The sequence below is a fragment of the Desulfosalsimonas sp. genome (genome assembly GCF_046483245.1).
Classification (GTDB): domain Bacteria; phylum Desulfobacterota; class Desulfobacteria; order Desulfobacterales; family Desulfosalsimonadaceae; genus Desulfosalsimonas.
The window spans coordinates 1-50,578 of the sequence record NZ_JAWODO010000046.1 but is presented as its reverse complement, the minus strand read 5'-3'; the positions used below and the strand labels follow the sequence as shown (position 1 = coordinate 50,578).

The window sequence follows — 50,578 nt, the reverse complement described above, 5'->3', positions numbered from 1 at the left end:
CCCTTAAGAAAAAACAGGTGTAATATGTCAGAACATCAAGAAAGCCAAAATCCAAACATTGCTAAAGTCTTTGAACCCTGTCTGGAAACCGGGATGAAGATGTTTATTACTCCCGCCAACCTGCTCTCTGCAGCCCAGAACTATTGGCTGGCTTTATTCAAATATCAGAGGGATTTTTATTTTCCTATGTTTAAGGCTATGACTTATTTCAATAATGTTGAAAGTCTTAGAATTATGACAGAAAATCCCCTGGACACTGTGTTGCAATACACAAACCTCCTGCAATACAATGGGGAAATATTTTCCCGGGGGCAGTTAGGCGGCCTGGAAGCTGCCCTTGACTACCATTGTGCTGATTTGCGCAAGGCCTTTCCCGCCTGGTTAAACAGCTTTAACGGTGACCAGAAAGGTGAGACGATTTTTGATTTTATTGCTCATAACGCAAAGGCAACCGAAGTCATAGCCCGGCGCTTTCCTCAAGAGATCAAAGATATTGCCGATGAATACGGCTTCCACTTCGAACGGGGAGGATATGAACTGATTGCCGAGACAGACCGCTTCATGATCTACCAGGTTCTTCCAACGGAAAAAGAGACAGAAGTACGGCAAGACGGCAAGCCGATTCTAATTGTTCATCCCTATGTTCTGGGGGCTGACATCCTGGCCTTTCTGCCCTCGGAGAACAAGAGCTATGTACATTGTTTCGCCAATCAGGGCATTCCAACGTATGTTCGTATCCTGAAAGACATCGGGGAAAACCCTGCAGTGCAATCCATAACCCTGGAAGACGACATCAGGGATATGAAGTTTTTTTGCGAAAAGATCAAAAAAAGGCACGGCCGGCCCCTGACCTTAAACGGCTACTGCCAGGGCGGCCTGATCACCCTGGCCAACCTGCTGTCCGGAGAGTTGGATGACCTGGTGGATACTCATCTCACCTGCGTGGCTCCTATTGACGGGACCCGCAGCACTGGTTTTACCAGCTTTCTCGGGAGGCTGCCGCAACGGTTTAACGATCTGGCATATGGCACGAAAAGGCTGGATACCGGCAATTTGGTTGCTGACGGCAGCCTTATGAGCTGGGTGTACAAAATCAAAAGCATCGAGGATGAAGCCCCCATGGTCGCCTTTTACAGGGATCTGGCCATGATCCGCAACCTGGAAGCAAGAGGTGGCAGGATCAGCAAGACGGTGGCTGCCCTAAATTACTGGATTGTCCATCAGCGACATGATCTTCCCATAGAAATCACCAAACTCAGCTTCGCCTCCTACAATACCCCGATCAGCGAAGACGGCACCTTGCCTTTCAGGGCTTTCGGCCGCGAGTTAAACATGAAGCGCATTCAGGAAAAGAAAATCCGGTGGCTGATTTGCTACGGAGAGAGCGACAGGCTTGTAGAAAGGGATACTGCCCTGGCGCCGCTGGACTATGTGGACGCCGAAGTTACATCCTTTCCCAAAGGGCATGTTGCCATTGCCACATCCTGGTCTCTGCCTACCTCTGAATATGCATTACATATGCGTTTTGGCGAAAAAAACACCAGGGGGCCTGTTCGCTTTCATTTGGATGTGGAACAGGAAGAAAATGAGAAGACAAGGCAAAAGGCGGCGGCTACGAAAAGGTCAAAATCAGGTAAAACAAAGAAGTCTTCGGACAAGAAATAAATCTGTTTTCCATCTAACCTTTACGGCCGCTCAGATCTTGCCCAAAACAGCCAGACTCATGACCTTTTGGGAGTAGCCAAGCCAAAAATGGTGATGGTCAACAGGAAACATCGGGTCTTTGCATAGTGAAAACGCCTTACGCGGAGGCGAGTACAACCGAGGAACCGGATGCGGGAAAACCGCACGTCCGGGTCTGTGCGGGGGGTGCCGGGTAACTGGCATTCCTACCGTAAGAACTCTCCTGAGGAATCCGGTATGAAGTATCATATTTTTTATAATCAGGAGAATTGTTCCGGATGTTTTCGTTGTCAGCTTGCTTGTTCATGGGCATATGCAAAATGTTTCCAGCCTTAGGTCGCCCATATAAGGGTGGACGCCCGGGCAGAAAGTTACCATGCCTCGTTCTCCGATGAGTGCATGGCATGCGGTATTTGTGTTGATCATTGTTTGTTCAATGCCCTTACCAAAGGGCTTAAAGAGGGAGAAGCATAATGGATGGGGGAATTGCCGGACAGGTTCTGCATGGAAATCTGAGCGAACAGCGGACATGGACTGAGCCAATAGGTGAAACGAATGTCAGGGATTATGTGGGCGGTTTGGGAACCTGCATCAAGCTGGCGTCGGATTTGATACCTTCAGGTGCGTTGTCGCTGTATCCTGAAAGCGTTTTTGTACCGGGAGTCGGCGCTCTTGTCGGAACGGATTTGCCGTCCTCATCCCGGATGTATGCGGTGGGAAAACTTCCTGGCAGCGACACCGGCGGCGGGTGTGATGCAGGAGGATATATTCCTTTGGGGCCCAATTGAAATATGCGGGCTATGATCACGGTGACTGATCGCAAACGCTTTGGCAAGCTCAGCCGTTCACTTGTAGATAACATCCGGTTGTATCCATATCTCCAGGAATGGCAGGATATAGGCATGCTCAAGGTTTTTCCGATGGTTCCGGTTGATGTTTAAAAGAGAGTATTTTGATGAGTGGGGATGGGAGTAAAAAAATATCGCACAGCACCGATCACCGGGGATCTATTTGGTTTAGCTCCAATCAAATCTGAGGCTTGCCGCTTGTTTTAAATAGTGGTCACAGCCATCCTTTCTGAAAGCACTACTTGCCAGCGTTGGCGATATTCTGGCGCTTTCCCACGGCTGCACCTTGAATTTGATATTTTTCAATACCCAGAATTCGGATTATTGCCGGGGCATAGCCGCATGGTGCATTTTACAAGATCGGAAAAATTTTTTAAAAAATTTGCCCAAAATATTTGACACCCGTGTTTTTCGGACACATATAAGGATTATGATAAAGCCAAACCAGCCGTAAGACTGGGACGGAAAGTCACGGATCTTTTCAGTAGCGCTTTTCATCGTTGATTCGGTTCCAAGATAGCCGGACTGCCATTTACGTGGTGGTTCGGCTTTTTTTTGAGTCCTTTATCGAAGATGGTTTATGAAAATCTGTAGGGACGTTAGGGTGATCCATTTTTTTATTCTAAATTTACAAAATTAAATAAACAAGGAGGAACCCAAAATGACTGATGCGGTCGGACCCGTATTTACAGGCGGATTTGAAGAATTCGTCGTCAACGATGAACAGGGGCAACAATATACAATACTTTACCTGCCAGACAGAAATAATGATCATTTACAGCGGGAAGGTAAACCTCCGGTTTATTACTGGGTTCCCGGGCAAGTACGTCTGGCCCGTTTCGGGGATGTAGGGGATTTCAAATTCAGGCACATCCATTTTGTAGGAGTTCTGGATGAACAGACTCATGTGGGTGTGGAAGGCAGGGCGGAAGTTGTAGGTGGGTTGCTTTCATTCACAACAACATCCCGCTATCCAACTTCTGTGCTTCAACAGGCAGAACAACAGGTTTTAGCAAAATTCCGTGGAGATGATGATCGATACTGGGGTTGGCGAAGCCAGGCCGCTCCGATGTTCAGGATCGCTCCGATCCGTGATAATCGGACGGCCATTACCAATTTGGCACCTGGTGCGGACGGAACGGCACCCGCCGAGAATATTCCCACCACAGCCGGTGCATTGACCGGGGTTGGTGGAGTTGGAGGGGCTTCTGGTGGCGGAGCATCTGGTGGTGGGGTGCCTCCTGGTCGAACACGGAGTCTGGTCCGACGGGCGGACCTGAACCGGAAGGTGATTCATGGACGTGCTATAAACCGCTCCACTCTGGATGCCTGGGCCTGGAATTTGCAAGGACAGGGACCTGGTTCTGTCACGGGTGGTGAGAACGCTTATGCCGGTTTAATCGGACAATATCCTAGTGAATTGATCTGGGCTGGTTTCAAGGGGGGAGCCAGTCCCATCGTTGCTGCCCAGCACCTGATCCTGCCGATGTGGAGCCAGGAAATCTGGCTGAAGATAACGGGCGAATGGGATCGGATTTTCCAGCATTTTTCAGCACACGCAAACGCTCGGTATCTCTGGTTCAGTGCCGATATCAAAGCTGAATTCAACCAATTGCGTATCAATGGCGATATTCAGGTTGAGATGGCCATAGATGGCACCTTGCCGGGTGCTGAGAAGATGCAAGAGCAAATTGACAAGCGGGTTGATATGGTACTGCAACGTTTCATGGATCAGGCAACCCAGAGAATTTTTGAACCAGCTCCCCCCGAAGTTAAACCAGCCAAGGCTTCCAGTGGGGGCATTTTCAGCAGTATTTTCGGGGGAGGAGGTGGGTTGGCGCTCAAATACCGACGGGATGAGCAGCACCTCAATCTCCACTATGAAGAAACCCGTTATCAGCGATATCTACAACCCACAACGATCAGTTCTTCTTTCGAAGGTTTTTACAACGAGATCAAGGATGATCCTGAAGCGGAACGAAAATATTTCACCCGGCTGATCATGGGAGAGATCGGTCGCAAGGTAACAAGGATTGTCAAGCCGGTGGTTAATTGGCCTGATCCTGCCAAAGACTGGGTCGGTGAGCCAGCGGCTTTTCTTTCAGCTGAAATCGGTTATCCGGACCATACGGGCAACAAGCAATGGTTATCGCATGTATTTCAAAGTACCGATACCACGGATCAGAGTAACTGGACTCCGGCCTTTGCACGTCGGGAAGAAAATGAAGTCAGTAATGCTCCGGCTGATTGGAAGCCGGATGTGGCTTATGTACGCCGTCGTGTTCATTTGTCAGAACCCATGGGAATGACGGATAACCCTTTTGTCAAAGTGGATGTAGAAAAAAATGTGGTAGATATTGACCCGGAGGGAGGTGTCGCCACAACCGATCAAATCCTTGAGGTTCGTGCCGATTCTGTGGGGAAACTCGAAGTCGGTCCCATCGATATTGATGTGGTGCTGCAGGACAACACCCAGGTGGTGACAGTGGAATTCAAGGCCGAGGGTCGCAAGATTGATGGAAGTGAACGTCCGGTAGTCAAATTCCAGTGGAACAATGATGATCAGGATGATTCAAGATACTGGGAGATCTTTACAGGCCAGCCGGATTATGTTCCACGGTACAAATATCGTGTATCTGTCAATGTCAAGGGAACCCTTTTCAGTGCAGGAATGGCGTGGACAGGACCCTGGATCGAGGGGCAGGGGAACGGTCCGCTCATGGTACATGTGCCAAAACCAGATGACGAAGGAGTCCGTACCCGTCGTCTGGCACCCCGGGCACTGGCGCTGGAGGCGCCACGCGTCGGAGAAGCTGTAGAGGATGGACAACCGGCAGTCCCGCTGCCACCGGGTGGAGAGCCAGAACCCGCAGAACCTGATGTTGGGGCTCCTCCAGGTGGTCGGGAAGTCCGTGCACGGGGAGAAGGGGGAGGGGAGACACTCTCTGGTTACGATTTCAGGGGTGAATCAAGAATGTCGCCGCCTCCTGGCGAAGAAGAACCTGCCGGTGAACGAACGGAAAGAAGCAGCAACATGACTGATCGACCAGCTGATCATGGTGTACTTGAAGAACTGTCAGGTAAGAACGGCTGGAATCAACTTTAGATAGATTAAGGACCGTGGCCGCAGGATAAATGATTTAAATTCTGCTAACGCTTGATATATGGGTCGTTGAGACAAGAAATAAACCGCGATAGCAGGAGATTTCTATAGAATGACATTAAGATCGAGAGAATTCAGGCGGAACTCATAAGCGCCTATCCTGGATGCCATGTAAGGATAACAGAGGACAAGCAGGAAATCTATCACGTACTGCGTGGTGAACTTTACGTAGATTGTGGAGGACGTGGTTGTTTCGTTCGTGAAGGAGAATCACTTTGCATAGAACCAGGGCTGATCCATTACGCAAGAACCGTCAGTGAACCCGCTTGGGTTGAAGTTGAATCAGCTCCGCCTTGGTTGTCGGAGGATCACATTTCTTGTAAGGGCATGATTTATCTAAAATCTGGCAGGTTATCAATAGCTAGTTCTCATGAGTAGCAGGTATTCAAAGTTTGGAAGTCAACCAGTATGAACAGGATCTTTTTCTCACGATGGGGTTTCGCTTCCTTAACGGTATACGGCAAGGAAGATTGGAATCAATTCCAGATTGAAACGGAATCCGGGCCCGCAGGATAGTAGTAATAGATTCTGCGGTTCGGTTCTGGATTCTGATCGGAATGATGTCAAAGCCGGAAAATTTGTCGCGGCTTGTCGCTTCCACAAAAAAGGTTTCTATGTAATGACAACTGAGACTGCCAGTTCCCGTTCTGATTTCCGTAAATCTGTCTTCTCCGGATTGCAGTCATTTTTTCTTAATGACGGCACGGAAGTACTTGTTCTTGAAACAACCGGAGATTCAGGTGAGACAAGGCATATCTTGTCACCTGCCCCACGACTTGTTCGTCGCCAGTCGGGAGGGCCGTTATTTTCCCTGTCGCTGATTCTCAAGCATCGGCCCGGTCCGCAAGAGAAGTCTATCCATCCGTTAATTGATAAAGGTCTTCTTACAATGGACTGTCAGGTGGGAGTGTTGCCGGCAGTGCTGGAAAAGATGAAAAATTATGCAAGAGGTGAGATTCATCGCCTTTTTACGAGGAAAGTTGATTATGAGCTGGTTTGGAAGGAGGATGGTGAATCATCCCTGATCATTACCCGGGCCGAGGGAAGTGGCACCGAAGCTCGGGCAGGTATAATCGCCTATCTGGACCGATGGCAATCACTGGATGTTCTTTCAGCACTGGATCGAAATCCGTCTCGTCTGAACCTTGAGGCCACTGTTCAGTATCGTGGTGGCAGATCTTCAAAGGTGATCAGACTCACCGGCTCATGGAGTCGTATCCATGATTTTTTCACCGGTCAGGTGAATAGTCAGGGACGGCTTTCCGAAGCTGAATTGCACCGGTTGATTCCCTTACTTTCTGAAAAGGGTCTGATTTCAGTACACAATGACAATGATAATCCAGCAGATATTCCGGAGGATATCCTTATACAGTTTTTCATGCGCAACGTCATGGTCATTATGCGTCGTGAAGCCGGCATGGACGGAGTGGAACCGGAATATATATTGCGGGGACGCCCTCACGAAAGTTTCCATCTCAACTATACAGAAACGATTACTGGTCCTGCACTTCAATCCCACAAGATAAATGCATCCTTGGATCAAATGATTGGAGGTATGCTGGATGAATATAAAAGGGAAGATTTCGTCCATCTTATAGCAGAACAGGCAAATCATCCGGCAATGACAGGATATGTTCCCAGCCGCGTTCGTTCCACTCCGCCTGATGTGCGCAATCGGCGGGAAGGAAGTATGAAGCTGGCAAAGATGGGCAATAGTGTTTCATCTTTTTCGTTGGCTACACGGCCCGACACCTCTGCCATTGTCCATCCCAACCCATCGGTAATTCACAAGCCAGAAATTGTGTCAGAACATGTGATGCTGGATGACGTCAGGATTGAACTGCCTCAAAAAGAAAGACCGGTCAGCCTGCCTGTTGTTCATGATGTCAATGCACCGTGGTGGCATGATCGCATGAGCCAGAATAAATGCTGGTATGCACCCGAATTCGAGTTAATCTCGCCGTCACCGACTGATGATCCTGTCAATAGTTCTTTCCTGTTTTCATTCAGGAGGACAGGAGCAACCAGTACAGGAGAACCGGCATTGAGTGCTTCAATTCGTCTGAGTCTCCGGCAGGTGATGAGCAAGGAAACATCCTCTGCCCTGTCGAGAGAAAACCATGATAATAATCAACCTGTTTCTTTCGAAACCCTGTCTGTGTTTTTATTGATTCCCTTCATTGACCAGGAGAGTGGCCAGGTCAGGGTGCATGTTTTTTCAGCTGTATCTGAAGAGATTGGCGGTACAGTAACAGCGACTCTGTCATTGCTGAATGACTGGGTTCGACTTGCCTATGGTGCCTTGGCGATGGAAGGATTTCAGTCTATTCCTCCCCGGGTAAGGGTTGCCTATACATTCCGCGGGTATGTTCCTGTTCGGGAAAAGGACCTTGAACTGGCGTATGGGGGGAAGGCTCTGTATACGCCGGTTCTATATTCTGCCAGTGATGTAAACTCCTTCCAGGGTAGGAGTTTTTTTGATGCCACTACCCTGACATACGTCCAATCAAAGACAGAACTGCGTTATCAGCGGGAAACGGATGGTCATGTCACTCGCGGTGATCGGAAAGCATCTGCTGATATGCTGGCACGTCCCACGTCCGTTGCAGTGAAACCAGTCTTATCGACCGCGGCTGTTGTACGTCCTCAGCTGGAAATTGTTTCCAGCATTGCTACTCTCTTGCAAAAAGTGAAATATTCAATACGAACCCAGGTGCGCTGGCAAACAATGCCGGTTTTGCTGCCCTGTAACAGACTGGGACGGTTTTATCAGGAGATCCGGAATGGTGTGCCGGCTACCATCGGTTGCCAGAATGCCCTCACATTAGGCGAGACACTTTATCGCCAGTATGAAGAAATTATTGAAATGAGAACATCCCGTTATCGTGTTTACCGTTCCCTGCAGCAGCCCGGGCATTTTCTTGTAAATCCTGCCGCCTATTGTATTGGACGGCGTTCTGCTAATGAATCGGATCCATATCGTCCTCTTCTATTTCTCCATGCTCTTATTGATACCGAAGTGCCGGCCAATAACCAAGTTGAGATGCGAACCACACTCCAGCCTGACCTGTTTATGTTTGAACGCAAAAAAATTTTTGAAATATTGCAGCTCTATGATCCCCAGCCTGTCATCCACTATCCTACGGAAGTGACAACAGAATCGGTCATTACGGAATGGTTGGTGGATCCATCCATAACAACCGAAACTCTGGAGGCAAACAGTTTCTTCATCAGCGCCTATTTTAGAATGGATCTCCCCCGTTGGCAACTGACTAAAAACATTTTGAACCATCCGGGACTGATGGGTAGTGTCCGGTTCGAGTTTTTTGATGGAACCATACTGGAGGCCAATCTAATGGTCAAACTGGATCATATCCGCGGTCCGTGGGAACAGGGACCTCTGGAAAAAATGGCGGGAAACGGAAAAATCAAAATTACAAATCGTTCTGAACGAACCATTGATATCAGGGATCTGGTGCAATATTCAGGAAGAGGTATCGCGCAAAAGATTCCAGTGGAAATATCTCTTTCACCCGGGCAGACGCATACTGTACAGGCATCAAATGAAATGGAACCGGTATATAGTTATCCTCCGGGAGATCCGGTTGCCATCGAGGAAATTCGTAGTTTTGTTGAAGATATCCATAGCAATATTATATTCATTAATCTTCTGAACATGGCCCAACACAACCTGATCCGTCTTGATGTGGAAGCACGTATCCAGGGTATCAACGAACAATATCGGGCACAACTTACCGGTGATATGCCTGTAGCGGATATTCCTGTGATCCTGCCATTGACAACCTATCTGGAGAATCGGACACTGGAATTTCGCGTTATCAAGATTTTCAGTAACAAGCAAGCAGAGATGACCGAATGGATGGTATGGGATCTGGATACCACTGTACCTGTCAGTTTGACGCAAGATCTTCTTGATCTTTGATGGAGGAATAGAAGATGGCTGAGAATTCCGGAAACAGAAGCGATTATCAGGAAAGCAAAAATACATATTATTACGCTAATGGACAACGGATCCGTCTAGTACGCGAGCCCCGTGTTTTTGCGGTACGTTACCGGGCAGGACGTGATTCGCGCGATCCTGATCTGTCTCGTCGTGCTTTCAATCTGTTACACGAAGAGTCCGAACATACTGGTTTTATTTCCAATTATGGTCTGCAGATTTACAATATCAATCCGGCTGCCATCAGTCGACGAACAGAGCCAGAAAAACAACAGCAGGATCTGGTCGCTGAGGTCAAAAATCTGGAAAAAGAAGCACCGGTGGAATATGCGGCTGTGGCTTATCGCCGGAATGCAGAGCGGGCGGCAAACCGGATTGATGATCTGATGTTTGTCAATCGTGAATTTGTGGTCCAGTTCAAATCAAATGTGAGTCTGGATGAAATTGAGAAATTTAATTACCGTTATGGAGTACTGATTCTGAAAGCTCAGGCTTATGTCGAAAATGGGTTTGTATTACAAGCCCCGGAGGCGGAAGGGGAACATGGTCCGATTGTTCTTTCCAACATCTATTATGAATCAGGTCTGGTAGAGTTTGCCCACCCCAATTTTATTCGGCGTCGCCATTTACGACAAACCGGAACAATGTTGCTTGAACCTGGCATGGAAGCATCTACGGACAGGGAACGTGCTGATCGTTCGATGTACCTTTCCCGACAGTGGCATCTGGAAACAGCCAGAGTGGTAGATGTCTGGGATATCACACGGGGCAACAGTCAAATCAAGATTGCCATACTGGATGATGGGGTGGATACCGGACATCCGGAATTTTCAGGGAAAATCAGCGCCGAGTATGATTTTGCATCCGGCACGGCGGATGGGGGTCCCAACAGCAGTGGAGACAGACATGGTACTGCCTGTGCAGGGGTAGCGGTTGCAAAGGGGGTACGTGCTTTTGGATCCGCACCGGATTGTTCCTTGATAGCAGTACGTTATCCCGATTTTTTAGGAGTGGTCGAGGAAGCAGAAATGTTTCGTTGGACGGCGGATCAGGGGGCTGATGTGATCAGCTGCAGCTGGGGACCTGCAGACGGGACCGGAGCTATGGATCCTCTTCCGGACAATGTACGTGCTGCCATTCGATACTGTGTGAACCAGGGGCGTAATGGACTGGGGATACCGATTTTCTGGGCGGCCGGTAACGGAAATGAATCGGTTAGCAATGATGGATATGCCTCCAATCCCGATATCATGGCAGTGGCGGCTTCCAGCAGCAATGAGCGTCGCTCCTGGTACAGTGATTATGGTCCGGAGATATTTATCTGTGCTCCTTCCAGCGGTGACAGCAGCGTAGGAGAGCGCAGGATATTCACAGTAGACAGACGCGGTAGCAGTGGATATAACCCTGATCCGGATACAGGAGCCCATCATCCGTCTGGTGATCTGGATTATACGGACGATTTTGGTGGCACCTCTTCTGCCACACCATTGGTGGCCGGTATAACCGGTCTCTTGTTATCTGTAAATTCAAACCTGCGGGTTCAAGATGTACGCCGGATTTTGCAAGAGACCACGGACCGTATTGATTCAGCAGGGGGGAACTATGAAAGCAATGGCCATAGCCGCTTTTACGGGTATGGTCGTGTCAATGCCTTGCAGGCCGTGGAACGAGCGCGGAATTTCGGTGGCGGGGGAGGAACATCAACCGGACAACTCTCGATCAATGCACCCGAAACGATCAATCGAAACGATTCACCGCCCACTTTTCAGATCGGGACCGGTGGTCGACGGTATTATGCTGTGGAAGTAGCCACTCGTCCGGACCTGTTCAACAATTCAGTCCATGGTATCGATCGGAATAACAGCAACTTCTTTGGATCATGGCATGATGGCATGGAAGAGAATACGCCTTTCCACCTGCCCCGGGATGTATGGGACCGGCTCAAACACGCGGATCATCTTTACTACCGGTTGCACGTGGCGGATGACAGTTCCTGGTCCAATCATGCTGTCACAACCAATGATTATGAGGCGGCCAGTGCGCCTTTAATCAGGATCCAATCCTCATCAGGACCTGCTACTCCTGTCGGAACAGGACCATCCATAACTGCACCGGCTACAATCAACCGAAATGATTTGTCCCCAAATTTTCAGGTCAGCAAAGGACAGCGCAGGTTGTATGCTGTGGAAGTGGCTATTCGGGCGGAATTGTTTGATAGTACCAATTACGGGAATGAACGAAATGCAAATAATTTCTACGGTTCTTGGCAGGATGGTCTGGAGGAGAACACCCCCTACCGTTTGCCTGAAAACGTCTGGAATCGACTCAGGCAGGCCAATAATCTTTACTACCGATTGCATGTAGCCGATGACAATGCCTGGTCCAATCATAATGTTACCATCAGCGATAATGAAGCAGGTACTGCTCCACATATTCAGATAACCGGAGGGCCAGGGGTGACTGACGGTGGTAGCGGGGGTACATCTCGAACTGTCGTTTTCCCCAGTGGCGCCACTTTCCAGGAGGTAAGTTCACCAATGGATGGTGTGGATTACAGGGATCACGTCGGTAATGGTATAGTCCCCCTGATTGAGGTGAGCGGCAGGATGGAAGAATTCCTTTCCCCCCATTTCAAGGTGAAGGAGATGGTTTCAGACAATTCAAGATATGCACGCATATCCGTGGAACTGATTGAGGGGCTCCAGAATATACGGGATAGGATCGGATCTTCGCTCATTGTCAAATCAGCTTATCGACATCCTACCTACAATGATTCGGTGGGAGGAGTTAATAACAGTCAGCATATTGCGGGACGCGCAGTTGATATTAGAACCAATAGCATGCGTCCTCTAGAACTGGCTCGTGTGGCATTGGAGGAATTGGGAAGCGATATCGGAATTGGCCTGGGACAATACAACATTCATGTTGATTTGAGGGGACATCAGGCAATCTGGGTCTATGAAGGAGCGGAATTAAGCGAGAGCGCATTTGAAAGATGGGTTAAGGATGTTGTTCAGCAGTCTGGGCGGAAGGGAACCACCAGAATGGATATCACAGAACGTCTGCTGCCAACCATCATGGGACCCGAAAGGTATTCAATTCATGAGCCCTCTCCCGTTTTTTTTGTGAATCCGGGACATGACACCTATTATGCTGTGGAAATCGCAACCCATCCCGACTTGTTTAAGGACCAATGTTCTGGTGAACGTACATCCAATAATTTTTTCGCTTCCTGGTTTGATGATCTTTTGTTCAAGGCCTGTGAATCAACAACCTATACTCTTCCTGAAGAGGCCTGGAAGAGACTGCGATCGGGGTATCGACTTTATTATCGTATATTGACTTCAGCCGTACAGACAAAATGGGAAAATATACACTATTCCATTACCGGAGAAAAGGTGGTAAATGCACCCCGTATCATTCTCGTGGATGGCAGGGAAATACGGGATATTGCTAATGTGATTCCCCGATTGGACTTGAATGCGAGTCGCCGTGCTGAGGAGGCTTTGTGGAGAGGTTGAAAACTAAAATGGCACCGGATCTTGCTGTCCGTCCAGTGCCGTATCGGTCGGATGCCGACGATGTCATCATTATTGCTGACCTGGAACCGGTTTTCAACCTGCCAGCGATCTATGCTCGCTTCCACGATTTCCCGGGTGCTCCAGTCGATGTTGTCTGTAATGATGATGTTTTTTCCGAGCATGGCTTCTTTCCGGTTCACCTGGTACGGATCTTTGCGGAAGCTCATTTTCAGGCCGCCTTTTGTTTGCTCGAATGCCAGCTGATAAAATTCCGGTGATATGTGCAGTTGTTGGCAGCGCCATATATACCGCTCTTTTATGACTTCCGGATCCCGCCATTGGGGTGAGTCGTTTGCTTTGACCTTTGCGCGCATGGAAAGCAGTTCATTGCGAAGCATCTCCAGCTTGCTTTCGAGGGTATACCCCTGCTTTCTGGCGGTTCTCGGGTTGTAGGTGATAATTACCGTTCGCTCTTTGCCCCAGTATTCACCTTTGGTCCGATATGCAAGCAGGCAGTCTTCTTCCTGGCCGCAAGCCTTTAGTTGACGGTTCTTTTCCATGTCAACGGGCTCAAAATGATCCAGGTTAACCGTTGCTAAATCCTGGGCAAAATAAGTGGAATACGTTGTAATGAAGTGGATCCTGGAGTGTTTGTCAATCCAGGTGAAGTTGTCTTCCGAGTTCATGCCCTTGTCAATCACGACCGTAAGCCGCTGCTTGGTGTCGTAAAGCCCGCATACGATGCCGAACATCTCATCCATTATGGCTTCAAAGTGCCGACTGTCATGGAGATTGCCCGGATATACACTGTAATGCAATGGAAGTTGTGATCCACTGGCCGGATATGCTGGATTGCGGTGTGTCCATACCATTTTGCAAGCTGGTTTTTGCTCACCGCTTCCACCATCCGGTTCCAGATGCAATAAAGGAAGTATTCGCCCATGCTGGGACCGGATTCCCGGTCGGCCCGGGGAATATGCTCGTCAATGATATCTGCAAGATCAATGTCCCGATCGATCTGCTGCGCAAGCCAGAGAGAACCGAATTCCTCGACCTTGAGCGTATGGACCTCCGTATCCTGTTCGCTGGCCAGTTCAGCTACCCGAGCCGGAGAGCCGATGTAGGTCTGGGAAATCACTTTAGGTTTGCCATCGACACGGGCAATTTCCCGGACATATAAGTAGGGTCTTCCCTTTTTCTTTTTGATGTGGAAATGAACCATGCCCATACAATATATGGTAGGGTCTTATAAGTCAAGCATAAAATGCATGAAAAGCTGAAACAATCTGATTGTTTGGGTATGGTCACGATATATTAAGAGGGGCCTTACAAGGACGGGCACCGAAAACCCCCGCCATTATTGGAATTTGGGAGTTTTGAGGGGTTCATCTCTGAAATTCCTGTCTGTGCCGGATTTCCTTATGTTTTTTAATCCTTGCAAGTCATGTGGCAAACTCCGGTCGGGGTTTCCACGGCATACGGGAAATATTTTCGTTTAAACCACAGGGCCACATTGACCAGCGAGATCAGCACCGGCACCTCCACCAGCGGGCCGATCACCGCGGCAAATGCCACGCCCGAGTTGATGCCGAACACGGCAACGGCCAGCTCGAAGTTGTTGGATGCCGCGGTAAACGACAACGTGGTGGATTGCTCGTAGGTGGCCTTGAACTTCATGGACATGTAAAAGGTGATCAGAAACATAACCACGAAATAGATGCAAAGCGGAATGGCGATGCGCACCACGTCAAGCGGCAGCTTTACGATGTATTCGCCCTTGAGCGAAAACATGACCACGATGGTAAACAGCAGCGCGATCAGGGTGAGCGGACTGATTTTGGGGATGAATTTTTCCATGTACCAGTCATTGCCCTTGGTCTTCAGGCCGATGAAGCGCGAGATAATCCCGGCGATAAACGGGATGCCCAGGTATATGAACACGCTTTCGGCAATCTGGCCGATGGTGACATCCACGGCCGCGCCCTCAAGCCCGAACCAACCCGGCAGAATTGTGATGAAAAACCAGGCATAAACAGAGAAAAAAAGCACCTGGAAAACCGAGTTAAATGCCACCAGTCCGGCGCAGTACTCGGCATCGCCCCGGGCCAGCTCGTTCCAGACCAGCACCATGGCAATGCAGCGCGCCAGACCGATTATGATCAGCCCACCATGTATTCGTGATGGCCGGACAGAAATGCAATGGCCAGCAGGAACATCAAAACGGGACCGATCACCCAGTTCTGCACCAGGGACAGGCCCAAAATTTTGTAATCCCGAAACACCTCGCCGAGTTTCTCATATCGCACCTTGGCCAGGGGCGGATACATCATCAGAATCAAGCCGGCGGCAATCGGAATGTTGGTGGTGCCCACGGTCACATGATCCAGCAGGTCTGTGACCCCCGGATAGAAGTAGCCGGCCAAAACCCCTGCGGCCATGGCCAGAAAGATCCACAGGGTCAAAAACCGGTCGAGAAGGGGCAGTTTTTTTGCGGTGGATTCGGTCATGTTTTTTTCTCCAAAAGTACTATTCAAATTTGAATTCGGAAAGATAAGCGTCCAGCTTCTCCTTGTTTTCCGGGTCGATCTCCGGGCAGTCCTCAGCCCCGCGGCCGCCTTCGGCGGCTTGAACGGCAAAGACCATGCAGGTAGGCTGTCCGCATTTTCTGCAATTGGTTTTGGGCAGAAGTTTTAGAATTTCAAATATCTGCGGCTTTGCCCGGCTTTCTTCGCTGGGAGTGATGGTGTCTTTTTCCGCCCAGACCCGGTTGATCTCGTTTTTGAGCCAGTTCATGATCTTGTCGGCTTCCTGCTCATCTGCGAGCGCGTTGATAGCAATCTCGGCAGCCCCGACCTTGATCATCTTGCCGTGCACGTGGAGCATGACCGCGGGCGGATCCCTGAAATACTGGATACCGCCCAGCTCTGCATTCAGGTAGGGCAGGGCGGCCGAGATGTCCTGGTCCAGCCGGGCAATGCAGTGCACCGATTCAAAGCTCGGGTTGCACTTCGGCCGGAAGATGTTTTTTGTGTAGGACTTTAGCAGCATTGCGTTTCCCCTGTATGAACCTATCCTTTTTACTTGATCCACTTCAGGACATCGTCTTTTTTCGGGATCTTGCCCACGGACTTGACCTCGCCGTCGACAACCACAGCCGGGGTGCCAAAAACCCCGTATTTTGCGATTTCCATGGTGTCGGTAACTTTTTCCACACTGGCCTCCATGCCGGCATCAGCCAGAGCCTGGTTGACTGTTTCTTCGGTCTGCTGGCATTTTGGGCATCCAGGACCCAGTACTTTGATATCCATGTCAAACCTCCTTTTTTTAATGAGCTTTATAAATCATTCTCTTTATTTATATTTGAGCCTGAACCTTTCGACTGCGGGGAATTTGCGTCCGGCAGACTTCCTCGCGCCGGATTTCAGGGAGCTTGCGGTTCAGTTCGGCCACTTCAGGATCATCTTCGAGCCAGTGCCTTAGATTGCCCAGCATGCTATCTGCATAGGGGCTGTCTGATCCGTCCGCCAGGGTATAGTTTACCCACAGGCCATCTTTTTTATATGTTGCCAAGCCCGCTTCCTCCAGGATTTTTAAATGCTTGCTGGCCGTGGACTGCGCGATTCCCAGGGCTTCCTGGATTTCGCATACACACATCTATCTGCGTTGAAGCATCTTTGCAATTTTGACCCGTGTCGGATCAGACAAGGCTTTCATAACTTTTGTGAATTTTTTTCATTTTTTCTGCCTCCGGATATACAATGGCCCGGTTTTGGTCTGCCGCTATTATTTATATCGTTTAAATGTAATATAAAAATAGTTTTTCAGACTGTCAAGAAGGAAGTATAAAGGGTATGTTTGATTGTATTAGAAAGATAAATTGTGATTTGGGGGTATAAATTTCGTATCAGTATTTGTAATATTGCATGGTTTTCGGGATCAATCACTTGATATTGGCAATTCGATTGTCGTTTCCCTGATGGACGTTTAAGAATTAATGCAGGCTTTTCTTCTTTTGCTTTGCCATACAATGCCAGAAGGCAACTGAGCGACTCCTTCAATTTTATACCAGTGGATTTGTTGGTGATCTGAAAACCCACGACATAACTTGCCACGGAGGGCAATATTTTCGCGGCGCCTGTAAGTTGCATCTTGAATTTGGCATTCCTCTCCGACCCCAAATTAGCATTATTGGAACGGCATAGTCGAACGCTAATCAATGCATGGTGCATTTTTCAGCAAGGGAATATTTTTTTTAGTTTAAGCCAAAAAAAAGATTGACACAGGGATTCCCAACGATAATTTAGAAGTTATGATAAAGCCAAACCAGTCGTAAGATTGGGACGGAAAGTCACGGGTCTTTTCGATACTGGTTTTCCCTTGATTTAGTTTTGAGATAGCCGGACTGCCATTTACATGTGGCGGTTCGGCTTTTTTTATAACCAATTGAAGAGGAATGGAGGAAAAACCCGATATTATGGATCATACCGGGTTTTTCAAAAACCCTGGCCCATCTGCAATCGAACCTTATTCAAAAGAAAGGAGTAGGGAGATGCAAAAGAAAATTTTTCTGTTCATCGTTTCATTAATGCTTACTACAGCATTTTCCACAGTTGGTTTTGCCGCCTCCGTGCCTGCCCCCAGCACCGGAGGGCAAGGATTTGAAGCTGTAAGCCTTGAACAAGCAAAAAAACTCCATGACCAGGGGGCAACCCTAGTGGCATGCCACAGTCATACCACTGATTTCATGAAGGGGCATCCTTCCGGCACAATCCACATCACTTGTTTAGTTCCAAAAGATCACAAAAGCACTGATATGCCACTTAGCGAAGTTGATTTCGACATAGCACAGCTTCCCAAAGATAAAAATACGGCAATTATGACCTATTGCGCATCAGACACATGATGGAAATCATATCATGCCGCCAGGTTGGCGGTCGCCAATGGTTATACGAATGTTTACTGGATGAGAGACGGCATAAAGGGATGGAAAAGTGCTGGGTATCCTACAGTAGGCGAAGCGGACCTTCTAAACGCCCTCATCGAGGTGAATAAGAACGATTTTGCCGCATTCGTTATAGCTGAAGAAAAAGCCCGGGAACTAAAAAAATGTGAATTTGTCGATTTTCGGGATTATAGAAAGTTTGAAAAGGGGCATATTAAGGGTGCCAGTCATGTAGACTATGACGATATGTTTTCAAAGCCTATGATGGAAAAACTTAATAAAAGTAATGACTTGGTTATCATTCACGATATTCCACAGGTTGCAGGGGTCATTGCTGCAACGCTTAAGCTAATGGACTACCCAAGTGTGCATATCCTGAAATAGGTGAAGAAAGATTGAATTCCGGGTATGATCCTAGTTTTCGTTCGGGCACTATTGAATCATCATCAAGATCAAACTCAGGGTACAGTTTTTTTGCATACTCAGGGCATATGCTGTGGGTAAAATCTAAATCGACATACTTCTTGCTAAGGAATGTAATATTCCCAGGTTTCTTGAAATTTGCACAAAGGGTATTTTAACGCGGGCGAATGAATTCCCGGGGAAATTTTGGGAGGATTTTTTTATGTCTGAAGGCAGTATCAAAAAGATTGTTTCCGATCGGGGTTTTGGTTTTATTATCCCGGAAGGGGGAGGTCAAGACGTATTCTTTCACGTTTCCGCTCTTGAGGGAGTAAAAATTGAAGCTCTAGGAGAAGGAGAAAAGGTGGAGTATGAGACGGAGATAGGGGATAAAGGCCCCAAGGCCACTGTGGTTAGGAAAAGGTAAAAAATTTCAACCGTTACCGAAAAGAAGAGGCAAGACCGTGAGCGGAGACCGTAAGAACAAGCCCTTCGGTCCTTAAAGATCGAAGAGGGGGGTAATATGGACTTTGAAAAGAATGAAATTGCGGCTATTTACATTAATGAGGCTGTTGTTTGTACCAATTGCATGACGGATGAAGATTGGAACCTGCTGACACAGGATCGTGTTATTACCCGGAAAGAAGAGGATGAAAAAGACAAGATTTTTTTCTGCGATAGGTGTGGTGAGCCAATTTAACAACGAGTCTTGGATTGGGAAGCACTTCCGGCAAAATAATTCTTGATAAATGTATGCCTTCAAAGGCGTAACATTTCTGGGTAGGGTTAATTTAAGAGGCCCATGAAAGCCAATCCTGCAGAAAAAGCCCAATACTTGATTGAAAAGCTGTCAAATTTACCGTCATCAAAGAAACACTGGAGACAGTGCAGAAGTGTTTGAAGAAAGGAAGTGTGGATGTAAATAAACCGGCCGAATATCCAATTTGCCCGGATTGCGGAAATCCATCTGAATCCTTACAGCAGCAGGTGGTTGATGACGAGGGATACCCGATCATAATTACCTCGTGTCCAGCTTGCGGTTGGATTCAAGGGATGGGAATGCACCGCAAGCAGCAGTCACTGGATTGAGGAACGTTTTCTCGCCGGGGGAGCCTCCTGATTGAGCACGCAATGCAGCATTCCAAGGTTTCCTGAAATTTGCAAAATGGTTCTGGCAATCATTTTTGGCCTGGCTCTCCGGATCAATTTTGCATATTGCAGCTTTCAATTTGCCTAATGTGCCAAGAATTATCCGGCAGCCTAAAGTATAAGCGCCAACCATCCGATTTATAATATTTGGGTACATCCGGTTCATTTGATGTACTGGATTAAATGTGATAAGGTCATGTTCTTATTAGAGTTAAAATTGAACGTGATCTTTATGAAAGCCGTTGGATATCTATCGGCTCGTCGCACCTGCGGGGATCTTATGACTGCCAAACCGGCCTATGAAGAACTGGAACAGGAACTAAAAACTCACCGACAAGAAGTTCAAAAATACCGCCAGTTAATCGAAAACCTGAACGAAGTGCTCTTCATGTTGGAGCTTGATGCAAAGGTCACATATGTTTCCCCCAACATCAAAAACATCAGTGGATATAACCCGGAAGAAATTGTCGGCCGTAGGTTTACCGATTTCGTGCATTCCGAGGATCTATCAGATCGCATCCATTCTTTCCAGAAAGTTATTTCAGGCCAAAAGGTAACAACGGAATACCGATACCTTACAAAAAATGGCGGAATGGTATGGGTTATGACCAATGCCAGGCCGGTTTTTGAAGGAAAAGAGGTCGTCGGAATTCAGGGTATGCTAGTCGACATCACCGACCGCAAGCAGGCCGAAGAAGCCTTAAAAGAGCAATCCCGCACGCTTAATGAAAGAAATAAGGAATTGAGCTGCCTTTACGGCATATCCAGGCTTGTAGAGGATCGGGACAACTCGCTCGATGATATCCTTCAGGGCACCGTAAACCTTCTTCCTGATTCCTGGCAATATCCCGAAGCTGCATGCGCGCGGATAAAGTTTGAAGACCGCGTTTATGTAACCGGAAATTTCCGCGAAACCTCCCGGCGCCAAGCCCAGGACATCATTTCAGAAAAACAGGTGGTCGGGTGTGTGGAAATTTTTTATCTGGAAGAAAACCCCCCGGCTCATGAAGACCCTTTCATTAAAGAAGAAAAGGAATTGATTGATGCTGTGGCTGAAATGCTCGGCAATATAATCGAGCACGTACACGCACAAACCCGGCTGCGCCGGAGTGAGCAAAAATTCAGGGATATTTTCCACGGTTCCAATGACGCTGTTTTTATCCACTACATCTCGGGGCAAATCATAGAGGTAAACCAAGTCGCCTGCAGCAGGCTCGGCTACAGCCGTGAGGAACTTCTGCTCATGACGACCATGGACCTTGATGACGATGAATATTTAGGCACCGGGCCGGAACGAATTCAGGATATTGATCAGCAGGGCTCCCTGGTGTTTGAATCGGCTCACCGGTGCAAAGACGGTAGCACAATTGCCATTGAGATAAGCAGCCGCAGAATTGACTATGAGGGTATAAACTGTATACTCTGCATTGCCCGGGATATCACCGAGCGGAAAAAGGTAGAGCAGGAAAGAGAGAAACTACAAGCCCAGCTTCGCCAGTCCCAGAAAATGGAGGCAATAGGGACACTGGCAGGCGGCATTGCCCATGATTTCAACAACATTTTATCCTCCGTGCTCGGATATACCGAACTATCACTGGAGGAAGCTGAAAAAGACTCGCTTGTGCATCAAAATCTGTCTCAGGTGCTTGCCGCAGGCAACCGTGCCAAAGATTTGGTCAAACAAATTTTGAGACTCAGCAGGCGGGAAGAACAGGAGTTTGTGCCTACACCAATTGTTTCCTTGGTCAAAGAAGCGCTGAAAATGCTGCGCTCCACATTTCCCGCAACCATTGAGATTCAAGAAAACATTCGCACCGAACAGGCAATTGTCCATGCCGATCCCACACAGCTCCATCAGGCCATTATCAACCTGGCGACCAATGCCAGGGATGCCATGGGTGATGGGAGCGGAGTACTGGAAATTTGCCTGGAGCCTGTCAGCTTTGACCAAACCATCAGGAAAAAATCTCCGGACATAATGCCCGGAGACTACATATGCATCGCTATAATCGACACCGGATGCGGCATTTCAGATCAATATCTAAATAAAATTTTCGAGCCTTATTTTACCACCAAGGAAAAAGGAACCGGCACCGGGCTGGGGCTTTCCATGGTTCACGGCATCATAAAAAGCCACAAAGGACATATTTCCGTCCACAGCGAGTCTGGCAAGGGGACTGCTTTCTACATATACCTCCCGCTTGCTGAACAAAGCCGGCCCGTATCGCCGGCACGAAAACAGGAGCCGTTGCCGACAGGCATCGAAAAAATTCTCCTGGTGGACGATGAACAGCCGATTATTGAGATACAGCAGCGAATTCTTGAGCGCCTGGGCTATCAGGTCACCCCGAGAACGAGCAGCATTGAAGCTTTGGAGGCTTTTCGTGCGAATCCAGATAAATTCGATGTACTCATAACCGATACGACAATGCCGAATATGACCGGAGACAGACTCGCCAGAGAAGTGAAACAAATCCGGCCGGGTTTGCCGGTTGTTTTGTCCACTGGCTTTAGCGAAAAAGTAAACAAGAACAATAAAGAAGATTTGGGAGTTGACGGGTTTTTAATGAAACCGGTAACTAAAACGGATTTGGCAGAAATGGTAAGGAAAGTATTGGATAAGAGTGGAAACGATTAAGTGATATTAACGGTATGAACTATTGAAAAAATTGAAGAAAAATCTAGATTTTTTATTTTGGGTGTGCTATAGCCCTGAATATGGACATCAAACGACCGATTTTTATTCACGGTTTATCTGTTTGCTGATACTTTTTGAAGGTGCTGGCGATACGGCGGGCACAATGGCCCGGCGGCTGGCCAAAGAGATGGAATCCTTGTGGTTGTTTCTTGATCAGCAGGGTGTTGAACCCACCAACAATCATGCTGAGAGAGCCTTGCGTTTTGGAGTGCTGTGGCGCAAACGCAACAACGGGACCCAAAGTGACAAAGGCGATCGCTGGGCCGAACGGAACTCATGAATATCTAAGAAGCCACACGACAAGACTTCGACCAGGTCTGCCCAATTTTCCGGTTCAAGTTGCCATTGTTGGCCTTATATTGATTGGGTTGATTGGATGTGCAAGTATGAAGGCTCCAACTGTTACCGATTTTGACCAGATTGCAGCAGCAAAGAGTGCATATGTTGTTGAGGCCAACACCTCTACAGACGAAATGCGGTTGGCAGTTCAAAAGGCTATCTCAGATATAGGAATCGCACTCCCGGCCTTTCTTTCGCCTTATCAATCTTAATGATATCTCTTGTTGCGCCTCGTGTCGATTTGCTGCCCGGAAGCCTGTGTATCGGCTTTCTTCTGCCAGAACGGGTGGATCAGGTCTTCGAAAATGGTCAGTGCGGCGGCCGAGCCTTGGCCGCTGGCAATCACAATCTGGTTGAAGCCGCCGGTGACATCGCCGGCGGTATAAATACCCTCGATGTTGGTCCGGTGGTTTTCGTGGGCGATATAGCCCTGGGGAGTCAGGCGGACCCCGAGTTTTTGGGCAAGATCCACCGCAGGTTCATATCCGATGGCAACAAAGATTCCGTCCACTTTTACTTCCTGCTTTTTCCCGGTCTGGTTGTTTTCCAGGACAGCCTTTTGCACGCTTCTGTCACCCAGTATTTCCTTTGCTTCTGTGTTGTAGATTACCGGAATGCCGGTTTCTGTTATTTGCCGGGCGAGGTAGTCCTGGGCATCGAGACGGTCTTTCCAGTGCACGATGGTCACATCCACGCCAATATTGTGCATGTGCAGGGCATCGGTTGCCGCACTGTCACCCCCGCCGACGATGATCACCTTCCGGCCCTTGAAAATGGGACCGTCGCATGTGGAGCAATAGCTCACCCCCCGCCCGGAAAGTCTGGATTCGCCGGGAATGTTCAATTTACGGTGCCTGGCACCGGTTGCAAGCAAGATGGCCCTGGTAAAAAATTTCCTGCGGTTTGTCTTTACGGTAAACTGCCGGGATTGGACCGGATCCTTTTCCACTTCAAGCACTTCTTCGCTCTGGAAAATCCGGACATACTCCAGGGCGTGGGAAACCATCATGTCCACAAGCGCCTTGCCACCCACCTGGTTGAAACCGGGATAATTTTCCACCATCGGCGTGATGGCCACCTGTCCGCCCAAAGCCTCCCGTTCGATGATCACAGCATGAAATCCGCTCCTGGCCGCGTATATGCCCGCACTCAGCCCGGCCGGTCCGCCGCCGACGATAACAAGATCCGCCTCCACCTCCGGGGCGTCGTTGTCCGGGATAAAAATGTTTTGCTGTTCCATTTTGAGCAGGGAAGCGGCAAACAGCTCTTCGGTCTGGGCGCCCAGGGCGATAAGGGTTTCGTTGGCAAAAGCCTGGGGCACGGACTGGGCATCATATTGCTCTGCGATCTCGGGAAAGGCCTGGATGTCGATGATCTCCAGGGAAACTTGATCCGGGTGCGCCATGGCCGCCTTGATGGCATTGATCGCCTGCTGGGGGCAATAGGGGCATGTGGGGCTAACAAAAACCTTCACATGCCGGGGACCGGTAATTTGCTCCAGTACAGAGGCGGCATCCTCTCCCAGGTTGGGATCTTGAAAAGCCAGCAGCAGAATCAGTTCCACCAGGGTGCGCCCCTCTTCTCCCGCCGGGGCGCCCAGCCATCGGATATTGACGGTTTCGGGTTCAAAAACAATGGTGGGAGAATGGGCAACGTTGTATTTGTCTGCCAGGGAATGATCCAGGCCGTAGGTTTTGATAATGATTTTATCGTTAACCTTTCCCACCAGTTGCAGAACCTGCCGGGCCAGGTCATTGTAGGTTTCGTTTTTGTTTTTGCGGGTAAACAGGTAAATATACACCGGTTTTTGAACTGCGGAGAAAATCCGTTCAAGCTCCTTTCGGGTATCTTCATGGTGGTGCTCGTGGTCGTGGCCGCCGTTGTTTTGTTCAGGCATATGACTGGACTCCTTGCATGATTGTGGCTAAAACCGATAAGTAAACCGGGTGGATTTGTTTTTATAAATAATGACCATGAAGTCGATTTTTTGCAAATCACTGAACATTTAGAAACACCCGCAACGGCGGGTCAAAAAAATATGGGATTGATCTGTTTCATAGTTTCGTCGTATACAATTGACAGAGAAGCAATGCAGCGCGTAACGCCGGGTTTTTTCCTAATTTTTCAGACAACTTCTTAAAGGAGGAAAGTACATGAAATCGCAGATGACATTGACGGCAGCCGCCATTTTGGGCCTTGTCCTCTTGATTCAGCATCCTGCATGGTGCAGTGAAAGTGAGAACAAGGAGGCCGGGGCAGCTGAGCAGGTGGAGGAAACCGTGGACAAGGCCGAAGATGCCGCAGAAGTTGCAAAACAAAAGGTTTCCGACCTGATCCGGGACGCGGAAGCCTTTTTTGCCAGGGGGGATCTGGAGGATCTCAAACGGGTGGTGGAAATTTATGAACAGGTCCTTGAAGATGATCCGGACAATTTTGAATTCAACTGGAAATGCGCCCGGGCATGCCGGTACTACGGAGATCTGGCCCAGAAGCGGAAGGTTGACGGCTGGAAGGACATCTGTGCTGAATACGGCAAAAAGGGCATGGAATATGCCGCCCGGGCACGGGAATTGGAACCCGACAAGCCCAACGGGTATTATTACTACGGCCTGTGTGTGGGCACATATTCAGACGGGGTGGGCCTTATCACCGCTTTGAAGGAAGGGCTGAAGAACAAAACCCAGGAAAACCTGGAAAAAGCCTATGAAATGGATAAAGATTTTGAAAACGGCGGCCCCATTGTGGCCCTGGGCCGGTTCTGGCAGGTAGTGCCCTGGCCCTACAATGACAAGGACCGCGCCCTGGAGTTATATCGGGAGTTTCAGGAAACCGAGTATTTTAACACTTCCCATGGTGTGACCACCCATGTGTACATGGCCGAGATCTTAATGGACAAGTGGGGCAGCGAGCCCAAGGAAGAAGCTCGGGATCTGCTGAAAGAGGCGATATCGCTGACGGACAATCCCTACTGGGAGAAAAAAGCCCGGCAGATGATAGATGAGTTATAAGGCAAAACGGTCGCCCGGAAACAATTTCAATACCATAATATCTAAAGAATATTTTTGACAATCCGGGTCCACCGTGTCATAGTTTCAAATTTGTAAAAAGTGCCTGAATACAATAAATACAGGCAGCGCAGGGATTGTTGCAGGAAGATATATGACTCAGCAGGCAGTGAAAAAGGAACTGGCCCGGGCCGCCCGGGAGCTGAAGGAGCTCCTTGACCGGGCGGCGGGGCAAATATCGTCGGGCGAAAGCCGGGAGCTGGAGCAATGGCGGCATTTATGCGAAAATTGCCGGCAGCGCCTGGAAGAGGACCTGCTGCGCATGGCCGTGGTGGGCACCATCAAGTCCGGCAAGAGCACATTTATCAACTCCCTGTTTTCCGGTGACTACCTGAAACGGGGCGCAGGTGTCATTACTTCCATTGTCACCCGTGTCCGGCGTTCAGACCTGCTGGAAGCCGTTGTCTATTTCAAGTCCTGGGAGGAGATCAACAGCGAGATCCGGCAGTCCCTGAATCTTTTTCCCTCAGCCGGGTGGCGCTCCTCTGCAGAACCGTTTGATATCCGTAACCAATCCGACCGCCGGGACCTGCGCCAGGCCCTGACCAGCCTGGAAACAGGATACCTGGTCAACCGCGACAGCCGTAGTGTCAGCAGTGTGCTGCTGGATTCTTATCTGCAGGGATACGACAAGGTTGCCGGAATTGTTTCGGATCAGACCGAAACCCGTAGCTATACAGGCCGGAATTTTCACGAACATCAGGCCTTTGCCGGCGACCAGGCGCTGGCGGTTTACCTCAAGGACCTGGAGCTGTTTATCGATTCCGGCGATATGGCTGAAAACATTGAAATTGCCGACTGCCAGGGAAGCGATTCCCCCAATCCCCTGCACCTTGCCATGATCCAGGATTATCTGCACACATCGGACCTGATTATTTATCTGATCAGCAGCCGCACGGGCATCCGCCAGGCGGATCTCAAATTTATGTCCATGATCAAACAGATGGGGGCCATGGGCAATGTGTTGTTTGTGATCAACTGCGATTTTAACGAACATGAAAACCTGGATGATTTAAAGCGTGTAAGGGATCAGGTCCGCCAGGACCTTGCCCTGCTCACCCCCTCTCCGGCGGTATACACGTTTTCATCCCTTTATGCCCTGTTTTTGGATATCCGTGATTTTCTGACGGAAAAGGACCGGGCCCGCCTGGACCAGTGGCGCGGCGACCAGGCCCTTGCCCAATTTTCCCAAAAGGAAAAAACCCGGTTTGAGGCGGATTTTAATCACCTGATCACTGAGCATCGCTACATGCTGCTGCTTAAAAATCAGCTCCAGCGAATGGAAACCGTATCTTCGGATTTTGCGCAATGGCTGGCATTTAACCAGAAAGTTTTCTCATCGGATGCCAGCGGAGCAGATGCACTGGTCAGCCAGATCCGGGAGCAGCAGAAAAAGACCGAAAAAATCCGGTCCATGATCAACAGCACCTTTGACGGTGCCTGCAGACAGCTGAAAAAAGAGTTGAAAACCAATACAGACCGGTTTTTTGACCTTCGCCACGGACAGGTGGTGCCGGCTGTGGTGGATTTTATCCGCAGCTATCATATTTCGCCGGATCAATACCGGGCCATGCTTTCGGAAAACGGGTTGTCTGAAACCCTGCTTGTGGTGTTCCAGGATTTCAAGGACAGACTCGACGTTTTCATGGCAGAGCAGATCAATCCCCGGCTGTTTGGCTTTGTTGCGGAAAACGAGGCTTATGCATTCGAATACCTGGAATCCATCTGCCGGCCTTATGAAAGCATGATCCGCGAAACCCTTGCGGATTTTGGACAACACGGCGGGCCCGGGCAGGAAAACAGCGACCGGCAATCCGTCGGCAAACCGGCGCCGGTATCCATTGACGGGGTGAAAAAGGCCCATGGTATTGCCATGCCCAATGCGGCGGCCACTTTTGATTACACCCGGGGCATTCAGACCGAGGCCTTCATGAAGCTCGGGTTTTTCCGCATGGTTCAGGGGATTAAAAAACTGGTGAACCGATCCGGATCTGCCGGAAACGCGGACTTTTCCGCCCTGGAAAGCGGTGTAGCCAGGATGAAACAGGAAACCGAGGCCACGGTGGTGTTTCATTTCAAAAATTACCGGGAAAATCTTAAGTTCCAGTATCTGTTTCTGCTCATTGATGCGGTGGCCGGGGAAATGAGCCAGTGGCTGATCCAGCGCTTTCAAACATACGCAACGGATTTGAACCGGATCCGGGAGATCGGCAACAGAAGCCAGGAGGAAAAGAAACATTCCCTGGCGGAAATGGCGGAAATGATTTCCGAACTTGAGCGGATCAAGGGCCAGGTGAACAGCCTGGAAAAGTCCCTGGGCCGGCAAAGCCCTGGAGGCGGCGGGGCGGGCACAGGCGATAAGGACCCGTAACCCATGATAAGGAGGTGACAATGGCGGCAAAGCAGGCGCGTTTTGTGGCGGTGGCCAATGAAAAAGGGGGCGTGGGCAAAACCGCAATGGTAATCAATCTCGGCGCGGCCCTGTCTGCGATGGGCAAGCGAATTTTGATCGTTGACATGGACCCCCAGCACAATGCCGGAAGCGGCCTGGGCATTGAAGCCGATGATGAGGCCATAACCGTCTATGACCTGATGTCCGCCCCGGACCAATACAACGCCGCAGATGCGGTTTTTCCCACAAAATGGAAAAACCTGGAGCTCATCGCCTCCCATATTGATCTGGCCGGTGCGGAATTGGAGCTGGTGGAAGCCGAGGGCCGGGAAAACCGCTTAAACATGGCCCTGAAGGGATTGGCAACAAAGTATGACGTCATTCTCATGGACACCCCGCCGAGCCTGTCGCTGCTGACCATCAACGTGTTTGCCTTCTGCCGGGAAGTGCTGGTGCCCTGCCAGACCCATCCCTATGCGTTCCGCGCCCTGACAGACCTGTTTGACACCATTGAGGCCGTACAGGAGGAGATCAACCCCGAATTGCGGATCTCCGGACTTGTGCCCACTTTCTTTGATCAGCGCACCCGGGTCAGCAACATGATTCTGGACCGGCTGCGAAGCGATGAACGCTATTCCCACATGCTTTATGACACGGCCATTCGCGCCAACACCACCATTGCCGCAAGCACTGAGGCGGCCAAGCCCGTGGTGTTTTACCGCAAAACCAGCAACGGCGCACGGGATTTTACAGCCCTGGCAGCGGAATTTCTCAAAAGGGCGCCATAGCCGGCCGTTTTTGCCGGGTTCTCTAATATTTTTTTTCAGCCGATGTGTCCAGAAACACCAGGGCCTGCGCCCATACCGTCTGGCAGGTTTCCCAGGAAAACCCGCGGCGGTTGAGGTATTGATAGAATTTTTGCTTCAATTCGGTCCGGTCCAGCTTTGCCCATGTGGCAAGCCGCGGGGCCACGGCCCGCCACGCCGGCCCGGTTTCTTCAAAGTCTGCAAGCATCCGGTCGATGATGGCTTCAGCCACGCCTTTCTGCCGCAGTTCATGGCGCAGGGCAAATTCCCCCCTTGGCCGGCTGCGGCAGCGGCTTTCAATCCACATGCGGGCAAAGGATTTATCATCAATGTAACCGTAGGATTCCAGCCGGTAGATTGCGTTTTGGACCGCAGGCCCGGAAAATCCCTTTTTCTCGAGATACCCCTTTATTTCCGCACGGCTGCGGGGCCGGTACTGCAGGTAGTGCAGGCACCGTTGAAAGGCTTTTTGCTTTTCATCCTCGTGCAGGAGCCGTTGTTTTTCCTCAGGGGTCAGTACCGCACCCACCTGAAGCGATGCCGCCAGTTTTTCAGACAATGAAAAGGCATACTCGCCGTCAACAAATATATTGCAGCGCCCCCGGTTTTTCTTTTGTGGGGAAATGGCGGTAATGGACGAACTCATTTTTCCGAAGCTGCGGGCCGGTCCTGCGGCGGTGGGGACAATTGATCCGGGTCGCTGGCATCATCTGCGGATTTATCGCCGGAAAAATCTTCATCTTCAATGGGCCTGGAAATGTTGTCAAACACTGCCTGATCCGGTGCCATGTTGGCCAGCTCATTTAAGGCCTTTCTGACTTCCCGGCTGCCCTCGGTGTAGATTTCATGGACCTGTGCATATTCGTTTTTCAGGGTTTTTACAGGATAGCGACCGCTGGTTTTCTGAAGGTAACGAAATACCAGGGGGCCCACGGACTGCCAGTTGTCTTTGCGGGTCTGGGTATCCAGGGAAATGATGGAATCGGTTTTTTTGCGCCACCTGCGCTGAAAGGCCTTCATCATGATGCGCATGGGACCGTAAATCCAAAAAGCCAGCCCTGCGCCAAAGGCCGCTACTGCAAGGACCATGGCCCATGGATCAGTCATGGCGCCGGCCAAGCCGAAAATCACGGCCCCGTATGCAGCCGCCCCGCTCAGAAAAAGGCTCAAAACCGCCCCGATCAATGTGAGCTTGAGCTGGAATTTTTGTGTTCTTTTTCTGTGGGTCAGCAGGGCCTCGAGAAACTGGTCAAGGCGTTCGGAATGGGTTTCGATAAACGAGGCCAAGTTGTCAAGCCGCCGGCGCGGGGCGTCCAGTACCGATTCCCGGAGCTTTTTGCGCTGATTCTGGAGATGATAAAGAAAGTCGTGTGAGCCGGGCCGGCTGTTGTCAGATTTGCCGGCCGCCCGGGAGGAGTAGGTCAGATGGATGGCCGGAATGTCTTTTCGGCCCGTTATCTGAGACAGATTCCAGCACAGGGTCCCGTAGACCTGGAGCAAATCACTTAAGGATGAACATTCATCAATTCGGTTGAGCACAAAAAGAACCCGGTCCTCAAAGGTTCGGGCGGAGATGGTCTCGCGCAGGCTGGTGTGGGCCTCGCGCACGGTGCCGGCCTTGTGCGGGTCAAAAAGCACCAGCACCAAGTCGGCCAGCTGGGCCAGATCCCCGATCACGTCCTGATAATTGTAGCCCCGGTCCCGTTCCGTGATGGAATCGAGCATGCCGGGTGTGTCAATGACGGCAAGGTTTCTGAGAAACGGGGAATTGACCTTTTTGAGCCGGAAATGGGAGGCAAAGCGCTGCCCGTGTTTTTTCAGGATTTCAAATGGATAATCCGGATCATTTAGCAGATATTTTCCGTCGCGCTTTTCCGTGACCCGGACTGTGTCCTGTTCAGCGGCCGCATCATCATAGGTGATAATCGTAAAGGAATCATCTGTGGGGGCCTGGCCCACCGCCTGCACATCCCCGCCCAGAAATTCGTTGATCAGGGTTGACTTGCCCGAGGAATAGTTGCCCACCACCAGCACAAGCGGGCGCCACTTGATGGTACTCTCCAGGGCCACGTCCGAGTAGCCGTATTTGAGCGCCACAGGCGAGAGCCCGTCGCGCACCATTTCCACCATTTCCAGGCGCAGTGCGTTTATGTAGTTTTCCCGATACATTCTTTTTCTTTATCAATAAATATCAGGCAGGTCAAGCGCTGGTAAGGACCCGGAAACCAGAGGAAACAAAAGCACAATTCGGGAAAATTGATTGAACACCCTTGAATATCAGGTTGTTTCCGGTTAGGATACCCACGAATTTCAGTTTTGATCCCCAAGGCCGGCTTTCAATGGCCGGTGCACATGGTGCAGACAGATGGAGAAAATATGGTGTTGGAAATCAGCGAAACCGGGCTGAACCCGGCGCGCATGATCATGAATCGTATAGAAGAGGCCAAAAATGGTCAATGACAAAACAAAGCCGGTCGGTCGGAAAATTCCAACGCTGATTTTTTTATTTTTTTTGCTTGGCGCAGGGTTTGTGCATGCAGAGATGGTCATGGATCACACCGGCCGCAAGGTCCAGGTGCCCCATGATCCGCAGCGAGTGGTAAGCCTGGCGCCGAGTATTACGGAGATTGTCTATTCCTTAAACAGCCAGCAGCGCCTGGTGGGTGCAACCCAGTACAGCGATTATCCCGCAGAGGCCGGGGAGTTGCCGTCTGTGGGGTCATATGTTTATCTGGATCTGGAAAAAATCGTGTCCCTAAAGCCGGATCTGTGCATTGCCATCAAGGACGGCAATCCATTGAGCATCATCCGGCGCCTGGAGGAAATGGGCATTGCCGTGTATGCGGTCAATCCCAGGGACCTGGACTCGGTGATGCAGACCATAACCGACATCGGTACAATCCTTGGGGCAGAGCAGCGGGCCGGGGAGGTGGTCTCGGACATGGATCAGCGCATGGCCGCGGTGAGCAAAAAGGTGGACAGCGTATCCGACCGCCCCGGGGTGTTTTTTCAGATTGGCGTGGATCCCATTGTTTCGGCCGGGTCCAACACCTTTATCAACGAATTGATCCAAAAGGCCGGCGGCCGCAACCTGGCCGGCGGCCATCCCGGATATCCGCGGTATTCAGTGGAGGATGTGCTGGCCCTTGCCCCGGAGGTTATCATTGTCACCTCCATGGATAGACAGAAGGTTTTTGACCGGGTGCTGCAGCAGTGGCGGCAATGGGAGGACCTGCCCGCGGTGGCCGAAGACCGCATTCACCTGGTAAACTCCAATCTTTACGACCGCCCCTCGCCCCGGCTGATCAGGGGACTTGAAGAACTGGTCCGGCTCATCCATCCGCAACTGTTTGACCCTGAAGGGGACAGCGCGAGATGACGGCCGTGGTCAAGCGAATTTTTCTGGTCTCGGCGATTCTTGCTGCGCTTTTGGCGGCAGCCGGATTTCTGGGCCTGACCATGGGCTCTTCCGGAGCCGGGGTGGCAGACGTTGTCCGGGCCATCCGGGATTTTTTCCGGGATGAAAGCCTGATGCATTCGATTATCTGGGAAATCCGGTTTCCGCGGGTGCTTCTGGCCGCCCTTGTGGGCGCATCCCTTTCCCTTGGCGGCTTGGTTTTCCAGGCGCTTTTGCGAAATCCCCTGGCAGAGCCCTATATCCTTGGAATCTCCGGTGGTTCGGCCATTGGTGCGATCATCGGCATCCTTCTGGGCCTGGCCCGGTTTCCGGGGGTGGGCATGCTGGCGTTTGCCGGGGGTATGGCCACCCTGTTTCTGGTTTTGGGTATTGCCTCCGGGCAGACCACGGCCAAAAAAGAATCCCTCCTGCTATCCGGGGTCATGGTCAATGCGTTTTGTTCCGCCGGCATCATGTTTCTGCTGTCCCTTGCCAGGGATGCCCGGCTGCAGAACATCATGTTCTGGCTTATGGGGGACTTGTCCTCGGGGGGCATGGCCGAAGCCCGCCTTCTGGCCATGATGGTGCTGCCCTGTTTTGTCGCCATTTTCTGGCTGTCGCACAAGATGAACCTGCTGCTGATGGGAAGGGAAATGGCCCAGTCCATGGGGGTCAATGTCCGGCTGGTGAGTGTCAGCCTGCTGGTGCTCACATCGTTTATGGTCAGCGCAACAGTGTTTCAGTGCGGGCTGATCGCATTTGTAGGCTTGGTGATCCCACACCTGCTGCGGCTGGTGCTGGGCTCGGACCACCGGGTCCTGACTCCGGCCTGTATTTTCGGCGGAGCGGCCTACCTGGTGCTCTGTGACCTGCTGGCTCGCGTTTTGCCCAGGCAGGGGGAAATGCCCGCCGGGGTGATTACCGCCATGATCGGCGCACCTGTTTTTATTTTCCTGCTGAGAAGGAGCAGCGCATGAACCCGGCTGTGTCGGTTACAGGCGTGTCTGCAGCATATGCGGATCAACCCGTTCTCGAAGATGTCTCCTTTGATGTCAAAACAGGCGAATGCTTTATCCTCATCGGCCCGAACGGGTCCGGCAAAACCACCCTGATGAAAATCATGGCCGGCCTGCTCAGGCCCGTGTCCGGCCGGTTGCAGATCCTGGGTCGCAGGCTTAAAAGTTACGGCAGAAGGGATCTTGCCCGGCGCATGGCATTTGTGCCCCAGCAGGTGCCCCTGGATTTTCCATTCCGGGTCCGGGACGTGGTATTGTTCGGCCGCAGTCCGCATCTGGGCACATTCGGTCTGGAATCTTCCAGGGATCACGCCCTGGCTGATCAGGCCATGGATTTTACCGGGGTTGCCCGTCTGGCAGACCGGCGAATGGACCAGCTAAGCGGCGGCGAGCGCCAGCGGGTTTTTATCGCCAGGGCCATCTGCCAGGAGCCGGAACTGATTTTGCTCGACGAGCCCACCGCCGCCCTGGACATCTCCCACCAGCTCCGGGTCATGGACCTGATGGAAAAGATGCGCAATGAAAAAAGCATTACCGTGGTCATGGTTTCCCATGACGTGAATCTGGCGGCCATGTATGCCGACACCCTGATGCTTTTGCACCAGGGAAAAATGATCCAATGGGGCCCCCCGGACCAGGTGCTGACCTATGAGACCCTGGAAGCGGCTTATGGGTGTCCCCTGCTTGTGGATCAAAGCCCCCTTGGCCCCATGCCCCGGGTGACCCCTGTGCCGGGCCGCTATATCCGGGAGGATCTCAAAACCCTTATTTCCTGAGCGCTTCCAGGTGCTGGCGGGCAAACTCCAGAGAAGGGTCCAGGTCCAGGGCAATCCGGAAAAACCGCACTGCCGCCTCTGTTTCCCCCATTTCCCTGTAGTTGACCGCCAGATTGGCATGATCGATGCCCGATGCCGGGTTAAGTGCAATCACCCGGGAAAAATTGTCAACCGCAGCCTCATGGTCTTTTTTCTTAAAATGGCAGAATCCGGCCAGGTTGAGCAAATCGGTGCGCTCATGGTCCCACTCAAGCCCTTTTTCCGCGCTTTGCAGGGCCTTGTCATAGTCGCCCGCCGCTTTCCAGGCCTGGCCCATGTAGGAATAGATGCTGGCAACATCCTGGGCATGAGGACCAAGGTCCAGGGCGGATTGAAAAAGCGCTATGGCGGCCCGGGTTTCTCCGAGTTCCATGCGGGTTTTTCCCAAATAAAATTGCACGTAATATTTGCCCGGCATCATGGCGTCCATCTGCGCCAGCCGTTGTGCGACCTCTTGCGGATCAAATTTTTCCGTGATCAGCCGGGCGCAGAACATGCCCACACTTCCGGCGGCAGCCCGCTCCCTGAAGCGCGCTCCGGGAACCACCGTGTACAAAGCGCATACCCCGAGACCGGGGTGGGTGGTGTCCATGGTGATGACATCCAGGTTCTGCTGCTTTAGGGCGGCAATGCAGCGCCGGACCTCGCTGCGGATATTGCTGTCTGAGATATCCGGCAGGTCCGTGATTTTCTTTATCATGCCGGGCTCAGTAATATGGGCGACATCTTCCGGGCCGGCCGGCTTGGGCAGTCCGCTGGCCACGTAATTGGATCCGGTGTGAAAATCACCGGCCAGCTGGGCGGTTTCAGCCAGGGCGCGCGACAGGGCCTTTTCCGGATCCGGGGCTGTGCCGGCGGTCCAGACGATCTCGCTTTGGTGCGGAAAAGTTTCCGGATCAAAGGCCAGGGCCCCGACCGTGGCAATGCCCGTGTCCAGGGAAAAATCCGACAAAAACACCCGGATTCCGTTTTTTTCGTATTTTTCCAGCATTTCCCGCACCATAGGGTCTGTTGCCGATGCCGGGTCAATGCCGGGCAGGGATATCTGTTCCCGGCAGACCCTATCGGATACGTGGCGCTCCACGATTTCACAGATTCCCTGACAAAGGGCTTCTTCCAGACAGTTGCCCGCAGATGTGCCGTTGAATTCGTTGATGGCAAAAAACCATTCAAATGGAACCCGCACGTCATGGCCGCGGGTGAGATTGGCCCCCATAGCCCATTTAAAGGGAAGAGTGTCAAATACCCGGGCCGCGGCTTCCAGGTCTTCTGAGTCATCATGGACAGATGCGGCAATGGCCTCAAAGGGCAGGGCGGATGCGCCCATTTCCGGCCGGGTGGCTTCCACGAAATTGGCTGGGTCTGCAGCAAAACTGTAAAAGCTGAACCGCTCCACCAGTTCCATGACCGCGCTGGCCTCTGCCTGGGCCGGGGTGGCGCCTTTTCCCATCTGCTTGGCCGTGCCGGTCAGGGCCCGGGCATCCGGGCCGCACACGGAAACATAAACCGGAATATCCAGCCTGCCGGTGTCAATGCGCGCGGTTTTGGCCAGCACAGCCAGGTTCTGTTCGGCAAATCGTCGCCTGACCTTTGTCACGGTTTCCTGCGGGTCGGTAATTTTGTCCTGATCTGCGGTAAATGTTTTATATGCGTCCTTGAGTGTCCATTTCGGATCCATTTCTAATATCACCCTCCGGTTTGAAATCAATAAAAGCAACTTACCATATGCGAGCCGGCGCATATCGTCAAGCTTTGTGTGTGTAAAACCCCCGTTGACAGGAATTTGGTTTTCCGTATATTCTTCATTGAACAGTTTTCAGACTGAATTTTACCTGATTGCAGACAATTGCCCAAAGGGGGGCGCAGCCTGATGGCATCTGAGAAAGTCAGCACGAAAATTGGCATGGCTCCGGGTTCGCTGGTTTACGTGGGCGATGAGGGGACTGCGGATATCCATGTTTCCATAATCCAATACAGCCGGGACCGGTATACCGAAACAGCGGATGCAGCTTTAGAAGACTGCACTCATGCGGTTTCAGAAGACAGCGTCACCTGGATCAATATCTCCGGGGTTCATGACCCGGACCTGATCGCCCGGCTGGGACAGATGTTTGGCCTGCATCCCTTGGTGCTCGAAGACATGCTAAACACCGAGGGCCGGCCCAAGCTCGACGATTATGACACCTATTTGTTTGCGATTCTGAAGATGATCGGTTATGACCCCGGTCAAAAGCGGCTGGATCATGAGCAGGTCAGCCTTGTGGTTCGGCCCGGCCTGGTCATCTCTTTGCAGGAAAAGCCAGGGGATGTGTTTGACCCGGTCCGGGAGCGGATCCGCAAGGGTAAGGGCCGGATCCGGAAGCTGGGCGCAGATTACCTGGCATATGCCCTGATGGACATGATCGTGGATCAATATTTTCTGATCATGGAACAAATCGGAGAGCAGATCGAAGATCTCCAGGACGAGGTGATAGAAGACCCGGGAGAGGAAATTGTCCAGGCCATTCATCAAAGCCGCAGTCGGATTATTTTTTTAAAAAAGGCGGTCTGGCCGGTGCGCGAGATCATCCATAACCTGCTGCGGGATGACACGGATCTGATCAGCGATGATGTGCGCGTCTATCTGCGTGATGTCTATGATCACGCCATCCACGTCTCAGACACCGTGGAAACCCATCGCGATATTCTCTCCGGTGTGCTCGATATCTACCTGACAACGGTGAGCAACAGGATGAACGAGGTCATGAAGGTGCTCACCGTGATTGCCACCATTTTTATTCCCCTGACCTTTATTGCCGGGGTCTACGGAATGAATTTCGAATACATGCCCGAATTGTCCCGGCCCTGGGCCTACCCGGTGCTGTGGGCGATGTTTCTCGGAATTTTCGCCGGGCTTTTGATCTGGTTTAAGCGCAGAAAATGGCTATAAATCCTGACGGCTTCAGGAGACTGTTTCCACGATCTGTTCAGCGATTTTTTCCGCAGACCGGCCAAACAGCTCATCCATGGGCACCTGCTCCAGCAGTTCATCGTTCCAGACAATATTGTTTTCCTGGACAATGTTTTTGATATGCTCATGCTTGCCGCCCAGGGCCTTGACCTTGGCGGCAAGGTCCACGGCCGGGCGGAAGGCCACGTCGAGCAAAAGCAGGTGCTCCACCATGTTGGGCCGGGAGGGATCTCCTGAGATCAGCGGAATGACGAGGATGCTTCTGTCGTCTTTTCTGCCTTTGCCCATGTATACATTGCCCTCGCGCACGATGATGCGCTTGGTGCCTTTCAGGGTGCGGTCTTCTTCGGCCCGGGAGGCAATGGCGGCGGAACTGCCCTGTTTGTCAATGACTTCGATGGTGGTTTCTTCGGTGGGTTCGCCCATCAGATTGACCCCGGAAATCCGGTACAGGGTCCAGCCCTTGATGTGATCCAGGATCTGCTGCATATTTTTAATCACAAGAATGTTGTTTAACGTCAGGTGCTCGATGGTAAAGTCCAGCTGGTGCATCATGTCAAACAGCAGCCCCTCTGCCTTTTCCTCGATGCGGCTGGTGCCCACGGTCACGGTTTTGGCCTGGTGCTTGATGGCATCCACCGGCCGGGCCATGGTGTTGATGGCCTCTGCAAGGGAGGCAAACAAAAGGTCAAAAATGTTGCGCGCTGTGCCCTTGACCCCAAAGTCCAGCTCAAAATCGGCCACAGGCAGCCGGCCGGAGAGGTATTTGAGCAGCAGCACCAGGTTGGTGGAGCCGTTGATACCCATGGTCGGAGCCAGCCCGTTTTCCGCCTGGCGCTTTCGGAATGCGTTGTAAAAGCGCAGGATTTTTTCCCGGAAAGGTTTTTCCAGGGCGATTTCGTAAATATCGAGATTCTGCTCGGCATAGGCCTTGATGGTTTCCCTGAGTTCCTCGCGGAACAGGTGCAGAAAGTGCGAGCCCTCGTTTATGGTCAGGGCCGCGTAATATCCCCACATGTGTCCCACCAGGGTGTTGACAATGGGGGCGAAATGCTCGCTTACCGCGGGCACCCGGAATACGTCTTCTGCATAGGCGTCAAACCTGTATTCATTGGCATCCGCAATGACCACGGGAAGGGCCTTGTGGGACCGGAAAATGGCCGTGTCCTTGACGATGTCGCCGATCACACTTCTGCGGGTGCCTGCTGCACACACGATGATCAGCGGCTCTGAGGACAGGTCGATGTGTTTTTTGTCTTCCACGAAATCCGATGAAATGGTCTTGTAGCAAAGCTCGCTTAACTTGATCCGGATTTCGTCTGCCGCAGCCTTATTCGGGCCGCTGCCCACGGTGGCCCAGTAGGTGCGCTGCAATGCCAGGCGATTGGCCGATACCCGGATCTGCTCCTTCATAGAAAGCACCTGCTCCATGATATCCGGCAGCTGGATCATCTGCCGGACCTCGTTTGAGACAAACGCGTGGCTGCGGCGGCCTGTGGTCTGGGCAATGTATAAGGCCAGCACGGCCCCGGCAATGATCTGGGAGTAAAAGGCCTTGGTGGAGGCCACAGACATTTCAATGTCCCTGCCCGAGCTGGTGTAGAGCACCCCGTCGGTTTTAAATGTCAGGTCCGAATCCCTGCGGTTGACAATACACACCGATGATGCGCCCTTTTTGCGCACCATGTCCACGGCCCGGTTTGTGTCAGTGGTGGTGCCCGACTGGCTGATGGCCACCAGCAGGGTGTCGGACAGATCCCGGCCGTCGGATTCCTTTAGAACAAATCCGGAGAGTTCCGATGATTTGAGGGCTTCTATGCGCATGGCCGGTTCATCCAGGTAATAGCGCATGAGATTGGCGCATGCCGAAGCCGCCACACCCGCGGTTCCTTGGCCGATAAACAGGATCTGCCGGATCCGGCCACCGGTGATTCTGTCAAGCAGAGCCTGTGGTATGGTGGTTTCATCCAGGGTGATTTCGTATCGCCGACCGTCTGTATTGATGATTTTCCAGCGGTTTTCCAGGGTCCGGCGCACTGATGCCGGTGACTCCGAGATTTCTTTTAAAAAGTAATGGTCAAAATCCTGGCGGTCGATATCCCGGGAGGTGAGCAGGGTTTTGCGGATGTCGGCATCTGTGAGCTCAATAGGGGCGCCGTTGTAGAACATGGCTGTGACCCCGGACAATCCGCCTTGGCTGTCCGGGTCAATCACAAAGATCTGGCCGGAGACAAGCCTGCCCTGGCTGTCTTTAAGCACCGCCTCGCCGTCCATTTTCAGAAAATAGGGGGTTTCCTCGGCAAATCCGTAAACCTCGGAAGTGGGAATGTAGAAATCCGGGCCCAGCCCGACAAACACGGCCTGGCCGCTTCCCTTCAGCGCCAGAAACAATTTTCCCGGGGCCAGGTCCGACTGCATGCAGATGGCATGGGATCCTTCAAAATCATTGACCGCCAGGCGGAAGGCTTCTGCGATGTCATGGCCTTTTTTGAGATATCCGGCAATATGGACCGGGATGATTTTGGTATCACAGGTAATTTCGTGGGGATAGGCCATGCCTGCGGCCTCGTGGGATTTCTGCAGGGCCTGGTAGTTATCAATGTCGCCGTTTAAGCTCACATGAATGATTCCGGTTTCCTCGATCAAGGTGGTTTGGGTCTGTGCATCCATGGGGTGGCAGTTGGGTTCGTTGACCTCGCCCACAGAGGCCCACCGGGTATGGGCAGAGACGTTAAACCGCCGGTGAGGCTGGATCAGCAGGGACTGGAGCACGGGATCGGCTGCCAGTTCATCCCGGATATAGGCAATGTTGTCGCCCAGGCGGCCGATTTCAGCGGCCACCTTGTAGGTCAGGGCAATGGAGACTCGCCGGTCAGACGGATCGTCTTTTAAATGCCTGACGGATATGCATTTGTGCAGCAGCAGGCCTTTGTTGGTGCGCCGGGCAAATTCCTCGGCATGCCCGGCCGCATTAATGCGACTTTCAAGGTCAAAATAGGCGGCTTCGTCCAGGATAAACATCAAAGACAATCCTGCCGAATCCCGGCCGCGCACCTCGAGCCTGTCAATGCTGTTTAACACCGAGTTGATCTGCTGGGCCGCAGCCAGGCCGCCCCGGGCAAGTTCCGTTATGCCGGGGGTCATAACACGGATTTTTTCCATGTTGTCCAGCAGTTCGGTTTTCAGGCTCCATATGGCATCCCGCAGGGTCTCAATACGGGTCGAGACAGTGTCAAAGATATCCGGCGCAAGGCGCCCCATGGCCTGTTCCCGGCCCTGAAGTTCCTTCCGGGCCAGATCCTCCAGGTTTTTCAGCAGAGCTGAAAGGCGGCTGCAGGCATTGGCATCGGCAAATAACCAATAAAAATTGTCTGTCTGCTTGAGTTCCCGGATTTTCGAATAAAGCATGCCCACGGTATCGGCTCCCCCCAGATAGGCGGCATCAATCCGGCCGGGTTCAGGGCTGTTTGCGGAAAAACCCGTCTGCGCCATTTGGGCGGCAGCATTTTCCAATTCCGAAATTATGTCCGCGGGCAAAGCATCGGTGTCAGCCCGCTGAAAAGCCACAATGCCGGTCAGGCCGCAGCAAAGACGGTTGGACAAAAGAGGGAAAATAATGAGGGTGTTGTGGCTGACCTGCTTTTGCGGGATTGTGCCGATGCGGATTTGGGGGATCACTTCTGCGGTCTTTTTGAGCAAAGACTGCAAAAAAGTTTTCATGCAATGGGCGTTAGGTGTCATCATTTACAGCGTCCTGTGGTGCCTTGGCCTGGTTTAGGGGTTGTTGCATATATTCGTAAACGATTCTGCGGAAATATTCAGCCGCTCGCACACCGATATAGTTCTTGTGGGCAACGATCACCCCGGCTGCAATGGCGTTTCCGGTTTTGCGGTGCCTGGCATATCCGGTAAACAAGTCAAATTTGACCTTGGCCGGGTTGTCGTTGATGGAACCGGTTTTGCCACCCACATCAAATTCCTTGAAAATCGCAGTTGCCTGTCTGCCCCGGAAGCTGCCCCGGGCCGTACCCCGGGTTACGGCGGTATTCATCATGGACTGCATCTGCCGGGCGGTTTCCGGATGGATGGATCTGACAAGCATTTTTCTGTCCTGGCGGAAAACAACACGATCGTTTAACACGGTGCGTTCAACAAAATAAGGCCGCATCATGGCCCCGTTGTGCACAACTGCTGCTGACAGCATTGCCGCATGCAAAGCGGAGATTTGCGTGGTTTTGTTGAACCCACAGGCAATCTCCGCCCAATTATAAGGCTTTTCTGATACGGATGCAACGCTGACATCCACGGGAAGGTCAAAATCCATTTCACGGTTAAACCAAAAGGCTTGGGCATATTTCTCCAGGCGGGCCTTGTCCAGGTAGTTTTGCCCGATTTTGCCGAAAACCGGATTGATGGATTCGGCAAAGGCTTTTTCCAGGGTGACGTAGTTGGTATATTTGTTTTTGGTGTCGGCCAGCTGGGAGCGATACAGGGTGTATTTGCCGCCGTTAAAGCTCATGCGGCTCTCCGGGGTCAAGTCGCTGTCATCGATTGCGGCTGCGGCACTCACGATCTTAAACAGGCTGGCTGCAGGAAACGAGGCGTTTAAGCAGTTATTGGCATCCGGATTATTCCGGTCATGAGAGGCCATGGCCAGGATTTTTCCGCTCCGGGCGTCCATGACCACAATACCGATCTGCCGGGCATATTTGGGATCCATCATGGACAGCACGGCTTTCTGCAGGTCTTTGTCCAGAGTGGTATGAAGGGCGCAGTCCTGGCCGGCCAGTTTTTTGGAAAACACGGGTGTAACGGGATTGAGCAGATCGCTCCGGTCCAGGAGATTCCGGACCTGATCGCTGGTGATGCGCTCGAGTTCCGGTTCAACAGCGGCCTGCCGCGGCCGTGGCCGGTTTTGAAACCAGTCGGCCACGAAAAATCCGCCCTTGATCAACCCCAGCCCGATGAAGAAAATCAGCAGATATGCCGGCAGCCGCCTGAGGGCTTGCCTTGCTGCCGATTTTTGCCTCAGGCGGAACTGGTATTTGCGCCAGGCGGAATTGTGGAATTTTGTCCGGCTGTTGATGGTTTTGCGCTTGCGAAAAGCATCCATTTTATACAGATGCGCCTTATTTCAGACGGGTTCCCGGCGGAACCGGGCGGTCAATAACGGCTACAGATCCGTCCTGCTGATCCACTGCCGCAAGCACCATTCCCTCGGAGCGGATGCCCATGAGTTTTGCGGGTTTCAGGTTGGCCACCAGAATAACAGTTTTGCCCACCAGGTCTTCCGGTGCATAGAGCTTGGCAATGCCGGCCACCACGGTGCGGGTCTCATGGCCGATGTCCACTTCCAGCTTCAGCAGCTTGTCGGCTTTGGCGACTTTTTCTGCTGAAATCACTCTGGCGGCACGCAGATCCACCCTGGCAAACTCTTCAATTCCGATTTGCGGGGCCATGGGCTCAAATTTCTTTTTTTCAGGTGCCGGGTCCCGGGCAGGTCGGTTGAGTATGGTTGCGGCATCCAGGCGCGGAAACAGGGATATGCCTTTGGGCAATACGGTTTGCGGCGCGATCACACCCCATCTTGAGATTTCTTCCACCAGGTAAAATCCGGGTTTGGCCTCCGGGTCCCGGCCCAGGTGCTTGTGCATGGTCGCCGCTGTTTCCGGCATCACCGGATAGATCAAGCCTGCGACCACCCGGAGGCCTTCGAGCAGGTGACAGATCACCTCCTGCAGCTGCGGGCGGCCGTCGTCCTGCTTGGCCAATTCCCAGGGAGCGCTGGTGTCCACGAACTTGTTCATCTGCCCGATATATTCCCACACCGCAGCCAGTCCCTTGTGAAAATCCAGGTTTTCCATGCTGCGGCAAAAGGTGTCAATGGCGATTTTTGCCCCGGCTTTAAGGTTAGTTCCCAAAATTTCACCGGCTTCCGGGTTCCACTCCGGCACAGTGCCTTTGAAATACTTGTGAAACATGGCCAGAACCCGGGAAAACAGGTTGCCCAGATCGTTTGCCAGATCCGAGTTGATCCGCTGGATCAGGGCGGCTTCTGAAAAACTGGAATCCAGCCCGAAGGTCATTTCCCGCATAAGAAAATAGCGAATGGCATCCACGCCGTAAGTGTCTTTAAGATAAACGGGATCCACCACGTTGCCCAGGCTTTTTGACATTTTGCTTTCATCCACGTTCCAGTAGCCGTGAACAAAGAGGTGCCGGTAGGGAGCAATGCCTGCGGCCTTGAGCATAATAGGCCAGTAAATGCCGTGGGGTTTTAAGATGTCTTTGGCCACCACGTGGCGCACATGAGGCCAGAAGGTTTTGAACTTTTCGCCGTCCGGGTATCCCAGGGCGCTGATATAGTTGATCAGGGCGTCAAACCATACATAGGTGACGTAATTGTCGTCAAAGGGCAGGGTGATACCCCAGGTCAGCCTGGACTTGGGCCGGGAAATGCAGAGGTCTTCCAGGGGTTCGCGAAGAAAGCCGAGCACCTCGTTTTTATAGCGTTCCGGTACGATGAAATCCGGGTTTTCGTGAATGTAGTCAATGAGCCACTGCTGATACCGGCTCATTTTAAAAAAATAGTTAGACTCCCGGATGGGCACGGGCGGCTTTCCGTGATCCGGGCACTTGCCGTCCTCCAGTTCCCGCTCTGTGAAAAACCGCTCACAGTCAAAGCAGTACAGGCCTTCATACTCGCTGAAATAGATATCCCCGCTGTCGTAGATATTCTGCAGCACCTGCTGAACCACGGCGATATGATCCGCATCCGTGGTTCGGATAAAGTAATCGGGATGAATGTTTAATTGCGGCCAGAGGTCGGTGAACAACCCGGAAATCCGGTCCGCATAGGTTTTGGGGTCTTCGTTTCCGGCCTCGGCTGCCTTGACGATTTTATCGCCGTGTTCGTCCGTGCCGGTGAGAAAAAAGGTTTGTTTGCCCTGCATGCGGTGAAAGCGCCGGGCCACGTCAGCAGCTATTGTGGTATAGGTATGTCCCAGGTGGGGCTTGGCATTGACGTAATATATGGGCGTCGTAATGTAAAAATGCGATGTCATGTTGTTATTCCTGTGACGAATGCTTTGGGTTGTCTTTGTTCGAATTCGGGTTCTGCGCCTTCTGGCTGCCGGAATACAGATTGTTTTCAAAGGTCAGGCAGCACATGAGCCGGCCGCAGACACCGGATATTTTGGTTGGATTCAAGGACAACCCCTGTTTTTTGGCCATTTTGATGGTCACCGGGTCGAACCGGGTCATAAACGCCGAGCAGCACAGGATTCTTCCGCATCTACCCACACCGCCGCACATTTTGGCCTGGTTTCGGATGCCCACCTGGCGCATTTCAATTTTGGTGCGGAATTCCTTGACCAGCATTTTCACCAGTTTCCGGAAATCCACCCGGCCGTCTGCAGTGAAAAAGAAAGTGAGTTTTGAGCTGTCGAAATTGCTTTCAACGGAAAACAGGTTCATCTGCAGATTCAGGCTGACCACGCACTCCCGGCAAAAATCATAGGCCTGGTCCTCGATTTCCCGGTTTTTTTCCCGCTGGTCCCGGTCTTCCGGGGTGGCCGGGCGATACACCTTTTTCAGGCTTTGCCTGACGGTTTCCGGATCCCGGTTTTCGGGTTCCGTGGCCACGGTGCCGAAACCCAGCCCGTGCTCGGTCTCCACGATGACATCGTCGCCGGTTTTTAGCACATAAGCGCCGCAATTGAAATCATAGATTTTTCCCGCCGGCTTAAAACGGATGCCGACGATTTTAACAGGCTGCTTTTGTGTGGATTTGGTTTCTTCTGTATTCATAAGCGAAAGCTTTAGTCCTTTGGTCAGTAAGTCTTGGCGCCCTGAGCAGCCAGCGCCTCGACCAGCGCATCCATGACCAGCCGGGCATTGGCGTTTGTGGTCAGAGCTTTTTCCGCTGCGGCAATGGCATCGGTTTTTTCAAGGATCTGATCCATGGAGATCCGGGAGCCGGTTTTGTAAACCTGATCGGAAAGATCCCGGTTGTAGAGCAGCTCGGGTGCAGCTGAACCCACCGCCAGATCCCTGTACCAGTTTTTCATGATTTCAAGATTTGCCTCAATCCTGTCCTTGTCTTTGGCCATGATTTCAGCCAGCACATGCCGAATGCCCCTGGGCTGCGCAGGCAGCTTCCTGAGCTGCCCGATGAAAAAATTTCGCCGCGCAGACCAGTCCTGGGCTGCCATTTCAACGGCCCGGCCAAGGCTTCCCCGGGCCAGAGAGGCAACGATCATGGCCTGCTGCGGGGCAATACCGCATTCGTCGCGAAGATAAGTCTCCAGCTCAGCCGGGGCAATCGGGTGAAAACGGATATGCTGACACCTGGATACAATGGTGGGCAGCAGATCACCGGTATCTGCGGCAATAAGGACAAAAACCGTGTGTTCCGGGGGCTCTTCCAGGATTTTGAGCAAAGCGTTGGCTGCTTCGGCATTCATCCGGCTGGCCGGGTCAATAATCACAAAACGGCAGGAGCGTTCATCGGATTTCAGGGCCAGGTCAGAACACAAGGACCGGATCCGGTCAATGCGGATATTGGGGCCCGAGGGCTCCAGCATCCGAACCTCCGGATGCACACCTGCGGCGATTTTTTTACATGACCGGCAGTTGCCGCAGGCCCGGGGGCAAACAGAGCTTTGTCCGTCTGTTTGAGGTGCGGATAGGCCTGTCAAATCCGGATTTTGGCAGTTGCTGATCATTGCCAGGGCCAGTGCGGCAGTTTTTTTGCCCACCCCGTCTTCTCCGGTAAAAAGCCAGGCATGGGGCATTTTATCGTTTTGCAGGGCATTGGCCAGCAGCTGCACCGGACGCTTCTGCCCGATGAGGTCTTCAAGTCCAATCACAACATTCGCCGTTTACGCCTTTTCATTCACGCGTTCCCGAAGTTCCTTGCCGCACTTGAAAAAAGGCAGCTTTTTGGGACGAATCTGGACTTTTTCCCCGGTTTTGGGGTTTCTGCCGGTATAACTCTTGTAGTTTTTCACAAAAAAACTGCAAAGGCCGCGGATTTCTATGCGTTCTTCATTGACCAGGGCATCGGCCATGGAGTCGAAAAAAATCTGCACAATTTTTGCAGCTTCGGATTTGGAAATATCAGCTTCCTTTTTAAGGGCGGATATCATTTCGAGTTTATTCATTTTTCCTCCTGTGTAAAAATCTCCGGTTGCAAACTGTTCCCCTTAATTAAACATAAATTTTCAATAAGTCAAGGGGTTAAGCAAAAGCGCATGGCCGGAGACTGTCATTTGTAACATATCCGGGCCATCAATCCCCGAAATCCCCGAGCCCGTAAAGGTTAATCATAAACGCGATGTCATGGTCCTCTCCCTCTTTTTCATACCTGACCTGCAGAGCCCAGCACTGGGACCGCCAGCGAAAACCCAGGCCGGTTTCAATGCTTTCGTCTGTTTCCAGGCTTCGCTCGTAATCCGCCAGAAGGGTCAGTCTGCGGGTTACAGGGGTTTCGACTTCAAGATACAGGCTTTCGCGTGCCTGCTGATCGGTGTTGCGGTACGCCACTTCGGATTCATATTCCCGGTTGTTGCGGTATTCGGCGTGAAGCCTGTCTCCCCGGCTGCTGCGGTAATGAACAGAGAAGTTGGTGGAGATGAATTTGTCTGCCTCATGGCTCCATTGGGCATCTGCGCGCAGGGTAACCGGGGATGCCGGGGTAAAGTCGAGTTCCGCAAACAGGGGCTCAAAGGCCAGGTCGGGATCATGGCTCTGGTTGAAATCATAACCCTGCTCGATATAAAAACGCAAAAACTGATTGTAGCGGTGTTCGGGCCCATCGTCTTTTTCCTCCGGGCCGCTGACCGTGCTCCTGGAGGTCAGAAACTGGGTAAGGGAAAGCGCCATGCGGTTTTGCTGTTGATACCGATCGTTTTCATCAAAAAAGGGAAATTCCGACTGGTCGGATTCGGGCACATATTCGTAGGAAAGCAAGGGGATGATCAGGTGCTTGATCTTCTCCACATTCTCGCTGTCCACAGAAAACACCCGGCTGAGCTCTGTGGAGAGCTCAGCACCGATATCATACATTTCCCGGTGCTTATAGCGGTCTGCACCTGCGGTGTAATCCTCCCGGTCCCCGTCAACATACCAGGCCGTCTGTCGGAAACCCAGTGACGGCTCAAGGGTAAAGCTCTCGTAGAGGCGCACAGGCAGATAGATTCGGGGGTGGAGATCCATCCGGTGTCCGGTCAGCCCGTCTTCACGAAAAAAATAGGTGTATTCGCTGTCCATGGAGGCAAACAGCATCTGATTGGAAAAGCCTGGGACATCGAGCAGGGGCTGCTTCAGGGCGCTGTATCCCACCCGGGGAAGCCGCTGGAGGGTATCATTGGTATCGCTCTGCCGGCGCTTGATTACGTCATCATACCATACCAGGTCCGTGTTGACGACATGATAGTTCCAGATCTTGTTGATGTTTAACCGGTTGGTGCGAACAGGATTGTTTTCATCGTCGAGATCCCGCCCGAACTCGGAAAAAAAATGCTCCTCTGCGGCATCATAGCCCATGTATCCGCTGGAAAACTCCCGCAGATAGTCCTGGTCGCTGACCACATCGAGATCCAGCCGGGCCATGGCCCCGCCGGGCATTTCCTGGTCAAACTTTGCGCGGAACCAGTATCTGTCGTCATTGGGCCGGGGTGCGTTGTCGTGATCATACCCCCAGTCCTCGGTGGCTTCCCGGCTTCCGTCATCGATTCTTCTGTCTTCGAACCCGTCAAACATCAGGATCCCTTTTGAGTCCTGGGAGAGCATGTAGCGATATTCCACACCCAGTTTTTCACCCCGCTCCTGGAGGTGCTGGTAATAAAAGGTGGCATCCGTGTTATCGGATATGGCCCAGAAATACGGCTGGGTGTATTCAATGCCGTTGCGGCTGGAATAAGTGGCAAGGGGCGGGAGCAGGCCGCTTTGCCGTTCGGTCTTGGCCGGAAACATGAACCAGGGCATATACAGCATGGGCATTTGCCGAACCCGGAAAGCCGCATGGGAGACGTACCCGTAGCCCTCCAGGGTGACGTCCACTTCCTTTCCGGTGATCTGCCAGTCCGGCGAATCGCCTTCGCAGGTGGTCAGAGAGGCTTCATGGATCCGGTAGGTGGACTCGCCGGTTTTTTCAATACGATCACCGCGGATGCGGAACTGGTTTTCCTGGATAAACACAAATCCGTCATAAAGGGTGCCGGTGTTGTCAGACATGTTCATTTCCAGGCGCCGCCCGGACATCCGGTCACCGCCGGATACCAGTACCACGTTGCCTTCGGCTTTGGCCGTTTTGGCAGCCTGGTCAAGGGTGGCAAAGTCTGCTGTCAGTTCTTTTTGGCCCTGAATGATCAATACGTTGCCCAGGGCCTTGTATAAACGGGTTTCCGGATCATAGGTGAGCCGGTCGGCAAAGATCTGCCAGCCGCCGTTGGTCAGCTCCGGGTCGGAAATCTTCTGAGCGACAGCGGCATTTGTCATCAGCACCGCTGCACATATGGCGGCTATCCACAGACAGGTTTGTTTCCGTAAAAATCGGGACATGGGCATTTGCAACATTTGCGCTGATGGCCGCGCCTGACGCCGCCAAAGGGTTGTGGTCCGGCCTGATCCGAGCTTTTGAATAATACCTTGATGCACACGTAAAATTCCAGTATAAAAAACCGAAAAATAAAAAATGTCAAGCCAATAGCTGGAGAAAATCCCGCCAATTCAGAAGTGACAGGCATTTGATGAAAAAATGGTTCGTCAGTCAGCTAAAATCCGGCCAGGCCGTAACCGAACTCTTTGTCCTGGCGGAAAAGACGCTGAGTCACAAAAAAGACGGGGCCCCGTATCTGAGTATTGCATTATCGGATAAGACCGGCCGGGTCCGGGGCGTTGTATGGGACAACGTGGAGCAGATCGCTGATGCGGCTGCAGCCGGTGACGTGGTCCGTGTGCAGGGCAATGTTTCCGAATACCGGGGGGGGCTGCAGGTGGTGGTCAAGGAGCTGGAGCCGGCTGAAACCGGTGCTGATCCGGCTGACTTTCTGCCCGCCACCCGGAGGAACCCGGAACAGATGCTTGAGCGGATCATAGCTCTCGGACAAGCCGTTTCCTCTGATGTTCTGCGGGGACTGCTCGATGCCTTCTGGAATGATGCCAGCTTTGTTGCGCAATTTAAAAAGGCGCCGGCGGCAAAGAAAATGCATCATGCCTATATCGGCGGCCTGCTTGAGCACAGCCTGTCCCTGTCCCTGCTCGCAGACCGGGTGGCCGGTCATTACTCCGGCATTGACCGGGATCTGCTGATCACCGGTGCAATTCTGCATGACATTGGCAAAATCAATGAATTTGTTTTTGACACAAGCATTGATTATTCCAGTGAAGGCCGGCTTGTCAACCATATTGTCATCGGGGTGGGGATGCTTGAAGAAAAAATCCGGCAGATTCCGGATTTTCCCCAAAAAACGGCGCTTCTGCTGCGGCACATGATGGTCAGCCATCACGGCAGCCGGGAACTGGGTTCCCCGGAACCGCCCAAAACCCTTGAAGCCGTATTGCTCAATTATCTTGACGAGATCGACGCCAAGATTAACGGCATCCGGGAATTTATGGAAAGTCAGGATGCAGGCGCCGAATGGACGGGCTATCACAAACCCCTGGAGCGGTTTTTCTACAGGGGCGGCCCGGAAACCACTGGCTGAGAAAGTGTTGTTGCACAATTTATGCTGATTACATTGGAAGGCATTGAAGGATCCGGCAAGTCCACCCTGATTCCCGCCATTGTGGCGTATCTTGAGGACAGGAGACACCATTGCGTGGTTACCCGGGAGCCGGGAGGCACGGAGGCGGGCCGGCAAATCCGGGCCATATTGCTGTCGCCGGGAAATGCCGGCCTGGATCCCATGGCCGAATTAATGCTTTACGAGGCGGACCGGGCCCAGCACGTCAGCCGAGTGATCCGGCCGGCATTGCAGCGGGGCAGCATCGTGATCTGCGACCGCTTCTGTGACTCAACCGTTGCTTACCAGAGCGCTGCCCGCGGGATTTCCGCAGAAGTTGTCCGGGGCTTGAATGAACTGGTTTTGGGCGGTGTTGCGCCGGATCTGACTTTTTTGCTTGATCTTCCGGCCGAAGTCGGATTATCCCGGGCATGGCGGCAGATCCAATCCGGGGACCGCCATGCGCAGGAAACCCGGTTTGAGATGGAAACCATCCGGTTCCACGAAAAAGTCCGCCAGGGGTATCTGGACCTGGCGCGCGAAAATCCCGAACGCATCCGGGTGGTCTCAGCAGATGCAGCCCGGGACCAGGTGCGGGCGGCAATCATTGAACAACTTGCGCTCCGGCTTGCAGCCGATTTTCAGCCATGATTTGCCCACAGCCGGCAAGCGTGCCATAAGGACCCAAGCACATGCATTATTC

37 protein-coding genes, 3 pseudogenes and 2 riboswitches are annotated in these 50,578 nt (G+C 51.8%); of the genes and pseudogenes, 23 read left to right on the top strand and 17 right to left on the bottom strand.

Annotated elements, in window-relative coordinates:
• The 7 genes from R6U41_RS04880 to R6U41_RS04850 form a co-directional block, all read left to right on the top strand.
• Nucleotides 1-1,665, top strand: a 1,665-nt coding sequence (locus R6U41_RS04880; protein WP_410268712.1) for a metal transporter, incomplete at its 5' end; no start/stop codon positions are given.
• A gap of 369 nt (nucleotides 1,666-2,034) precedes the next feature.
• A complete protein-coding gene (locus R6U41_RS04875) occupies nucleotides 2,035-2,157 on the top strand; it encodes a 4Fe-4S binding protein (RefSeq protein ID WP_410268711.1) in 123 nt (40 codons plus the stop codon).
• The gene (locus tag R6U41_RS04870) at nucleotides 2,157-2,471 is read left to right on the top strand and encodes an aldehyde ferredoxin oxidoreductase N-terminal domain-containing protein (protein WP_410268710.1); all 315 of its coding nucleotides are present in this window, start codon (nucleotides 2,157-2,159) and stop codon (nucleotides 2,469-2,471) included. Before R6U41_RS04875 ends, R6U41_RS04870 begins: the two co-directional genes overlap by 1 nt.
• Nucleotides 2,472-2,959: 488 nt before the next feature.
• A riboswitch (cyclic di-GMP riboswitch) is annotated at nucleotides 2,960-3,064 on the top strand.
• 128 nt (nucleotides 3,065-3,192) lie between these two features.
• A complete protein-coding gene (locus tag R6U41_RS04865) occupies nucleotides 3,193-5,637 on the top strand; it encodes a hypothetical protein (RefSeq protein WP_410268709.1) in 2,445 nt (814 codons plus the stop codon).
• A 114-nt stretch (nucleotides 5,638-5,751) separates the two neighbouring features.
• A complete protein-coding gene (locus R6U41_RS04860) occupies nucleotides 5,752-6,072 on the top strand; it encodes a cupin domain-containing protein (RefSeq protein WP_410268713.1) in 321 nt (106 codons plus the stop codon).
• 241 nt (nucleotides 6,073-6,313) lie between these two features.
• Nucleotides 6,314-9,637: a hypothetical protein gene (locus R6U41_RS04855; RefSeq protein WP_410268708.1), complete on the top strand. Its 3,324-nt coding sequence runs from the start codon at nucleotides 6,314-6,316 to the stop codon at nucleotides 9,635-9,637.
• Nucleotides 9,638-9,651: 14 nt separating this feature from the next.
• Nucleotides 9,652-13,176 carry a S8 family serine peptidase gene (locus R6U41_RS04850; RefSeq protein ID WP_410268707.1) on the top strand — a complete coding sequence of 1,175 codons (3,525 nt, stop codon included), beginning with the start codon at nucleotides 9,652-9,654 and terminating at the stop codon, nucleotides 13,174-13,176.
• A 137-nt stretch (nucleotides 13,177-13,313) separates the two neighbouring features.
• Here the strand turns inward: R6U41_RS04850 and R6U41_RS04845 are convergent.
• From R6U41_RS04845 to R6U41_RS04820, 6 genes and pseudogenes are all read right to left on the bottom strand, one after another.
• Nucleotides 13,314-14,048 (bottom strand): annotated as a pseudogene (locus R6U41_RS04845) (transposase); the annotation flags it as partial.
• Entirely contained in the window at nucleotides 13,937-14,314 is a 378-nt protein-coding gene (locus tag R6U41_RS04840; RefSeq protein WP_410268706.1) for a hypothetical protein, read from the bottom strand. The gene R6U41_RS04840 and the pseudogene R6U41_RS04845, both read right to left, overlap by 112 nt.
• Before the next feature lie 290 nt (nucleotides 14,315-14,604).
• A pseudogene (gene arsB / locus R6U41_RS04835) lies at nucleotides 14,605-15,683 on the bottom strand (ACR3 family arsenite efflux transporter).
• Nucleotides 15,684-15,702: 19 nt separating this feature from the next.
• Nucleotides 15,703-16,224 (bottom strand): (Fe-S)-binding protein, encoded by a 522-nt coding sequence (locus R6U41_RS04830; RefSeq protein WP_410268705.1) that lies wholly within the window; start codon nucleotides 16,222-16,224, stop codon nucleotides 15,703-15,705.
• Nucleotides 16,225-16,253: 29 nt separating this feature from the next.
• Entirely contained in the window at nucleotides 16,254-16,484 is a 231-nt protein-coding gene (locus tag R6U41_RS04825; RefSeq protein WP_410268704.1) for a thioredoxin family protein, read from the bottom strand.
• Between the two features lie 46 nt (nucleotides 16,485-16,530).
• Nucleotides 16,531-16,830, bottom strand: a complete 300-nt coding sequence (locus R6U41_RS04820; RefSeq protein WP_410268703.1) for an ArsR/SmtB family transcription factor — start codon at nucleotides 16,828-16,830, stop codon at nucleotides 16,531-16,533.
• 653 nt (nucleotides 16,831-17,483) lie between these two features.
• Nucleotides 17,484-17,586, top strand: a riboswitch (cyclic di-GMP riboswitch).
• Nucleotides 17,587-17,629: 43 nt separating this feature from the next.
• Here R6U41_RS04820 and R6U41_RS04815 point away from each other — a divergent pair.
• The 7 genes and pseudogenes from R6U41_RS04815 (at nucleotide 17,630) to R6U41_RS04785 (ending at nucleotide 22,918) form a co-directional block, all read left to right on the top strand.
• A complete protein-coding gene (locus R6U41_RS04815) occupies nucleotides 17,630-18,079 on the top strand; it encodes a hypothetical protein (RefSeq protein ID WP_410268702.1) in 450 nt (149 codons plus the stop codon).
• Between the two features lie 60 nt (nucleotides 18,080-18,139).
• Nucleotides 18,140-18,502: a rhodanese-like domain-containing protein gene (locus tag R6U41_RS04810; protein WP_410268701.1), complete on the top strand. Its 363-nt coding sequence runs from the start codon at nucleotides 18,140-18,142 to the stop codon at nucleotides 18,500-18,502.
• Between the two features lie 241 nt (nucleotides 18,503-18,743).
• Complete coding sequence (locus tag R6U41_RS04805) at nucleotides 18,744-18,947, top strand: cold-shock protein (protein WP_410268700.1); 204 nt, start codon at nucleotides 18,744-18,746, stop codon at nucleotides 18,945-18,947.
• Nucleotides 18,948-19,043: 96 nt separating this feature from the next.
• A complete protein-coding gene (locus R6U41_RS04800) occupies nucleotides 19,044-19,220 on the top strand; it encodes a hypothetical protein (RefSeq protein WP_410268699.1) in 177 nt (58 codons plus the stop codon).
• A 729-nt stretch (nucleotides 19,221-19,949) separates the two neighbouring features.
• A complete protein-coding gene (locus tag R6U41_RS04795) occupies nucleotides 19,950-22,307 on the top strand; it encodes a PAS domain S-box protein (protein WP_410268698.1) in 2,358 nt (785 codons plus the stop codon).
• 154 nt (nucleotides 22,308-22,461) lie between these two features.
• Nucleotides 22,462-22,638, top strand: a pseudogene (locus tag R6U41_RS04790) (transposase); the annotation flags it as partial.
• The gene (locus R6U41_RS04785; RefSeq protein WP_410268697.1) at nucleotides 22,610-22,918 is read left to right on the top strand and encodes a hypothetical protein; all 309 of its coding nucleotides are present in this window, start codon (nucleotides 22,610-22,612) and stop codon (nucleotides 22,916-22,918) included. The pseudogene R6U41_RS04790 and the gene R6U41_RS04785, both read left to right, overlap by 29 nt.
• Here R6U41_RS04785 and R6U41_RS04780 read toward each other — a convergent pair.
• Complete coding sequence (locus tag R6U41_RS04780; protein WP_410268696.1) at nucleotides 22,915-24,603, bottom strand: FAD-dependent oxidoreductase; 1,689 nt, start codon at nucleotides 24,601-24,603, stop codon at nucleotides 22,915-22,917. The genes R6U41_RS04785 and R6U41_RS04780 overlap by 4 nt on opposite strands.
• A 256-nt stretch (nucleotides 24,604-24,859) precedes the next feature.
• On the opposite strand from R6U41_RS04780, the gene R6U41_RS04775 reads away from it, so the two are divergent.
• The 3 genes from R6U41_RS04775 to R6U41_RS04765 all read left to right on the top strand — a co-directional run bounded on the left by R6U41_RS04775 (nucleotide 24,860) and on the right by R6U41_RS04765 (nucleotide 28,951).
• On the top strand, nucleotides 24,860-25,714 hold the full coding sequence (locus R6U41_RS04775) for a hypothetical protein (RefSeq protein WP_410268695.1): 855 nt from the start codon (nucleotides 24,860-24,862) through the stop codon (nucleotides 25,712-25,714).
• Between the two features lie 151 nt (nucleotides 25,715-25,865).
• Nucleotides 25,866-28,142, top strand: coding sequence for a dynamin family protein (locus tag R6U41_RS04770; RefSeq protein WP_410268694.1), 2,277 nt, complete (start codon nucleotides 25,866-25,868; stop codon nucleotides 28,140-28,142).
• Between the two features lie 20 nt (nucleotides 28,143-28,162).
• Nucleotides 28,163-28,951, top strand: a complete 789-nt coding sequence (locus R6U41_RS04765; protein ID WP_410268693.1) for a ParA family protein — start codon at nucleotides 28,163-28,165, stop codon at nucleotides 28,949-28,951.
• 22 nt (nucleotides 28,952-28,973) lie between these two features.
• Here R6U41_RS04765 and R6U41_RS04760 read toward each other — a convergent pair whose 3' ends face one another.
• Nucleotides 28,974-29,615, bottom strand: coding sequence for a RecX family transcriptional regulator (locus R6U41_RS04760; protein ID WP_410268692.1), 642 nt, complete (start codon nucleotides 29,613-29,615; stop codon nucleotides 28,974-28,976).
• A complete protein-coding gene (locus R6U41_RS04755) occupies nucleotides 29,612-31,138 on the bottom strand; it encodes a dynamin family protein (RefSeq protein ID WP_410268691.1) in 1,527 nt (508 codons plus the stop codon). Before R6U41_RS04755 ends, R6U41_RS04760 begins: the two co-directional genes overlap by 4 nt.
• 280 nt (nucleotides 31,139-31,418) lie before the next feature.
• Between R6U41_RS04755 and R6U41_RS04750 the strand changes: the two genes are divergently transcribed.
• From R6U41_RS04750 to R6U41_RS04740, 3 genes are read left to right on the top strand one after another with little or no spacing between them, the layout of a single operon-like run.
• A complete protein-coding gene (locus tag R6U41_RS04750; protein WP_410268690.1) occupies nucleotides 31,419-32,348 on the top strand; it encodes an ABC transporter substrate-binding protein in 930 nt (309 codons plus the stop codon).
• Complete coding sequence (locus R6U41_RS04745) at nucleotides 32,345-33,343, top strand: FecCD family ABC transporter permease (protein WP_410268689.1); 999 nt, start codon at nucleotides 32,345-32,347, stop codon at nucleotides 33,341-33,343. The genes R6U41_RS04750 and R6U41_RS04745 overlap by 4 nt, the downstream gene beginning before the upstream one ends.
• Nucleotides 33,340-34,158, top strand: coding sequence for an ABC transporter ATP-binding protein (locus R6U41_RS04740; protein WP_410268688.1), 819 nt, complete (start codon nucleotides 33,340-33,342; stop codon nucleotides 34,156-34,158). The genes R6U41_RS04745 and R6U41_RS04740 overlap by 4 nt, the downstream gene beginning before the upstream one ends.
• Here R6U41_RS04740 and R6U41_RS04735 read toward each other — a convergent pair.
• A complete protein-coding gene (locus R6U41_RS04735) occupies nucleotides 34,148-35,875 on the bottom strand; it encodes a YcaO-like family protein (protein WP_410268687.1) in 1,728 nt (575 codons plus the stop codon). The two genes, R6U41_RS04740 and R6U41_RS04735, sit on opposite strands and share 11 nt — an antisense overlap.
• Before the next feature lie 192 nt (nucleotides 35,876-36,067).
• Here R6U41_RS04735 and corA point away from each other — a divergent pair, with 192 nt between their 5' ends.
• Nucleotides 36,068-37,126 carry a magnesium/cobalt transporter CorA gene (gene corA, locus R6U41_RS04730; protein ID WP_410268686.1) on the top strand — a complete coding sequence of 353 codons (1,059 nt, stop codon included), beginning with the start codon at nucleotides 36,068-36,070 and terminating at the stop codon, nucleotides 37,124-37,126.
• Between the two features lie 12 nt (nucleotides 37,127-37,138).
• Here corA and R6U41_RS04725 read toward each other — a convergent pair whose 3' ends face one another.
• The 7 genes from R6U41_RS04725 to R6U41_RS04695 all read right to left on the bottom strand — a co-directional run bounded on the left by R6U41_RS04725 (nucleotide 37,139) and on the right by R6U41_RS04695 (nucleotide 48,649).
• Nucleotides 37,139-40,891 (bottom strand): SIS domain-containing protein, encoded by a 3,753-nt coding sequence (locus R6U41_RS04725; RefSeq protein ID WP_410268685.1) that lies wholly within the window; start codon nucleotides 40,889-40,891, stop codon nucleotides 37,139-37,141.
• The gene (locus tag R6U41_RS04720; RefSeq protein ID WP_410268684.1) at nucleotides 40,878-42,260 is read right to left on the bottom strand and encodes a penicillin-binding transpeptidase domain-containing protein; all 1,383 of its coding nucleotides are present in this window, start codon (nucleotides 42,258-42,260) and stop codon (nucleotides 40,878-40,880) included. The genes R6U41_RS04725 and R6U41_RS04720 overlap by 14 nt, the downstream gene beginning before the upstream one ends.
• Before the next feature lie 16 nt (nucleotides 42,261-42,276).
• The gene (gene metG / locus R6U41_RS04715; RefSeq protein WP_410268683.1) at nucleotides 42,277-44,211 is read right to left on the bottom strand and encodes a methionine--tRNA ligase; all 1,935 of its coding nucleotides are present in this window, start codon (nucleotides 44,209-44,211) and stop codon (nucleotides 42,277-42,279) included.
• 4 nt (nucleotides 44,212-44,215) lie between these two features.
• The gene (locus R6U41_RS04710; protein WP_410268682.1) at nucleotides 44,216-44,956 is read right to left on the bottom strand and encodes a stage 0 sporulation family protein; all 741 of its coding nucleotides are present in this window, start codon (nucleotides 44,954-44,956) and stop codon (nucleotides 44,216-44,218) included.
• 23 nt (nucleotides 44,957-44,979) lie between these two features.
• Entirely contained in the window at nucleotides 44,980-46,017 is a 1,038-nt protein-coding gene (holB, locus tag R6U41_RS04705; protein ID WP_410268681.1) for a DNA polymerase III subunit delta', read from the bottom strand.
• 12 nt (nucleotides 46,018-46,029) lie between these two features.
• On the bottom strand, nucleotides 46,030-46,311 hold the full coding sequence (locus tag R6U41_RS04700; protein WP_181550411.1) for an HU family DNA-binding protein: 282 nt from the start codon (nucleotides 46,309-46,311) through the stop codon (nucleotides 46,030-46,032).
• 127 nt (nucleotides 46,312-46,438) lie between these two features.
• Entirely contained in the window at nucleotides 46,439-48,649 is a 2,211-nt protein-coding gene (locus R6U41_RS04695; RefSeq protein WP_410268680.1) for an LPS-assembly protein LptD, read from the bottom strand.
• A gap of 251 nt (nucleotides 48,650-48,900) precedes the next feature.
• On the opposite strand from R6U41_RS04695, the gene R6U41_RS04690 reads away from it, so the two are divergent.
• A complete protein-coding gene (locus R6U41_RS04690) occupies nucleotides 48,901-49,857 on the top strand; it encodes a 3'-5' exoribonuclease YhaM family protein (protein WP_410268679.1) in 957 nt (318 codons plus the stop codon).
• A gap of 21 nt (nucleotides 49,858-49,878) precedes the next feature.
• A complete protein-coding gene (gene tmk, locus R6U41_RS04685) occupies nucleotides 49,879-50,526 on the top strand; it encodes a dTMP kinase (RefSeq protein ID WP_410268678.1) in 648 nt (215 codons plus the stop codon).
• Nucleotides 50,527-50,578: the final 52 nt, after the last annotated feature.

Coding starts and splice junctions, on each gene's coding strand:
- R6U41_RS04695 (WP_410268680.1), bottom strand. CDS start 48,649: ATGACAAATGCCGCTGTCGCTCAGAAGATTTCCGACCCGGAGCTGACC.
- R6U41_RS04755 (WP_410268691.1), bottom strand. CDS start 31,138: ATGTATCGGGAAAACTACATAAACGCACTGCGCCTGGAAATGGTGGAA.
- R6U41_RS04735 (WP_410268687.1), bottom strand. CDS start 35,875: ATGGATCCGAAATGGACACTCAAGGACGCATATAAAACATTTACCGCA.
- corA (WP_410268686.1), top strand. CDS start 36,068: ATGGCATCTGAGAAAGTCAGCACGAAAATTGGCATGGCTCCGGGTTCG.
- R6U41_RS04770 (WP_410268694.1), top strand. CDS start 25,866: ATGACTCAGCAGGCAGTGAAAAAGGAACTGGCCCGGGCCGCCCGGGAG.
- R6U41_RS04850 (WP_410268707.1), top strand. CDS start 9,652: ATGGCTGAGAATTCCGGAAACAGAAGCGATTATCAGGAAAGCAAAAAT.
- R6U41_RS04710 (WP_410268682.1), bottom strand. CDS start 44,956: ATGAATACAGAAGAAACCAAATCCACACAAAAGCAGCCTGTTAAAATC.
- R6U41_RS04870 (WP_410268710.1), top strand. CDS start 2,157: ATGGATGGGGGAATTGCCGGACAGGTTCTGCATGGAAATCTGAGCGAA.
- R6U41_RS04700 (WP_181550411.1), bottom strand. CDS start 46,311: ATGAATAAACTCGAAATGATATCCGCCCTTAAAAAGGAAGCTGATATT.
- R6U41_RS04795 (WP_410268698.1), top strand. CDS start 19,950: ATGACTGCCAAACCGGCCTATGAAGAACTGGAACAGGAACTAAAAACT.
- R6U41_RS04825 (WP_410268704.1), bottom strand. CDS start 16,484: ATGGATATCAAAGTACTGGGTCCTGGATGCCCAAAATGCCAGCAGACC.
- R6U41_RS04740 (WP_410268688.1), top strand. CDS start 33,340: ATGAACCCGGCTGTGTCGGTTACAGGCGTGTCTGCAGCATATGCGGAT.
- R6U41_RS04855 (WP_410268708.1), top strand. CDS start 6,314: ATGACAACTGAGACTGCCAGTTCCCGTTCTGATTTCCGTAAATCTGTC.
- R6U41_RS04720 (WP_410268684.1), bottom strand. CDS start 42,260: ATGGATGCTTTTCGCAAGCGCAAAACCATCAACAGCCGGACAAAATTC.
- R6U41_RS04725 (WP_410268685.1), bottom strand. CDS start 40,891: ATGATGACACCTAACGCCCATTGCATGAAAACTTTTTTGCAGTCTTTG.
- R6U41_RS04815 (WP_410268702.1), top strand. CDS start 17,630: ATGGAGGAAAAACCCGATATTATGGATCATACCGGGTTTTTCAAAAAC.
- R6U41_RS04745 (WP_410268689.1), top strand. CDS start 32,345: ATGACGGCCGTGGTCAAGCGAATTTTTCTGGTCTCGGCGATTCTTGCT.
- R6U41_RS04805 (WP_410268700.1), top strand. CDS start 18,744: ATGTCTGAAGGCAGTATCAAAAAGATTGTTTCCGATCGGGGTTTTGGT.
- metG (WP_410268683.1), bottom strand. CDS start 44,211: ATGACATCGCATTTTTACATTACGACGCCCATATATTACGTCAATGCC.
- tmk (WP_410268678.1), top strand. CDS start 49,879: ATGCTGATTACATTGGAAGGCATTGAAGGATCCGGCAAGTCCACCCTG.
- R6U41_RS04865 (WP_410268709.1), top strand. CDS start 3,193: ATGACTGATGCGGTCGGACCCGTATTTACAGGCGGATTTGAAGAATTC.
- R6U41_RS04690 (WP_410268679.1), top strand. CDS start 48,901: ATGAAAAAATGGTTCGTCAGTCAGCTAAAATCCGGCCAGGCCGTAACC.
- R6U41_RS04830 (WP_410268705.1), bottom strand. CDS start 16,224: ATGCTGCTAAAGTCCTACACAAAAAACATCTTCCGGCCGAAGTGCAAC.
- R6U41_RS04780 (WP_410268696.1), bottom strand. CDS start 24,603: ATGCCTGAACAAAACAACGGCGGCCACGACCACGAGCACCACCATGAA.
- R6U41_RS04750 (WP_410268690.1), top strand. CDS start 31,419: ATGGTCAATGACAAAACAAAGCCGGTCGGTCGGAAAATTCCAACGCTG.
- R6U41_RS04800 (WP_410268699.1), top strand. CDS start 19,044: ATGGACTTTGAAAAGAATGAAATTGCGGCTATTTACATTAATGAGGCT.
- R6U41_RS04810 (WP_410268701.1), top strand. CDS start 18,140: ATGAGAGACGGCATAAAGGGATGGAAAAGTGCTGGGTATCCTACAGTA.
- R6U41_RS04760 (WP_410268692.1), bottom strand. CDS start 29,615: ATGAGTTCGTCCATTACCGCCATTTCCCCACAAAAGAAAAACCGGGGG.
- R6U41_RS04765 (WP_410268693.1), top strand. CDS start 28,163: ATGGCGGCAAAGCAGGCGCGTTTTGTGGCGGTGGCCAATGAAAAAGGG.
- R6U41_RS04820 (WP_410268703.1), bottom strand. CDS start 16,830: ATGTGTGTATGCGAAATCCAGGAAGCCCTGGGAATCGCGCAGTCCACG.
- R6U41_RS04775 (WP_410268695.1), top strand. CDS start 24,860: ATGAAATCGCAGATGACATTGACGGCAGCCGCCATTTTGGGCCTTGTC.